The 57,671-nt window shown below is 57.0% G+C and carries 52 protein-coding genes and 1 tRNA gene (1 of these 53 running past the window's edge); 23 read left to right on the forward strand and 30 right to left on the reverse strand.

Going from position 1 to position 57,671, the window contains the following annotated elements:
* The coding region (locus tag V7680_RS05665; RefSeq protein WP_335652319.1) for a DUF2312 domain-containing protein at window positions 1-196 on the reverse strand (196 nt) is incomplete at its 3' end.
* A 45-nt stretch (window positions 197-241) separates the two neighbouring features.
* Window positions 242-550 carry a DUF1244 domain-containing protein gene (locus V7680_RS05670; protein WP_335652320.1) on the reverse strand — a complete coding sequence of 103 codons (309 nt, stop codon included), beginning with the start codon at window positions 548-550 and terminating at the stop codon, window positions 242-244.
* An 85-nt stretch (window positions 551-635) separates the two neighbouring features.
* On the opposite strand from V7680_RS05670, the gene pyk reads away from it, so the two are divergent.
* Window positions 636-2,087 carry a pyruvate kinase gene (pyk, locus tag V7680_RS05675; RefSeq protein WP_335652321.1) on the forward strand — a complete coding sequence of 484 codons (1,452 nt, stop codon included), beginning with the start codon at window positions 636-638 and terminating at the stop codon, window positions 2,085-2,087.
* On the opposite strand, the gene V7680_RS05680 is transcribed toward pyk, so the two are convergent.
* From V7680_RS05680 to galE, 3 genes are all read right to left on the reverse strand, one after another.
* Window positions 2,084-2,710 (reverse strand): HAD family hydrolase, encoded by a 627-nt coding sequence (locus V7680_RS05680; protein ID WP_335652322.1) that lies wholly within the window; start codon window positions 2,708-2,710, stop codon window positions 2,084-2,086. The genes pyk and V7680_RS05680 overlap by 4 nt on opposite strands.
* Window positions 2,711-2,720: 10 nt before the next feature.
* The gene (gene ykgO / locus V7680_RS05685) at window positions 2,721-2,846 is read right to left on the reverse strand and encodes a type B 50S ribosomal protein L36 (protein WP_011415100.1); all 126 of its coding nucleotides are present in this window, start codon (window positions 2,844-2,846) and stop codon (window positions 2,721-2,723) included.
* Window positions 2,847-2,948: 102 nt separating this feature from the next.
* Entirely contained in the window at window positions 2,949-3,956 is a 1,008-nt protein-coding gene (galE, locus tag V7680_RS05690; protein WP_335652323.1) for a UDP-glucose 4-epimerase GalE, read from the reverse strand.
* A gap of 151 nt (window positions 3,957-4,107) precedes the next feature.
* On the opposite strand from galE, the gene V7680_RS05695 reads away from it, so the two are divergent.
* Both V7680_RS05695 and V7680_RS05700 read left to right on the forward strand, forming a co-directional pair.
* Window positions 4,108-4,716, forward strand: a complete 609-nt coding sequence (locus tag V7680_RS05695) for a DUF4136 domain-containing protein (RefSeq protein WP_335652324.1) — start codon at window positions 4,108-4,110, stop codon at window positions 4,714-4,716.
* Window positions 4,713-5,837: a M14 family metallopeptidase gene (locus V7680_RS05700; RefSeq protein WP_335652325.1), complete on the forward strand. Its 1,125-nt coding sequence runs from the start codon at window positions 4,713-4,715 to the stop codon at window positions 5,835-5,837. The genes V7680_RS05695 and V7680_RS05700 overlap by 4 nt, the downstream gene beginning before the upstream one ends.
* A gap of 33 nt (window positions 5,838-5,870) precedes the next feature.
* Here the strand turns inward: V7680_RS05700 and V7680_RS05705 are convergent, their stop codons facing one another.
* Window positions 5,871-6,509, reverse strand: a complete 639-nt coding sequence (locus tag V7680_RS05705; protein ID WP_335652326.1) for a TetR/AcrR family transcriptional regulator — start codon at window positions 6,507-6,509, stop codon at window positions 5,871-5,873.
* A gap of 123 nt (window positions 6,510-6,632) precedes the next feature.
* Here V7680_RS05705 and V7680_RS05710 point away from each other — a divergent pair, with 123 nt between their 5' ends.
* The 3 genes from V7680_RS05710 to V7680_RS05720 are packed head-to-tail and all read left to right on the forward strand — an operon-like array spanning window position 6,633 to window position 12,775.
* Complete coding sequence (locus V7680_RS05710; RefSeq protein WP_335652327.1) at window positions 6,633-8,144, forward strand: TolC family protein; 1,512 nt, start codon at window positions 6,633-6,635, stop codon at window positions 8,142-8,144.
* The gene (locus tag V7680_RS05715; RefSeq protein ID WP_335652328.1) at window positions 8,145-9,524 is read left to right on the forward strand and encodes an efflux RND transporter periplasmic adaptor subunit; all 1,380 of its coding nucleotides are present in this window, start codon (window positions 8,145-8,147) and stop codon (window positions 9,522-9,524) included.
* On the forward strand, window positions 9,521-12,775 hold the full coding sequence (locus V7680_RS05720) for an efflux RND transporter permease subunit (protein WP_335652329.1): 3,255 nt from the start codon (window positions 9,521-9,523) through the stop codon (window positions 12,773-12,775). Before V7680_RS05715 ends, V7680_RS05720 begins: the two co-directional genes overlap by 4 nt.
* A gap of 44 nt (window positions 12,776-12,819) precedes the next feature.
* Here V7680_RS05720 and V7680_RS05725 read toward each other — a convergent pair whose 3' ends face one another.
* From V7680_RS05725 to V7680_RS05765, 9 genes are all read right to left on the reverse strand, one after another.
* The gene (locus tag V7680_RS05725) at window positions 12,820-14,199 is read right to left on the reverse strand and encodes a glycoside hydrolase family 140 protein (protein ID WP_335652330.1); all 1,380 of its coding nucleotides are present in this window, start codon (window positions 14,197-14,199) and stop codon (window positions 12,820-12,822) included.
* A 70-nt stretch (window positions 14,200-14,269) separates the two neighbouring features.
* On the reverse strand, window positions 14,270-15,553 hold the full coding sequence (locus tag V7680_RS05730; protein ID WP_335652331.1) for a TRAP transporter large permease: 1,284 nt from the start codon (window positions 15,551-15,553) through the stop codon (window positions 14,270-14,272).
* Entirely contained in the window at window positions 15,550-16,080 is a 531-nt protein-coding gene (locus V7680_RS05735; RefSeq protein ID WP_335652332.1) for a TRAP transporter small permease, read from the reverse strand. Before V7680_RS05735 ends, V7680_RS05730 begins: the two co-directional genes overlap by 4 nt.
* A complete protein-coding gene (locus tag V7680_RS05740) occupies window positions 16,073-17,119 on the reverse strand; it encodes a TRAP transporter substrate-binding protein (protein ID WP_335652333.1) in 1,047 nt (348 codons plus the stop codon). Before V7680_RS05740 ends, V7680_RS05735 begins: the two co-directional genes overlap by 8 nt.
* Window positions 17,120-17,176: 57 nt before the next feature.
* Entirely contained in the window at window positions 17,177-18,208 is a 1,032-nt protein-coding gene (locus tag V7680_RS05745; RefSeq protein ID WP_335652334.1) for a sugar kinase, read from the reverse strand.
* Between the two features lie 13 nt (window positions 18,209-18,221).
* Window positions 18,222-18,875: a bifunctional 4-hydroxy-2-oxoglutarate aldolase/2-dehydro-3-deoxy-phosphogluconate aldolase gene (locus V7680_RS05750; protein ID WP_335652335.1), complete on the reverse strand. Its 654-nt coding sequence runs from the start codon at window positions 18,873-18,875 to the stop codon at window positions 18,222-18,224.
* A 1-nt stretch (window position 18,876) separates the two neighbouring features.
* A complete protein-coding gene (locus V7680_RS05755) occupies window positions 18,877-20,265 on the reverse strand; it encodes a mannitol dehydrogenase family protein (protein WP_335652336.1) in 1,389 nt (462 codons plus the stop codon).
* Window positions 20,262-21,674, reverse strand: a complete 1,413-nt coding sequence (uxaC, locus tag V7680_RS05760) for a glucuronate isomerase (RefSeq protein WP_335652337.1) — start codon at window positions 21,672-21,674, stop codon at window positions 20,262-20,264. The genes V7680_RS05755 and uxaC overlap by 4 nt, the downstream gene beginning before the upstream one ends.
* 4 nt (window positions 21,675-21,678) lie before the next feature.
* A complete protein-coding gene (locus tag V7680_RS05765; RefSeq protein WP_335652338.1) occupies window positions 21,679-22,467 on the reverse strand; it encodes a 2-keto-4-pentenoate hydratase in 789 nt (262 codons plus the stop codon).
* Between the two features lie 182 nt (window positions 22,468-22,649).
* Here V7680_RS05765 and V7680_RS05770 point away from each other — a divergent pair, with 182 nt between their 5' ends.
* Complete coding sequence (locus V7680_RS05770) at window positions 22,650-23,714, forward strand: LacI family DNA-binding transcriptional regulator (RefSeq protein WP_335652339.1); 1,065 nt, start codon at window positions 22,650-22,652, stop codon at window positions 23,712-23,714.
* Entirely contained in the window at window positions 23,711-25,234 is a 1,524-nt protein-coding gene (locus tag V7680_RS05775; RefSeq protein WP_335652340.1) for a UxaA family hydrolase, read from the forward strand. The genes V7680_RS05770 and V7680_RS05775 overlap by 4 nt, the downstream gene beginning before the upstream one ends.
* Before the next feature lie 3 nt (window positions 25,235-25,237).
* Here the strand turns inward: V7680_RS05775 and V7680_RS05780 are convergent, their stop codons facing one another.
* On the reverse strand, window positions 25,238-26,866 hold the full coding sequence (locus tag V7680_RS05780) for a family 43 glycosylhydrolase (protein WP_335652341.1): 1,629 nt from the start codon (window positions 26,864-26,866) through the stop codon (window positions 25,238-25,240).
* 96 nt (window positions 26,867-26,962) lie between these two features.
* Window positions 26,963-29,767, reverse strand: coding sequence for a TonB-dependent receptor (locus tag V7680_RS05785; RefSeq protein WP_335652342.1), 2,805 nt, complete (start codon window positions 29,765-29,767; stop codon window positions 26,963-26,965).
* A 241-nt stretch (window positions 29,768-30,008) separates the two neighbouring features.
* Between V7680_RS05785 and V7680_RS05790 the strand changes: the two genes are divergently transcribed.
* Together V7680_RS05790 and V7680_RS05795 are read left to right on the forward strand one after the other, a co-directional pair.
* The gene (locus V7680_RS05790; protein WP_335652343.1) at window positions 30,009-31,388 is read left to right on the forward strand and encodes a pectate lyase family protein; all 1,380 of its coding nucleotides are present in this window, start codon (window positions 30,009-30,011) and stop codon (window positions 31,386-31,388) included.
* A 24-nt stretch (window positions 31,389-31,412) separates the two neighbouring features.
* The gene (locus tag V7680_RS05795; protein WP_335652344.1) at window positions 31,413-32,432 is read left to right on the forward strand and encodes an alpha/beta hydrolase; all 1,020 of its coding nucleotides are present in this window, start codon (window positions 31,413-31,415) and stop codon (window positions 32,430-32,432) included.
* Window positions 32,433-32,451: 19 nt separating this feature from the next.
* On the opposite strand, the gene V7680_RS05800 is transcribed toward V7680_RS05795, so the two are convergent.
* From V7680_RS05800 to V7680_RS05820, 5 genes are all read right to left on the reverse strand, one after another.
* On the reverse strand, window positions 32,452-32,973 hold the full coding sequence (locus tag V7680_RS05800) for a PepSY domain-containing protein (protein WP_335652345.1): 522 nt from the start codon (window positions 32,971-32,973) through the stop codon (window positions 32,452-32,454).
* 18 nt (window positions 32,974-32,991) lie between these two features.
* Window positions 32,992-34,530, reverse strand: coding sequence for a carboxylesterase/lipase family protein (locus V7680_RS05805; RefSeq protein WP_335652346.1), 1,539 nt, complete (start codon window positions 34,528-34,530; stop codon window positions 32,992-32,994).
* Window positions 34,508-35,278: a 2-dehydro-3-deoxy-D-gluconate 5-dehydrogenase KduD gene (gene kduD, locus V7680_RS05810; RefSeq protein ID WP_335652347.1), complete on the reverse strand. Its 771-nt coding sequence runs from the start codon at window positions 35,276-35,278 to the stop codon at window positions 34,508-34,510. The genes V7680_RS05805 and kduD overlap by 23 nt, the downstream gene beginning before the upstream one ends.
* A complete protein-coding gene (gene kduI, locus V7680_RS05815; RefSeq protein WP_335652348.1) occupies window positions 35,275-36,111 on the reverse strand; it encodes a 5-dehydro-4-deoxy-D-glucuronate isomerase in 837 nt (278 codons plus the stop codon). Before kduI ends, kduD begins: the two co-directional genes overlap by 4 nt.
* A 331-nt stretch (window positions 36,112-36,442) precedes the next feature.
* Window positions 36,443-36,534: transfer RNA gene (locus V7680_RS05820), tRNA-Ser, on the reverse strand.
* 220 nt (window positions 36,535-36,754) lie between these two features.
* On the opposite strand from V7680_RS05820, the gene V7680_RS05825 reads away from it, so the two are divergent.
* Complete coding sequence (locus V7680_RS05825) at window positions 36,755-37,549, forward strand: DUF1134 domain-containing protein (RefSeq protein ID WP_335652349.1); 795 nt, start codon at window positions 36,755-36,757, stop codon at window positions 37,547-37,549.
* Window positions 37,550-37,592: 43 nt separating this feature from the next.
* On the opposite strand, the gene V7680_RS05830 is transcribed toward V7680_RS05825, so the two are convergent.
* The 6 genes from V7680_RS05830 to V7680_RS05855 form a co-directional block, all read right to left on the reverse strand.
* Window positions 37,593-38,201, reverse strand: a complete 609-nt coding sequence (locus V7680_RS05830; protein WP_335652350.1) for a riboflavin synthase — start codon at window positions 38,199-38,201, stop codon at window positions 37,593-37,595.
* 31 nt (window positions 38,202-38,232) lie between these two features.
* Window positions 38,233-39,183, reverse strand: a complete 951-nt coding sequence (gene ribD, locus V7680_RS05835) for a bifunctional diaminohydroxyphosphoribosylaminopyrimidine deaminase/5-amino-6-(5-phosphoribosylamino)uracil reductase RibD (RefSeq protein WP_335652351.1) — start codon at window positions 39,181-39,183, stop codon at window positions 38,233-38,235.
* Between the two features lie 23 nt (window positions 39,184-39,206).
* A complete protein-coding gene (locus tag V7680_RS05840; RefSeq protein WP_335652352.1) occupies window positions 39,207-39,614 on the reverse strand; it encodes a hypothetical protein in 408 nt (135 codons plus the stop codon).
* A 96-nt stretch (window positions 39,615-39,710) separates the two neighbouring features.
* Window positions 39,711-40,373, reverse strand: a complete 663-nt coding sequence (locus V7680_RS05845; RefSeq protein ID WP_335652353.1) for an energy transducer TonB — start codon at window positions 40,371-40,373, stop codon at window positions 39,711-39,713.
* Between the two features lie 151 nt (window positions 40,374-40,524).
* Complete coding sequence (gene gltX / locus V7680_RS05850) at window positions 40,525-41,859, reverse strand: glutamate--tRNA ligase (protein ID WP_335652354.1); 1,335 nt, start codon at window positions 41,857-41,859, stop codon at window positions 40,525-40,527.
* A complete protein-coding gene (locus V7680_RS05855; RefSeq protein ID WP_335652355.1) occupies window positions 41,856-43,511 on the reverse strand; it encodes an NAD+ synthase in 1,656 nt (551 codons plus the stop codon). Before V7680_RS05855 ends, gltX begins: the two co-directional genes overlap by 4 nt.
* 153 nt (window positions 43,512-43,664) lie before the next feature.
* On the opposite strand from V7680_RS05855, the gene V7680_RS05860 reads away from it, so the two are divergent.
* The 9 genes from V7680_RS05860 to V7680_RS05900 all read left to right on the forward strand — a co-directional run bounded on the left by V7680_RS05860 (window position 43,665) and on the right by V7680_RS05900 (window position 53,199).
* Window positions 43,665-44,600 (forward strand): ribose-phosphate pyrophosphokinase, encoded by a 936-nt coding sequence (locus tag V7680_RS05860; protein ID WP_335652356.1) that lies wholly within the window; start codon window positions 43,665-43,667, stop codon window positions 44,598-44,600.
* A gap of 34 nt (window positions 44,601-44,634) precedes the next feature.
* Window positions 44,635-45,042 carry a hypothetical protein gene (locus tag V7680_RS05865; RefSeq protein WP_335652357.1) on the forward strand — a complete coding sequence of 136 codons (408 nt, stop codon included), beginning with the start codon at window positions 44,635-44,637 and terminating at the stop codon, window positions 45,040-45,042.
* Window positions 45,039-45,818: a histidinol-phosphatase gene (hisN, locus tag V7680_RS05870; RefSeq protein WP_335652358.1), complete on the forward strand. Its 780-nt coding sequence runs from the start codon at window positions 45,039-45,041 to the stop codon at window positions 45,816-45,818. The genes V7680_RS05865 and hisN overlap by 4 nt, the downstream gene beginning before the upstream one ends.
* Window positions 45,819-45,946: 128 nt before the next feature.
* Complete coding sequence (gene rpmI, locus V7680_RS05875; protein WP_335652359.1) at window positions 45,947-46,147, forward strand: 50S ribosomal protein L35; 201 nt, start codon at window positions 45,947-45,949, stop codon at window positions 46,145-46,147.
* Window positions 46,148-46,189: 42 nt separating this feature from the next.
* On the forward strand, window positions 46,190-46,552 hold the full coding sequence (rplT, locus tag V7680_RS05880) for a 50S ribosomal protein L20 (protein WP_335652360.1): 363 nt from the start codon (window positions 46,190-46,192) through the stop codon (window positions 46,550-46,552).
* A gap of 111 nt (window positions 46,553-46,663) precedes the next feature.
* Window positions 46,664-47,779 carry a phenylalanine--tRNA ligase subunit alpha gene (gene pheS / locus V7680_RS05885; RefSeq protein ID WP_335652361.1) on the forward strand — a complete coding sequence of 372 codons (1,116 nt, stop codon included), beginning with the start codon at window positions 46,664-46,666 and terminating at the stop codon, window positions 47,777-47,779.
* Window positions 47,776-50,142 (forward strand): phenylalanine--tRNA ligase subunit beta, encoded by a 2,367-nt coding sequence (gene pheT / locus V7680_RS05890; protein WP_335652362.1) that lies wholly within the window; start codon window positions 47,776-47,778, stop codon window positions 50,140-50,142. Before pheS ends, pheT begins: the two co-directional genes overlap by 4 nt.
* Window positions 50,143-50,317: 175 nt before the next feature.
* Window positions 50,318-51,880, forward strand: coding sequence for a peptide chain release factor 3 (locus V7680_RS05895; protein WP_335652363.1), 1,563 nt, complete (start codon window positions 50,318-50,320; stop codon window positions 51,878-51,880).
* A 17-nt stretch (window positions 51,881-51,897) separates the two neighbouring features.
* Complete coding sequence (locus tag V7680_RS05900; protein WP_335652364.1) at window positions 51,898-53,199, forward strand: MFS transporter; 1,302 nt, start codon at window positions 51,898-51,900, stop codon at window positions 53,197-53,199.
* Window positions 53,200-53,204: 5 nt separating this feature from the next.
* Here V7680_RS05900 and metW read toward each other — a convergent pair whose 3' ends face one another.
* Both metW and metX read right to left on the reverse strand, forming a co-directional pair.
* The gene (metW, locus tag V7680_RS05905; RefSeq protein ID WP_335652365.1) at window positions 53,205-53,795 is read right to left on the reverse strand and encodes a methionine biosynthesis protein MetW; all 591 of its coding nucleotides are present in this window, start codon (window positions 53,793-53,795) and stop codon (window positions 53,205-53,207) included.
* On the reverse strand, window positions 53,792-54,916 hold the full coding sequence (gene metX, locus V7680_RS05910; protein ID WP_335652366.1) for a homoserine O-acetyltransferase MetX: 1,125 nt from the start codon (window positions 54,914-54,916) through the stop codon (window positions 53,792-53,794). Before metX ends, metW begins: the two co-directional genes overlap by 4 nt.
* 115 nt (window positions 54,917-55,031) lie before the next feature.
* Between metX and hisC the strand changes: the two genes are divergently transcribed.
* The 3 genes from hisC to V7680_RS05925 all read left to right on the forward strand — a co-directional run.
* A complete protein-coding gene (gene hisC, locus V7680_RS05915; RefSeq protein WP_335652367.1) occupies window positions 55,032-56,132 on the forward strand; it encodes a histidinol-phosphate transaminase in 1,101 nt (366 codons plus the stop codon).
* Complete coding sequence (locus V7680_RS05920) at window positions 56,132-57,040, forward strand: prephenate/arogenate dehydrogenase family protein (protein ID WP_335652368.1); 909 nt, start codon at window positions 56,132-56,134, stop codon at window positions 57,038-57,040. The genes hisC and V7680_RS05920 overlap by 1 nt, the downstream gene beginning before the upstream one ends.
* Window positions 57,041-57,569: 529 nt before the next feature.
* Window positions 57,570-57,671: part of an MFS transporter coding region (locus V7680_RS05925; protein ID WP_335652369.1), annotated on the forward strand (this coding region is incomplete at its 3' end). The annotated region continues 502 nt past the right edge of the window; the window shows 102 of its 604 annotated nt.

Genomic DNA, 57,671 nt, shown 5'->3' on the forward strand with positions numbered 1-57,671 from the left:
TTTCCTGACGGTCATGGGCTTCCATTTTCCGCAAACGCACGATCTGGCGCATGATCTTGGCGTCATAGCCCTGCGATTTCGCTTCGGAATAAACATCACGAATGTCGTCCGCCATGCCTTTTTTCTCTTCTTCCAGCCGCTCGATGCGTTCGATAAACAGACGCAGCTGGTCTGCGGCAACATTGCCTTCGCTCATTCTCTTATTCCTTTGAAATATTGTGTTCGGATTCGTAGCCTGTCTTTAAGATGCGCCAGCGTTCTTGGCCACGCTTTCCTTCATCTTTTTGAGCCGCTCCTGCGTCGCCTCGGTCTGATATTTTTGCTTCCATTCGCTGGCTGGCATACCGTGGATTGCCTTGCGAGCCTCGTCCTTGGCCATCGTACCGCCTGCCGCATTGTCTGCCTCCATCACCCAGTCGGCAAGACAGTTGCGACAAAATCCGGCCAGCCCCATCAAATCGATATTTTCCGCATCATGGCGATGCTGGAGATGTGTGACCAAACGGCGAAAGGCCGCGGCAGCTGTAGCGTCAGAAATATTGTCTATCATGTTCGTTTCCGTTGTTTTTTATCATGAACCTGTCATGAAATAGAAATAGCCAACGCGCAGATAAAGCGCCACCGAGGAATTGTACATGGCATCGCCGATCTTCTCCCGTAATCGCAAAGTAAAAGTCTTGGCAACGCTCGGTCCATCCAGCGGCAGCCCGGCGATGATCGAGAAAATGTACCGCGCCGGTGTCGACGCCTTCCGGATGAATATGAGCCACGGCGAACATGCCGCCCATGCCGCCAATGTCAAATCGATCCGGGCACTGGAGAAGAAGGTCGGCCGGCCGATAGCAATCCTCGCCGATCTGCAAGGGCCAAAGCTTCGCATCGGAACTTTCGCCAAACCGCCGGTGATGCTGAAAGACGGCGCATCCTTTACCCTCGACATGCTAAAGCAAAAGGGCGACGCGACACGCGTCACTCTGCCCCACAAGGAAATATTGAGCACTCTGCAGCCGGGCCACACATTGTTGCTGGACGACGGAAAAATCCGGCTGGAAGTGACCAAGGCGGACGGCAAGAGCGTCGAGACCAAAGTGATCGTCGGCGGAGAGATTTCGGACCGCAAGGGCGTCAATGTTCCCGAAGTCGTACTGCCGGTCAGTTCGCTGACCGACAAGGACCGCAAGGACCTGACCTTCGCCCTGGCACAGGATGTTGACTGGATCGCGCTCAGCTTTGTCCAGCGCCCCGAAGATGTCGCCGAAGCACGGCGACTGATTGGCGGGAAAGCAGCCCTGCTGGCCAAGATCGAAAAGCCCGCGGCAATCGACCGGCTGGACGAGATTCTCGAGCTGTCGGATGCCGTGATGGTCGCACGCGGTGACCTCGGCGTCGAACTATTGCCCGAACAGGTTCCTCCTTTGCAGAAGAAAATCGTCGCCGCAGCCCGCGCGCTCGGGCGGCCGGTGGTGGTTGCGACCCAGATGCTTGAATCGATGATCAAATCGCCCACCCCGACCCGCGCCGAGGTGTCCGATGTCGCAACCGCGATTTACGACGGCGCCGATGCGATCATGCTGTCGGCGGAATCAGCGGTCGGTGACTGGCCGATTGAAGCGGCGACGATGATGGACCGGATCGCGGCGCAGGTGGAAAATGATCCTTCTTACGCCGATCGCGTGCACTTCACCGAAACCGTTCCGGATGAAACGACAGCGGACGCTCTGGCCGCTGCCAGCTATAATATCGCCCGCACGATCGAGACTTCCGCCATCGTCTGCTACACCGCTTCCGGTTCGACCGCTCGCCGAATGGCGCGCGAACGCCCCTCGGTGCCGCTTCTGGTGCTTACTCCGAACCGCCACACCGCGCGTCGGGTCGGCTTGTTATGGGGCGCTTATGCCGTGGTCACCCGCGACGTCTCCGATTTCGAGGAAATGATCGCCAAGGCCAAGCGAATGGCCTTGCGCCATAAGCTTGGCGAAGCAGGATCGCGCTTGATTGTCTGCGCGGGCGTGCCCTTTGGAACGCCGGGCTCGACCAACTTGCTGCACATCGTGCGTCTCAGCGGAGACGAACTCAAGGGCAGCTAGAACAGCCCCAATGCCAGTAGCTTGTTTTCGAGAAGGACGGCGTTTGAGAAATGATGGCCGGGCATCCCGATGGCCTCGCCTGCCTCGATATTCTCCAGCCGGTCATCAATGAACAGGCATTGGTCGGCGCGGCGGGAAAATCGTTTCAGCGCCAGCTCGTAAATGGCGGCATCCGGCTTGATCAATTTTTCTTCGCCGGAAATGACAATATCGGTAAATAGATCGAATATTGGCGCTGATGGCCGGAATTTTGCCCAGGCCTCTGCACCGAAATTGCTGATTGCGAATAGCGGGACGCCGCGATTCGCCAATGCACCTACCAGATCAAGCATGTCGTCGACTGGCCCGGGAATGGATTCGGGAAACCGCTCGGAATAAGCGATAATATGGTCAGTATATTCGGGAAATTCGCGGCTACGCTCCGCGACCATATCGGCAAAAGGCCGTCCGGCATCATGCTGGAAATGCCATTCCGGGGTCACGACATGAGCCAGAAACCAGTCCAGCTCTTCGGAATCATCAATCAATTTTGCAAACAGGCAACGCAGATCCCAGCGATACAGGACATTCCCTATATCGAAGATGACGGTGTCAATTTTGGAAATGGCAGAAGTCTCTGCCATGTTCAGGCAATTAGCCTTGGCGCGCTTTGAACCGGCGATTCGTCTTGTTGATCACATAGGTGCGACCACGGCGACGGATTACGCGGCAATCCCGGTGACGGTTTTTAAGCGACTTCAGTGAGTTGCGGACTTTCATTTTGGTACCACGCCTTGATTTTTTGAATTTCTTGAAAGCAGCGCATGCTGCGTTGAAGCAGGGCAATTACGGTCGACAACCGCTAAAGTCAAGCGACCAGCGCTATTCTCCGCGAATTTCGATCAGTTTGCGTTCCCACGCCAGCGCATGGGCCACAATTACGTCCAGATCGGCATGTTTAGGCTGCCACGGGAAGCGATCCATGATCGCGCGATTGTCCGAAATCAGCGAATCGGGGTCACCGGCGCGGCGGCCTTCAATCTTCCGGACAATTTTCAGGTTGGTGACCCGGTCGACAGCATCGAGCACCTCGAGAACCGAAAAGCCGCGGCCATAGCCGCAATTGAGCAGGTGATTCTGATTCGGGTCGGCAATCAGGGCTTCGAGCGCGAGCACATGCGCCGCGGCCAGGTCCGACACATGGATATAGTCGCGGACACCCGTGCCATCGGGCGTATCATAGTCGCTGCCAAAAACAGCAACGCTGTCGCGCTTGCCCAGTGCAGCCTCCACCGCAACCTTGATCAGATGGGTGGCGCCAGCGGTCGACTGACCGGTCCGCGCCTGCGGATCGGCGCCGGCAACATTGAAATAGCGCAAGGCACAGAAATTCAGGTCATGAGCCGCCGAGACATCGCGGAGCATATGCTCGGTCATCAGCTTGGACATGCCATAGGGATTGATCGGCAGCTGCGGCGTGTGTTCGCTGACGGGGCTTTCTTCGGGAATGCCATAGGTCGCTGCGGTTGACGAAAAGATGAAATGATGCACCCCGCCAGTCACCGCTGATTCGATCAGACTGCGGCTCTTGGCGCTGTTATTGTGATAATATTTGAGCGGATCTGTCACCGATTCGGGCACGATGATCGAGCCGGCGAAATGCATGATCGCGCCGATATTGTCTTCCTTGATGATCCGAGCGACCAGAGCACTATCCTCGATATCGCCTTCATGAAAGGCGACGCCCTCTGGCACTGCCCAGCGAAAACCGGTGGTCAGATTGTCGATCACCGCAACCGGCCACCCGGCATCGAGCAGCGCCAATACCGCATGGCTACCGATATAACCGGCACCGCCTGTGACCAATATTGTGAACGGTTTCGCCATCATTCCTGAATTCCTCAAAATTCCCAAGATCGGCGGTTTAGCGCGCCAGTATCTCCAATCGGTTAAACGCGGTCGCCGATGGATGCAATTTTTTTGCCGCGAGGCCGTGGATTATGCTCTATCATGCTAAGGGGCCTGACTAGGAGTAATGTTTATGAACGGTTTTCAATCATTTGCGACCATGGCGTTGGCCAGTTTGGCGCTATCGGGATGCACGGCGATGACCCCGCCGGTGGATGTCACCCGTTTTCACAATGCGCAGGCAGCGCCGATCGTGCCGGGAAGCGTGGTGATCAAGGCGAATGTCACCGATGAAGGCGATAGTCGGAGTATTGAATATGCGACCTACAGCGCAGCATTGCTCCGCGAATTGCAGCGGGTCGGCTTTTCGGAGGCAAGAGACGGCGGCGCAAACAGCGAATATGTCGTTCGCTACACCATTGAAAGAGCGCAAATAAGCGCTGGCGGATCGCGATCCCCGGTTTCGGTCGGTGTTGGCGGCAGCACCGGCAGCTATGGTTCCGGCGTTGGCCTGGGCATTGGCATCAACCTCGGTGGTAAGCCTAAGGACAAGATCGCCACCGAATTGTCAGTCCGGATTGCCAAGCGCACGAATGGAAATGTTGTCTGGGAAGGCCGTGCATCGGTCGAAGCCAAGCAAGGCTCACCGGCAGCACAGCCCGGTCTGGCCGCAGCCAAATTGGCAGAAGCCTTATTCAAGGACTTCCCCGGAGAGTCCGGAGCTACTATCAGGGTGCCATGAACATTCAAATCACCAGCGCGTTCGATAGCGGCAATATCGAAGTCCATGCCATCACTGGCAACACCGCCAAACTGTCGATCCGCAAGGACAAGGACAGCGAATTTTTCCAATGGTTCCATTTTCGGGTAGCGTGCCAGATTGGTGACGAACTGGAACTGAATATCGGCGGACTAAAAGAATCGGCCTATCCTCAAGGCTGGCCTGATTATGATGCCTGCGTCAGCGAAGACCGGGAATATTGGGGCCGTGCGCCGAGCAGCTACGATGAAGCGAGTGGTACATTGTCGATCCGCTACACCGCAGCGAGCAATATTGTCTGGTTCGCCTATTTCGCGCCGTACAGCATGGAACGTCACCACGACCTGATCGCCGAAACCGCAGGATTTGAAGGCGTTTCGGTCCAGACGCTGGGCCATAGTCTCGAAGGCCAGCCGATTGACTGCGTGGAGCTGGGCAGCGGTGACAAGCAGGTGTGGCTCTACGCCCGCCAGCATCCCGGCGAGAGCATGGCCGAATGGTGGATGGAAGGCGCTCTGGAGATGCTAACCGATCCCGCCGATCCCCAAGCGCGGCTGTTGTTGCAACAATGCCGGTTCCATATCGTCCCCAATATGAACCCAGATGGTTCGCGCATGGGCCATTTACGAACCAATTTCGCCGGAACCAACCTCAATCGCGAATGGCACGAGCCGAGCGCCGAGAAATCTCCCGAAGTTCTCTGCGTCCGCAACGCGATGGATGAAAGCGGCGTCGACTTTGCCATGGATGTCCACGGGGATGAAGCAATTCCGGCGGTTTTCATCGCCGGATTTGAAGGCATCCCTTCGATCACCGAAGCGCAGCTGGAAAAATATCACGGCTTCCGCAATCGGCTTGCGCAACGTACGCCGGATTTCCAGACCACATTGGGCTATCCCACCGCTGCCGAGGGCAAAGCCAATCTGTCGATGTCGACCAATCAACTGGCCGAACGCTTTGGTGCGGTCGCGATGACGCTCGAAATGCCATTCAAGGATAATCGCGATCTGCCCGATGCAGAGCAGGGCTGGTCTCCCGAGCGCAGCAATCTGCTGGCCCGCGAATGTCTGGCGACTCTGGCCGAGATGATCGACGAAATCTAGCGTTCACGGAAAGCGGATGGCCGGGCCGGTCATCTAAATCCGGTGAATCAACAGCCAGGCGTCGACGGCCCGGTGAACCCATTTTTGCTTTTCTTCTTTGGTCATCGTGATTTTATGACCATAGCGGAGGAACAGATCAATTCTGCCCCTGATCAGACCGGCAAACATTTCCGCCGATGCGTCCACATCCTCACTTTGAATCTCACCTCTTTCGATCGCGGCATGGAGCAGATTATTCAAATCTCCCGACAAAACACGCGGGCCGTTGTCGAGGAAATATTTGCCGATTTTCGGATCCCGGTTCACTTCTGCGGCTAACATACGTTCAAACCGAACCATCTCGTCGCGCATGAAAAAATCCAGCATTCCATGTGCGGCAAATAACAGAATATCGCGTAGACTGGAGCCTTCCAGATTGTCGACCACGAAATTTTCACGCAGTTGGCTACATTCTGCTTTCACCATTTCGCCAAACAGATTTTCCTTGTTCTTGAACCAGGAATAGACTGTAACCTTGGATACGCCAGCGCGCGCGGCAACGGCTTCAATGCTGGTCGCCGAAAACCCGTTGGCGAAAAATTCGCAACGGGCGGCAGTCAAGATATTCGCAATCTTGCGCTGGCTGTCCGGTCTGTCGCTATGCAAAACCAGCTTATTGTCTACGATTTCCAAGATCCTATTCCTCCGTCAATCGTCCGCTTCTATCAAAATGAACGCTAACGTACAAATAAAACGTTGACGTTCAGTTTTATGAATGGCATTTTGCAACTGCTTGGTAAGGTCCGGGCCGTTGCGATGGCAGAAGATAATGTGAAAAAATGCTCCTACAGGACTAAGCTATCGCTTCTTTTGATCGCGTTAACCACTAGCGGCTGCGTTAGTTTAGCGCCCGAATCGACACTTCCCGAAATTGCTGTAGGCATCCCGCAGGAATTTGCGAAATTGGATGCCAAGGGCGACTACCAACCAGCGCGCTGGTGGCAGTCCTTTCAGGATCCCGTTCTGGACGCTCTTCTCGATGAAGCGCTGGCGAAGAATTTGGATCTTGTCGAAGCTTCTGCCAGACTGAGAGCGGCGGAAGCGCGAGCAAAAATTTCGAAGAGCGGGCTTTTCCCGCAGGTCAATGCCGGGCTGAACAGCAGCTATTCCGACTCGCCCACAGCGGGGACAAGTTTCGGTTCGATCCCCGGTGCCGGAGCAACGCGGATCCAGAACGAGACCTATTCCTCAAGCCTGTCCTTTTCCTACGAACTCGACATCTGGGGCAAGCTGCGCAACGATGCCCGGGCCGGGCGTGCTGATGCCGTCGCTTCCGCTGCCGACCTGCAATCGGTGCGTCTTGCGGTTCTGGCCGAAACCATCACAAGCTATTTCGACATTGTCGATGCGCGCCATCAAATCGCTTTGGCAACACAGATTATCGACGTGCTGGGTGACCGGCTGGAACAGACCGAGGACCGCTATCGTCGCGGTCTGGTGACGTCTTTCGAGCTGTATCAGGTGCGACAGGAGTTTCGCAATATCCAGTCCGGCCTGCCACAGCGCGAGAGTCAGCTGGCGGCGATTGAGGGGCAATTGGCTGTGCTTGTCGGCCGATACTCCGACAATATGGATGACCTTATCGGCAAGAAGCTTGCTCCAAAACTGATATTTGAATCGGTTCCTGCCGGACTGCCGATTGATCTGCTGGCCCAGCGGCCCGACATATATGCCGAAGGCCAGCGACTGGAATCGGCAAGATATAATCTGGGCGCGCGCCGCGCCGAACGTTTTCCGTCACTAAGCCTGTCCGCCAGCACCGGTTCGCAAGGCGGCAGCCCTTCCCAGGCCTTGGATATATTCGATAATTGGGTGTTGAATCTGGGAGCGAATCTGACAGCACCGCTTTTCCAGGGCGGCCGCATCCGCGCCAATATCGAAGTCGCCGATGCCCAATATGCCCAGCAGACCGCCGTCTATGCCCGCACCGTATTGACCGCATATCAAGAGGTTTCCTCGGCCACCGAACGTTATGAGGAAGAGCGGCAACGTTACCGTTTTCTGTTCTCGCAACTGGACGAAGCCAAGGCGGCTGCAGCGCTACAATCGCGGCGTTTTTCAAATGGCGTGGGCAGCTATGTCGACTATCTCGATGCTCTGCGCGCGCAATATCAGGTCCAGTCCGCCTTATCATCGTCAGCCCGCGACGTAGCCCTGTCGCGGCTGGCTATCCACCGGGCGCTGGGAGGCAGCTGGGATGAAACGCCGGGCATAACTCCGCAATCGGCTGGCGAAGGCGCGACTGCAACCATTCAGGGAGAAAAATAAGTGCACCGGCAACGCGTTATAGGCGGCTTGATCCTGCTAGGGGCAATATTGATTGCCGCAGCTTTGATCCTGCTCCGGTCAGAACCGGAAGAAAAGGCGCCGGCGGAACAGATACCGTTGGTGCAAGCCGAACCTGTAGAAATCCGTTCCGGAAATTTGATGATCAGCGGCGCGGGTACGGTTCGTGCACGCGAGGAACTGACTTTGGCCGCCGAAGTTGCCGGCAAGCTGGTCTATGTAAATCCCGCCCTTCGCGAAGGTCAGCTGATAGCGCGGGGAGAAACCCTGTTCCGGATCGACACGTCTGACTATCGCAACGCCGTGCAAACCGCGCAAGCCGATGTCGCCTCGCAAGGCGTGTCGGTGATGCAAGCGCGCGAAGAAGTCGCCTTGGCGAAAGCGGAACTGGCCCGTTTCCAGCAGCGCGGTGCGAGCGCAGGCAATGCATATGCCAGTGTCGACAGCAGCGATTATGCAGCGCAGATATTGCCACCGGATGTGTTGGTTCAAAAAGCACAATCCAGCCCGCAGCAATCCGGGCAAAGTATAAGCTCCAATGGCTTGGCGACCCGTGAACCGCAGTTGAAGTCGGCGCAAGCCGGCCTGCGCAGAGCCCAGGCAAAACTGGCCGATGCCCAGACCGCGTTGAAGCGAACGGTTGTTCATGCTCCTTTTTCAGGAGTGGTCAAAGCCGAGCAGATTGCATTGGGCAGTTTCGTGCAGCCCGGGCAATCGCTGGGCACGATCGTCGGTACGGCGGATTACGAAGCCGTCATTCCCTTGTCCGAAAAGGAAGCCGCATTGATTCCGCAGCTATTCCAGGCCGGAACGGGCAGCAGGATCGAAGCATCCGTCTATTCCGATTATGGTGGCACCCGCTATCGCTGGTCGGCCTATGTTGACCGGGTGAATCGTCTGCTCAACCCGCAAACACGGACTATCGATCTATTCTTGCGCATCCCCAATCCGTTGCGCGGTGGCTCTCCCGCTGCAAATCAGGATGACAACGGAAAGGCTGCTACGGCCGCCGGTGCGCCGCCATTATTTGTCGGCAGTTTCGTCGATGCAGAAATTACCGGTAGAGCGATGAAGGAATATGCTGTGCTTCCGCTCGCAGCACTAAAAGCGGGTAACAAGATCTGGCTGGTGCGCGACAACAAGCTTCATATTGTTGCGGTAGAAATATTGCAGCGAACGGATAAAACGGCGCTGATCAGCACATCCGGCCTTGGCGACAAGCCGCTGGTGATCACCGGAAACCTTAAAATTGCAACTGAAGGACTGCGCGTCAGGGTCGCAAAGTCGAGCCTGGACGCAGCGACTTCGGAGTCCGCCATATCCAAGGCAAAGGCACCCGCCAAAGCAACCGCTGCTAAATGACCATACCATCTGACCCTGATCAGTCCCCTGCGGACGAACCTATCGCCGAGCAACCCAGCAAGGAGATCATGGAACAGCGCGGCGTGGTCGCGTTCATGGCGCGCAACGGCGTCGCGGCAAATCTGCTGATGATCTTTTTGTTCGTCGCCGGAATTTCATCCTATGGCACGATCGTTCAGGAGGTCTTCGCAGAAAGCAGCCTCGATACGGTGCAGATCAGCGTCGCTTATCCCGGCGCAACACCGGATGAAGTCGAGGAAACGATTGTCCGGAAGATCGAGGAAGCGGTCGAAGCGGTCGAGAATGTCAAAGAGATCAAATCCAATGCCGCCGAAAATATCGGTGCGGTTTCGGTCGAACTGGAACTGGGCACGGATATCGACCGGGCGCTGGATGATATCAAGGCTGAAATAGACCAGATCCAGACCTTCCCTGATGACGCCGAGGAACCCTCTGTCCGTGAACTGACCACCCGGCAAAGCGTACTGCGTATTGCCATTTTCGGTGACGTTTCCGAAAACGCCTTGAAGGAAACGGCATATAGGCTGGAAGAATCACTGGCTTCCTTGCCGGAGATATCCTTTGTCGATACCAGTTCAATTCGCGATTATGAAGTTTCGATAGAAGTACCGCAGAATACGCTTCAGGCATTCGGTCTCTCACTCAACGACATATCCCGCACCGTCGCTGCCAGCAGTCTCGACAGTCCGGCCGGCTCGATCGATACCGATAGCGAGGAAGTCCGTGTCCGAACCATCGGACAGAATTATAACCAGCAGAATTTTGAAGATATCATTTTGGTGAGCAATCAGGATGGTGCGCTGATCCGGCTGGGCCAGGTAGCAAATATCCGGGACGGGTTCCAGGATTCCGATCTGGTTTCGCTTTACAATGGCCAGCCGGTTGCCTTTGTCGAAGTCTTCCGCACCAGCGACGAGCGGGTGCTGGATGTCGCGCGCGCGGCCAAAGAATATTTGAATAGCGAGTTTGGGCCGACTTTGCCGGAGGGCATATCCTACGCGATTTGGGATGATGACAGTGAATTGCTCAATGACCGATTGAGTCTGCTTCTGAAAAATGCCGCCATTGGCCTGTTTCTGGTACTGCTCGCGCTGACCTTGTTTCTCGACATCCGCCTTGCCGGATGGACGGCACTGGGTATCGGCGTGACCTTTGTCGGCGCGATATTCCTGCTCGATCTGATGGGATCCAGCCTCAATATGTTCTCTCTGTTCGGCTTCATTCTGGCATTGGGTCTGGTGGTCGACGACGCGATTGTTGTCGGCGAAAATGTTTATGCGCAGCGCGGCAGCGGCCGGACCGGGATGGGCGCTGCGATCAGCGGCACCCGGCGGGTCACGGTGCCGGTCATCTTTGCGGTCTTGACCACCGTCGCGGCATTTTCCCCGCTCTTTGCCATTGGCGGCGTCATCGGGAAAATATTGTTCGACATCCCACTGGTGGTCGTTGCTGTTCTGTCTTTATCGCTGGTCGAGTGCCTGTTGATCCTGCCCAATCACCTTAGCCATCTGCCAGCGCCCGGGACACCAACGCGCAATCCCGTCACCCGCTTTTTCGAGCGCGTGCAAACCAGTGTGGATTTCCATTTTCAGGCCTTCGTCAACGGTCCTCTCGACCGCGCGCTGAATTTTTCCGTCCGCATGCCTTTCGTTATAATCTCCGGTAGTGTTGCCTTGCTCATCGTCGTCGGCTCGCTGGTACCCGCCGGGATCATCAAAAGTTCGTTTTTCCCCGCTATCGAAGCAGATATTGTTACGGCCAGTCTGGAGATGCCCGCCGGAACAACAATCGGAGATACCGAAAAAATTGCCCGCTTGATCGAACAACGGGGCCGCGAGACATTTGCGAAATTCGACGCGGACCGGGAAGACGGTGAAACTTCGCCGCTCAGCGGGATATTCACCCTGGTGGGTCAGGGGCCCCGGGTTAACGGACCGGAAGCTTCTGCGAGCAGAGGCTTTTCGGCCAATATTGCCAGCGTCCAGTTCAGTTTCATCCCCGGGGACCAGAGGGAATTGGCATCAAAAGACTTCGAAAATGCCTGGCGCGACGCGGTCGGTCCTATTGTGGAAGCGCGCTCGATTGTTTTTGCATCCGATCTTCTCTCGGTCGGCGCGCCGGTGGATGTCCAGCTCTCCGATCCCGATCCGGCGGTTATCGAAGCGGCCTCCGTCAAATTGATGGCAAAACTGAACCGCTTTTCCGGCGTCTTCGATATTGAGACCGATCAGGACGAGGGGCTGAAGGAAATCCAGCTTCGACTAAAACCCGAAGCTCGCTCGCTCGGTGTGACGCTCCAGGATGTCGCGCTTCAGGTGCGCGCCGCTTTCTTCGGCAGCGAGGCGCTCAGAGTGCAGCGCGGACAGGAAGATCTGCGGGTCTATATCCGGCTGCCCGAAGAAGAACGCAACTCAATCGCTGATGTAGAGCGTTTCCGGGTCCGTGTCCCGGGTGGCGAAGTACCGCTTTCCTCGCTGGCCGACGTTTCCTTTGGCCAGGCTCCGTCAGTCATTCGCCGTACTGCCGGCCGCCGGGTGACCACTGTTACCGCCGATCTCGACGACAATGTCGTCACCAGTCAGGAAATTGCCAATGCTCTGGCGAACGAGATCATGCCCGAACTGCAGGCCGACTATCCCCAGCTGCAATATACATTTGGCGGCGAACAGAAGGAGCAGCAGGAATCCTTCGGTGATCTGGGCATCGCATTCCTCGCTGCGCTGCTGATGATCTATGCCCTATTGGCAATTCCATTCCGCTCCTATGTGCAACCGCTGATCATCATGGCGGTCATTCCGTTCGGTATTATCGGGGCGCTGATCGGCCATCTGGTTCTGGGTCTGCCATTGGGCGTGCTCAGCATCTTCGGTATTATCGCTTTATCAGGTGTCATCGTGAACGGATCGCTGGTCCTGATCGATTTCATCAACGAAAATCTCGCGAACGGCATGGCGATAGAAGAAGCCATTGTCGACGGAGCCAAATCACGCTTTCGGCCGATCATGCTGACCTCGCTGACAACCTTTCTGGGTGTGGCACCTATCACCTTCGAGACTAGCCTTCAGGCGCAATTTCTTATCCCGATGTCGGCTAGCCTCGGCTTCGGGGTGCTGTTCGGAGCCATCATTCTCCAGCTTCTCATCCCCGCACTCGCTGTGCTGGAATATCGCGGGAAGCTGCGCTTGCAGAGAAAATGGCGTGCCTGGTCAACCAGAACCCGGCCGGTTTAGCTTTAAGGGATACAGCCGCCCCCAAGCGTCCACCGCGATGCCCGTCACTCCTTGACCTTCAAGACCAATATCCAGTCTTTCCCAGGACCCCTGGATGGCGGAACAAAGCTCTGAATACCCTGGCTCTGCTCGGTCCGGAAAGCATAGCTTACGCCGTAGCGCGGATCGAACCACGCCTGGCTGTGCATATTGTCCTTCCCCGGGCGCAATGCGCCAAGATCGAGCGTGAACGGCTCCCCGCGCGGCGTGTAGACCAGAATGATGGACCCGCCATTGGTCGTTGCTGCCCTTATCTTGGCCGGACCGTCTCTGGGACCGTCGATGATCAGATCCTGTCGCGGCTCCAGTGTTTCGAAGTGATTTTCCTCCATCAACTGCCGCAAATAGCCCATCTGCCGCGCACCGGGATCATCGAGAGCAACATACCACGGACGGTTCGCCCCGATTGCGGGATCACGTCCGGGCTGCCACATCTGCCAGATATTGTTGTTGCCATAGCTGTGGCCAGCGGCACCGGCCAGAACCGCCCACCACGCAGCCTGACGCACGTCGTCGTCGTCGAAGCGAAGACGCGGGTCATGGCCCTGATTGTAAAAACCTACTGCTATGCCTTCGTAGCGCGGCTCGCCGTCTATTACCGGACGCTTCGGCTGCACTGCACGGTCATGTTCCACATAGAGCCCGGTATCGAGGTCCGCTGCGGCGTGGGACGACTGGTTCATATAGAAATCCAGCCATGGCGCATCGCTCACCTGAGCCGATGACATCCCGGGACCGCGCGGGTGGAAAGTGATCAGATGCTTGCCTCCGTCACCGCTTCGCAGGCCGTTGGCCAAGGCATCGACAATCGCGCGCTCGTTCTTGGAGCGGATGTTGGAATCTCCGCCAAGAATCCAGATCACGTCCGCGTCACGGTAGCGCTGGCCAAGGAACCGGCCATAGGTTTCGGCATTTTTGGTGTCAAAAATCTGTGTATCACCGTCGCGCCAATAGCGGCCCCAGGACGGCAGGAAACCGACGACCAGGCCCAGCTCGTTTGCGCGCCGGACCACATGATCGACATGGGCGAAATAGGCTTCATTCGGTTTCGACGGATTCTGGTCTGCCAGAGGCAGGTCGCCATAAGCGTTCGGCTCGACCAGCCCGTTCAGTTCGGACAGCGCTACCGCCTGAATAACGCTGAACCCCTTTTCGGCGCGGTCCCTGAGATAGCGATCCGCTTGTTCCCGATCGAGACGGTGGAACAAGGCCCAGGCGGTGTCCGCCATATAGAAGAAGGGACGTCCGTCCGCCCGCTCGAGATGCCGCATATCGTTCGATATTCTGATCGCTTCCTGCGACTTTTGCGCTGACACCGGCGTCGCAGATATGATGGCTGCAGCCAGCGTAAGAGCGGCGATCAAACCAATCATGGTGGGCCTCATGCACTATCTCCCGAGAAGTGGCTTTTTAGGTAACCAGTGTCAAAATATCCGATCCCGGATTGTCTCCAGACTAGTTAAGCAGATTGGGCAGCGCCATCGACAGCGAAGGAATATAGCTGATCAACATGAGCGCCAATATCAGCGTCAGGTAGAAGGGCCAGATCGTCCGGATGGTTTCCTCGACCGATATCTTGCCGACCGCCGCACCGACGAAAAGCACCGACCCGACCGGAGGTGTCACCAGACCGATGCCGAGGTTCAGCATCATGATCACGCCAAAATGCACCGGATCGATGCCGAGCGCGCTGACAATCGGCAGGAAAATCGGCGTCGTGATCACGATCAGCGGCGACATATCCATGAACGTCCCGAGGAGCAGCAATATGATATTGATGATCAGCAGAACCAGTATCGGATTGTCGGTCGCAGAATTTATCAGGCTCGCGAGATCCGCTGGTACTTCCAGAATTGCGAGCACATAGCCGAAACTGCCGGCTGCGCCGATGATCAACAGCACCATCGAGGTGATCCGGATCGACGAAATCGCCGATTCGACAAATTTCCGGTAGCCGATCGTGCGATATACGAGCACGCCGACCATTATCGTGTAGAGCACCGCGACTGCCGAGGATTCGGTCGCCGTAAAAATCCCGCTCAATATTCCGCCAATGATGATGACCGCCGTCAACAGGCCCGGCAGCGCGAATGTTACCGCGCGCAGAAACGGCCGCCATCCGGGAAAGATGCCAGCAGGATAGCCGCGTTTTGTGGCGACTAGCCACGCCACCACCATCAGCATGGCGCCGGTCACAATGCCGGGGATGATGCCGGCGAGAAACAGGTCGCCGATCGACACACCCGTCCCCGAAGCGGCGGCGTAAATGATCATATTGTGCGACGGCGGGATCAGAAGCCCGACAATGGCCGCCGTGATATTCACATTGGCGGCATAGTCGCGGTCATAGCCTCTTTTCTCCATCAGCGGGGAGATGGTCGAGCCCATGGCCGATACATTGGCGATGGCGGAACCCGATACCGCCCCGAACAGCATCGATGCACCGATATTGACTTGTCCGAGCCCGCCTCTGGCCCGGCCCAGCGAGGCCTCGGCGATATCGACAAGCCGTCCGGCGATGCCGGACCGGTACATCAGATCGCCGGCGAAGATGAAGAAGGGAATCGCCATCAGCGAGAATACGCTGATCCCGGCGACCATTCTCTGGAGAGACACGGCGAGCGGAATATCGAGCGCAAGCAAGGCGGCGGCGCTTGCCGTCAGCAAGGCAAAGGCGACCGGCACGCCCAGCGCCAGCAACAGGAGAAGAACCCCGAGCAAAATGACCAGTTCCATCATATATCTCCCGCGTCTGCCAGAACGGCCTCGATCGGTTTCTCCGCGGTCCAGCCGGGCCTCAGCAATTCCCCGACAAATCTTGTGGTGCAGAATAATATGATCGCGGCGCCGGCCAGCGGCAGCGGCAGATAGGCCCATGAGCGGGAGATCCCCAGCGAGGGAATTACATGGCTTGAGATGATATCGGTAAGCTCGATCCCCCAGACCAGCATCATGAAGCCGCAGGCGATGACCACCAGTTCGGCGGCCAGCCGCATCAGCCGGGCAATCTTTTCCGACATCGCATTTTGCAGCGCCAGGATACGGATATGAAAGCCCTCGTTAAATCCGGCGGCAGACGCCAGCACGGCGTACCAGGTCATCAACAGGAGCGCCGTCTGTTCCGACCAGCTTGGACTGGCGTTGAGAATATAGCGGGCATAAACCTGCCAGCCGACAATCAACGTCATCGCAACGAGACCGGCGGCGGCTATCCACAAAATCACCTGGCTTAGTCGTGCGTTGAATGCCGTAATATGATCAAGCATGATCCGCTCCCATTTCCGCGATTTCGTCGACGAGCTTCTGCTCCGCCGGCGTTTTTATATATTCTCTCCACACCGGCTGAACCCGATCGACAAAGGCTTGCTGGTCATCGACCTCGTTGACCTCTACCCCGCTGGCGCGGACCGCCTTTTCGGCATCGAGCGTTTTTATGTCCCATAATTTGCGCATATAGGGGACTGATTCATCGGCAGATTTCTGGACAATATCCTGTTCGGTTGCAGACAGTTTTTCCCACCGCTGCCTCGACATGACGAGCAGTTCCGGTGCGATAACATGCTGGGTCAGGCTGTAATATTTCGCGGCCTCGAAATGTCGGCCCTCAAAATAGGACGGCCAGTTGTTTTCCGCCCCGTCGATCACGCCCTGCACCAGTGCCTGGTAAACTTCTCCCAGTGGCATCGGTGTCGGATTTCCGCCGAGTTCCTGAATCAGGGATACGAACAGATCGCTGTTCTGGACGCGCAATTTCATGCCCTTCATATCTTCGGGCGTTCGGATCGGGCGTTTGGTATTGTAGAACGATCGTGCGCCGGAATCATAAAAGCACAAACCGATCAGCCCATGCGGCTCGAGCGAGCGCAGGACTTGGCGTCCGGGCGCTCCATCCATCGCGTCGCGCATATGCGCCACATTTTTGAAGATGAAGGGTAGGCCGGGTATATTGGTCATCGGCTCTATCGAATTGAGCGGGCCCAGGCTGACGCGGTTCATGTCGATCCCGCCAAAAGTGGTCATCTCGAGCGTGTCGCGTTCCTCACCCAGCTGACCGCCGGCATAGAGTTTCATCGAAAGCTTGCCGTCAGAATAGCCTTCGATCAGCCGCCCCATTTCGCTGATCGCCATGGATGTCGGATAATTCGAGGGATGGAATTCGGCGACCCGGAAGGTCGTTCCCGACGACTTGCTGCACCCCGCCAGAAGCATGGCGGAAAGCCCGCTCGCGATCATCTGCCGCCGCGAGAGACCGGGTTGCGGGAAGTGAGCCAAGCTCCTTCCCCTTTTTATAATACTGTCGCCCATCAGTCCCTCTCCCTCGATCATACCGCTGCGTTTTTTAACGCTTTTCGGCAGTATTTATCACCGTTGCACGCGCCCCGAACCATCTCCGCCCATCAGCTTTTCCACCTCATCCACTGACACCCGGTTGAAATCGCCGAGAATGGAATGTTTCAGACAGCTCGCGGCGACCGCAAATTCCAGGGATTGCTGTCTGTCGTCATAGGCATTGAGGCCATAGATGAAGGCTGAAGCAAAACTGTCGCCGCCGCCGACCCGGTCGACAATATCGGTCATCTCATAATGGCGCGAAAGCTTGAACCCTTGATCACGGTCGCGCAGGCAGGCGGACCAGCCGTTGCGGTCGGCGCTGTGGCTTTCCCGCAATGTGATCCCGATCGTGCTCATGTCGGGATAAAGTTCGAGAACTTTCTCCGACAACGCTTCATATTTGCTCGTGTCGAGTTCGCCGGTTTCCACATCGACGTCGACGCTGATGCCGAGCGACTTCTGGCAGTCTTCTTCATTGGCGATGCCGACATCGACATATTTGACCAGCTCGGTCATCACCTCCGGCGCGGTCTTGCCATATTTCCAGAGCTTGCCGCGGTAATTGAAATCGCAGGATACGGTCACACCTGCCTTTTTCGCTTCCTTCAGACATTCGAGGCTGAGATCGGCGGCAGACTGGCTGAGCGCAGGCGTGATGCCGGTGATATGCAGCCATTTGGCACCATTGAAGATCGTCGGCCAGTCGAAATCACCGGGGCCGCATTCGCAGATTGATGACGCTGCGCGATCATAGATCACCTTGGATGGTCGCTGGTTCGCGCCCGATTCCAGATAATAGATACCGACCCGGTCGCCGCTTCGACGGATCAGCGAGGTGTCGACACCAAAGCGGCGCACTTCATTGATCGCATGCTGACCAATGTCATTGTCGGGCAAAGCGGTGACAAAGCCCGATGACAGGCCGTAGTTGCTCAGCGCAACCGCTACATTGGCTTCGCCTCCGCCAAATGTCGCTTCAAAAGCGGGCGACTGGAAAAACCGTTCGTGCCCGGGCGTTTTCAGACGAAGCATGATCTCCCCGAATGACAGAAATTCCGCCATAATATTCCTCTCCTTATGGTCGCGCGGCGCGGGCCAGTTCGACGGCCTCGCGCGCAAGTTTCGTTATCTGTTCAAAATCGCCAGCGACGATCGCATCCTTCGGTGTCAGCCAGCTACCGCCGCAAGCCACCACAGACGGAAGCGCAAGAAATTCACCAAGATTATCGGCAGATACGCCGCCGGTTGGCATGAATTTCATCTCGCGGAATACCGAAGAGAAAGCCTTCAGCATCGGCACGCCGCCGGCCAGCTTTGCCGGGAAAAATTTCACACTACGCAGGCCAAGCGCATAGGCGCGCTGCACTTCGCCCGCGGTCATGGTGCCGGCGAAAAACGGCAGGTTCTTGTCAATGCAAAAGCGCGCGACATCGTCGACAAGCCCAGGGGAGACGACAAATTGGGCACCCCGGTCCGCTACCGCTTTGGCTTGCTCTACCGTCAAAACGGTGCCTGCTCCCACGATGATGCCCGATGTTTCCTGCACAATCGCCGCCATACAGTCGAGCGCGGCATCGGTGCGCAGAACGACCTCGACCACGTCGAGCCCGCCTGCCTGCAGCGCATTTGCGATGCGCACCGCCGTCGCCGGATCATCTGCCTCAATAAGTGGCACGACCGGTGCCGTCAGGAATTTTGCTGCCAGTGTAGCAGCAATGTCTTCGGTCATCTCATATTTCCCTTTCCAGAATATCTGCGTCGAGGCAGTTTGCTATCATGCTGATGCTCTGTTCGTCAGCCACCCAGTATGCCGCAAAAATGCCGTCCCGTCCGAACAGGCTGGCAACAATTCCCTCGTGGCCGACATTCCGCCACAGGGCCGCAAATTTTTCCGCCATCGGGTCGTCGACAATATCTCTGTCACCCCGAATATGGACGATCCAGGCCGCCACAGCCGACAATATGCCAGGGCAGATTTTGCCACCGGCCTGATGGAAGGACAATGTTTCAAGCCAGCGTTGCGGGATTTTCTGGCTGCTGTCCATCGCGATCTGGATCAGCCTGTGCTGCAGAGCGTGGTTGCCGAAGCGCACCAGCAAATCATCGGCATATTGCTGCAGATTCTGCCCTGGTGCAGCTTTCAAACTCGGCGCCGCTTCGTCGCGCATGATCCGCTCGACGACAGGCCTTATATGGGGATCGGCAACGGCCTCGTGCACATATATGTGGCCGCGCATCAGACCCAGATAAGCGAGCGCGGAATGGGCTCCGTTGAGCATCCGGAGCTTCGCCATTTCGTAGGGCGCAACATCGAAGACGAACTCCGCGCCCCCCGTTTCCCAGCGGGGACGGGGGCCGGCGAAACTGTCTTCGATGACCCACTGGCTGAACGGCTCGGTAAAAACACATGCTTCGTCTCGAATTCCGGTGAGCTTCTTTAGCTCGTCGCGGTCAGCTTCGCTGGTCGCCGGGACGATCCGGTCGACCATCGACGACGGGAAGGCGCAATTCTCCGATATCCATCGCAACAATATTGGATCGCGATCGGACAGATATTCGCCCAGCAGAGTTTCGAGCTGGGAACCATTGTCGGCCAGATTATCGCAACTGAGCAAGGTCACGCCGCCAAGCTCCCTCGCCATCCGCCGTTTCAGACCTGCACGAAGATATGCGTAAATGCTTGCGTCGTTGGCCAATGCGCTGTCGAGCGAGCCATTATTGCCACGGCAATAGCCCTTTTCGGTTATGGTGAAGCTGATGATTCTGGTGTTAGGGCGAGCTACGGCTTCGACCACCGCTTCGCTGTCTGTATTGGCAACAAGCACAAAAGATTCAGAACCGATCAGCCGGATGGCGGTCCGGTCGCCATCACGGGTGACGACATTATATAATCCGTCTTGCGGATTCATCTGCATGGCAACATTGTCCGAGCGTAAAGAAACTCCGGTTATCCGCCAGTCTCTGTCGCCTGCATTCATTGCGTCATCTGTGTAGACCGCCTGATGCGCCCGGTGAAAAGCGCCGATGCCGAAATGGACGATGCCGCAAGCTTGCGCTGCCGGACCATATTTCGGGATTTGAACGCTGGCGGGCAGCCGGGATTGCTCGTTCAGCCTCATAATTTATAGGCCGCTTTGGCGAGATTATAGGCAAGATCGACGGCAAGCTCTGCCGCTTCCCATTCTTCAATCCGGTGCTCCGCGACCAGCTGTGCCAGAAAACCACAGTCGATGCGGCGTGCGACATCATGGCGCGCCGGGATCGACAGAAACGCCCGCGTATCATCGTTAAACCCGACGGTATTGTAGCAGCCCGCTGTTTCCGTAACCTGCGAGCGGTAGCGCCGCATGCCTTCCGGACTGTCATGGAACCACCAGGCCGGTCCGAGTTTCAGAGCCGGATAATGACCGGCGAGCGGTGCCAGTTCACGCGAATAGCTGGTTTCGTCGAGCGTGAAGAGAATGATAGCGAGCTTCGGTTCGTTGCCATATCTGTTCAATAAGGGCCGCAACGCATGGACATATTCTGTTTGCACCGGAATATCTGCGCCCTTGTCCCGACCGAAACGTTCGAACAATTTGCGATTATGATTGCGGAACGCGCCGGGGTGGATTTGCATCACCAAGCCGTCATCCAGGCTCATCCCCGCCATTTCCGTCAGCATCTGGGCTCGGAAGAGTTCTGCGTCATGCGGAGCGACATCATCTGCGATCACCCGCTTGAACAAAGCTTCTGCGTCGCCGGCCGACAGATCGGCCGTCGCGGCACTGGGGTGGCCGTGATCGGTAGAGGTGGCGCCCATGCTGGCGAAATAGTCACGGCCTTTGCGATGCGCCGCAAGATAGCCCCGCCAACTGAATATGTCCTCACCCGTCTGTTCACCGAACTTCTGCAGATTGTCGCGAAATCCTTCAAATTCCGGGTCAACCACCGGGTCAGGGCGATAAGCGGTTATGACTCGTCCGCCCCACTCCCCGCTCTCGTTCGCAGTGCGGATTTTCGCGTGATGCTCGAGACTGTCGAGCGGCGATTCTGTTGTCGCTATGACCTCGATATTGAAACGATCAAACAACGCTCGTGGCCGAAATTCTTCGGTAGCCAAAGCAGCAGTGATATGGTCGTAATAGTGATCCGCGCTGTCTGCCGATAGAAGCTTTTCCAATTGGAAAACCTCGGCAAAAACCCAATCGAGCCACATCCGTGAGGGGGTGCCGCGAAACAGATGATAGCGCTCGGCAAACAGCCGCCAGCTTTCGCGCGGGTCGACCGTATTGCCGCCGCAATCACCGATGCCCAGCGCCTCCATCGAAACGCCCTGCGAATAGAGCATGCGAAAGACATAATGGTCGGGGTGCAGCAAGAGCTCGCTGGCATTGCCGAAATTCTTGTTGTCCGCAAACCAGACCGGATCGGTATGACCGTGCGGACTGATGATCGGGAGCCCGGACACTTCAGCATAAAGCCGGCGCGCGATATCACGCTGAGCGGGATCGCTCGGTAACAACCGGTCCGGATGCATTAGCGACATCGCGTCAGGTTGCTCTGACTTTGACGACCACTTCAAGTTCTTCGCCAAAACAGGCCTTGACCGTCTGCCCGCCCGTCACCTCGTGAACTCCGGTGATTGCACCGGCCGAAACCCATGTCCCGGGAGCAGCTTCTATGCCCCTTCGTTTGAGTTCTTTGAGAAGAAACACCACCGAACCAAATGGTCCGTCTAGCATGTTGCTCATCCTGTCTGCACCGACCGTGCTGCCGTTTATCTGCAAACTGACAGGCATCGAAAGGAGATCGGCATGGCGCCAGTCTGGCAGCGCGGGACCGAGAACAATCCCCTTGTTATTACCAAAATCCGATACCGTTACTGCCGCGCCAAATTCATTAATTCCGGGAAAAGGCGAGCTGGCAATTTCCACCCCGACACGGACATCATCAATATGATCGGCGATCGTATCGAGGCTGATTTCACCATCCGGCACGGAAGCAATGCGCAGCAATATTTCTGCCTCTGCCGCAGCAAAGCCTTTTCCGAAAATGGGCATGACCGGGACATGACCGTCCAGGGCATCGACTATTTCATCGACAAAAATCGGACCCGCCAGTCGCTTTGCATTATATTTTGCAACCTGCTCTCCGGGTATACGGCCGACTTTCCATCCGCCGATCCTTCGCCCGTCGAGCGCTATCGCCAGATCCTGGATGGCATAGCCTTCTTCCATCGTCTGAGGAATTTCGCCGGGGTATGAATGCACGATGGTGCTGGCCTTACGTGCTTCAACGAAGACCGCCGCGATATGTTGATGACCGGAATTTGTCCTCATGACTGCAATTTTCCTTATCCTTGAAATTCCCTAATAGACACCGGTGTCAAAAACAAGTTTATTTCTCTGGAGGCCATTGCTTTTTTGCTGTCCGCAGGCCAATAATGAATGCCAACGGAGCTGCATCGACAATCAAGGCTGTTTGTGCGTCCAACATTGGAAAACGAACGGACATAATCCTGATGCCCCAAAAAACTGACCGTTCCTCGTCCAAGCAGCCCACCATCAATGATGTTGCTGCGCTCGCCGGCGTCTCAAAGAAAACGGTCAGTCGGGTCATAAACAACTCGGCTCTGATCAGCGACAAGACCCGGAAGAATGTTCAAGAGGTTATTGCCAGTCTCGGATTTGTTCCAAATCCACAGGCGCGGGCCCTTGCGTTCCGGCGCAATTTCCTGATCGCGCTTCTGCACGACAATCCGAATGCCCAGACGGTGCTGAATTTTCAAAATGGTGTGCTGGATGCAATCAAGGACAGTGATCTTGCGCTGCTGGTTCGTCCGATTGATCGCGGGTCTTCAGACATGCTGGAGGATGTGCGGATCTTTCTCGAAAAACAAAGACCGATCGGCGCGTTGTTATTGCCACCAATATCCGAAAATGACGATTTGACCGCATTGTGCCAGTCACTGGGCGTCCGCTATGTCAGGATCGGTTCGACCGCGCTCGATGAACCCGGAAAATGCGTATCATCAAATGACCGGGAAGTGGTCGCCGAAGCGTGCCGTAAATTGATCGAAATGGGACATAGAAGGATCGGGTTTGTACGCGGGCCAGAGGGATTTCGGTCAGCCAGAGAACGCGAGTTGGGATTTCTGGATGCATTGCATTCCGCCGACCTGACGCTGGCAGACGAACTTTGTGTCAAAGGCAATTACCGGATAGATTCGGGAACCGAGGCCGCCCACAAATTATTGTCACTTGCGAACCGGCCAACGGCGATTTTTGCAAGCAATGACGAGATGGCGGCTGGCGTGATGCAAGTCGCGCTCGGCCTGGGTATCAAGGTCCCGGAGCAGCTGTCGATCATCGGCTTTGATGACTCACCCACCGCCACCCATATCTGGCCCCGGCTTACCACTGTGCGTTGGCCGATAAGGGAAATGGGTTCTCACTCCGCCCACATGCTGGTCTCCGACTTCCTGCCACCGGTCGAGGGTATCGATCAACCGGAATATGCAATGCTCCCTTCCCGTTTCGTCGAACGCCAATCGGTGGCGCCGCCCGCAACCGACAAGGGTGAATGACCGGCTCGGCTGTCACGGACCATGATCCAGCGGCAGCGCCTCTGGCTCTGCAAATCGATGAATCCGATAATGTCGCGACGATGCTCGCCGATGGCCAGGCGGGAGACGCGATTTTTCTCGCCGGCGGGCAGATAGGCTTGCGCTCGGACGTTGCTAAGGGTCACAAGCTTGCTATCCGCCCTATCGCTGCCGGGACGAACATAATAAAATATGGCTTTCCGATTGGACTGGCCACCGCCGATATTGCAGCGGGCGAACATGTCCACAGCCACAATCTGAAAAGCGGACTGTCAGCGACCGATAGCTATGAATATCACGCGGCTTCTGCCGCGAAGCCAGAGCCACCACTAATCCTCCCAATGTTTCGCGGATATCAGCGCGCCGACGGCCGGGTTGGCACACGAAACGAGATATGGATCATTCCAAGCGTCGGCTGTGTCGGCAATCTGGCAGAGCGGATCGCTCGCAAGGCAGAAGTCCGATATGCAGGAAAAGTCGACGCGGTTCGGGCGTTCAAACATCCTTTCGGCTGTTCGCAATTGGGGGAAGACCTCTCGCGCACCAGCAAAATTCTCGCATCGCTGGCTCAGCATCCCAATGCTGGCGGCGTGCTGATGCTCGGCTTGGGTTGCGAGAGCAACCAGCTTGCCCAGATGCTGGCCTTGATTCCAGAAGAACGACGTGGCTCCATCCGCATGATGACCGCTCAGGCAGAAGCGGACGAAATGGAAAGCGCGCTCGCGCTGGTTAATGAACTGGTACAAGCAGCATCCGCCTGTCAGCGAACCGAAGTCCCGCTTTCCACACTGGTGCTGGGCGTCAAATGTGGCGGCTCGGACGGCTTTTCCGGCCTGACCGCCAACCCGCTTGTGGGACGGATGGCCGACCGCGTCGGCAAAGCCGGCGGCAAGGCAATATTGACGGAAATTCCGGAGATATTCGGAGCGGAACAATTGCTGATGAACCGTGCGACGAGCGAAGATATATTCCGGCGCACGGTCAATCTGGTCAATGATTTCAAGTCCTATTTCACCCGCCATGGCGAGGGGCTGAGCGAAAACCCGTCACCCGGTAACATCGCCGGCGGGATCACCACGCTAGAAGAAAAATCGCTCGGCGCGGTGCAAAAGGGTGGTCATGTGCCACTCGTAGATGTGAAACTATACGGGGAACAGGCAGACCGCCCGGGCCTGACCTTGCTCGAGGCACCAGGCAATGATGCGATATCATCAACCGCACTGACGGCTGCCGGAGCAACGATCATTTTATTCACAACAGGACGCGGCACCCCACTCGGCTTTCCGGCACCCACCATAAAAATTGCATCGAACAGCGAATTGGCAAAACGTAAGAAAAACTGGATCGATTTTGACGCCGGTCAGGTTCTCGCCAATGGTTTTGATCAGGCTTCGGATGATTTAATGGCCAAGATATGTGCGGTGGCTTCCGGCGAAGAAACAGCAGCCGAGCGCAATGGTGAGCATGACATCGCGATCTGGAAATCAGGGGTGACGCTGTAAAAACTAAAGCGCCCGGTAAGTGAAGTTGCGAAAGCGCACCTCGCCATCGCCTGCGGAATATAGCGCTGGACGCAGCGACAGAAAATCATAGGCGACATTGTGATGATAGCCGGACAATTCCATCTGCACATCGAATTTCTGCCAGGTCGCACGTTGATCGCTGCTGGTGTGGATGGTCAGAATATTATGGTCGTTGGTGAGCCGGATGCTCAGCTTTGAAATCACCTTAGCCTCCGGTTCGATCTGGCCGGGTATGGCGCCGCGCGGTCGTTGCAAACCGTAGCGGTGCATCATCAGTCCGTCAGCGCCGAAGCCCAGTCCGGCATAAAGACGGCGATTGTAGAATAACAGCATTCCGCCTTCGGCCCCGGGTTCAACCTCGATATCGGCGCTGACCTGATAGGCTTGATCGCCAGCGATACAGCATAGCGGCGAACAATCGGACGGCGTCATTCCTTTTGCCTTGATGATCAGCGCGCCCTTGTCTCGTCTGACACGCTTCGCTTCACCCGGGCCGGGATCATAAAAGGCCCATGTTGTTCCCATCCGGTCAGTGGAGAAATCGTCGGACAATGGCATTCCATGCGGTTGCGCTTCTAGCTCGATCGGCTTGTCCATCGGCTTGGACAGATCCCCACCCTGAGGAACCGGCCAACCATCATCACCCCAGACCACGGGCTCGAGCAGCGCCTGCCGCCCGAGCGTCCAATAGCCGTTTTCATAACCATGATAGAGCATCCACCAATTGCCGCCCGGCCCTTCAAATAATGTAGCGTGGCCGCGCGACCACCATTTTTCGCGCGCTGACTCTGTGCGGATAAGAGGATTTCTGGGACAATCCTCCCACGGGCCGCCTAGCGATTTGCTGCGCGCCATGATCACCATATGTCCGGTGGGCGGGCCGGCGGTTCCGCCGACCGCCGTGGTCATGTACCAATAGTCACCGCGCTGGACGATTTTCGGACCTTCGGGTGCAAATGTTTCGACCACCCACTCTTCGGGATAACGCCACGGATCATAGACATGTTCGACGTCCCCCTCTGTCCGCAAGCCGTCAGCAGACAGGCGAATTCTGTCGCCGCCGGAAAGAAAAAGCCAGCGTTGGCCTTGCTCGTCAACGACATGCTCGGGATCAATATGCAGGGGCAGGTCGAGATCGACCGGATCACTCCACGGGCCTTCGATATGCTCCGCCGATATCACATAAATCGAGCGCTTTTCGGAGTTGCGCGCCGGGATATAGCAAAAGAACCGGCCTTCATGTTTCGCAAGTCCGGGCGCCCATACCGACCCTATCGGCTGCGTAAGTGCAGCAGTCACGGGCCGCCAATTGACCAGATCACGGCTGTGCCAGATCAGCAGACCCGGATATGCATCAAAACTGGAAAAAGTCAGATAATAGTCGTCGCCATCCCGGATAATCGCCGGATCGGGATGGTCACCGGCAAAGACCGGGTTGAGGAAACTTCCATCGCCAAGATCAGCCTTGCGTTGTCCCTCGAAGCCGCGACTCCATTGCATTTCGCCATAAGGATCAAGCGAAGACGTTGCTGCCGAACCCTGAGCCAATAATCTCGTCGGAAACAATGCCGCGACGGCTGCGATTTTCAATGTGTGGCGGCGATCAATCATATGCGCTCTGCTTCGTTGAAAAAAAGGACCGACTCCCTGGAGATTGGAAATCGGTCCTTCGTTTGCGACCCTGTCGACGAATTACTAAACTAGAGCTTACATTTTATAGCGCGCACCAAACATGAAGGTTCGGCCATAATGGTTGTTTTCGTAGTTGCGATTGGCTTCCAGATCGGTGAAGCGATAGCGATAATCGTCAGTCAAATTGCTACCCTCAACCGAAATCTCGAAATTGTCGGTCAACTGATAACGGATCGAAGCATCGACATTGAACGAGCTGCCATAACCTTCAAACACATTGTTGTTGCCGCTCGTGCCATCATTGTAACCGCTACGGTAGGCCACTGAAGATCGCACAGAGAATTTGCCATCATCATAATATGCCGTCGCGTTCCATGCGCGCTTGGCGAGACCAAGCAGCGGCTGCGTGTAGGTCCCGTTTGGTTGAGCAACGAGGCGATTAGTACCGGGATCATAAGCCAGCGGCCCCGAAACACTATATTCGACATCACTTTTTACCAAGGTGAAGTTACCGAGTAAGCCGAAATGTTTCAACGAGTCCGAGAATACGGAGAACGGCAATTGCAGTGAAATTTCCATACCCTTGAGATTTGCTCCCGGGCCGTTGCCGGTTGTCCGGAATTCAAACTGCCGATTGGGGTCTGTTCCAGTAACAATCGCGTCAAAAGCTGGCGTTCCTGGTGTCAGCAGCGAAGTCGGCAAGCCACTGGATGCGTAGGTTCCCTGTAACGATGTCGAAATCGGGAAGCTGACAATATCTTTCGAGAATAGTGCGATAGAAACAATCGCTCCCGGAGCAAAATACCATTCAGCCGCCACATCATAGGTCGTTGCCCGATACGGATCCAGGAATGGATTGCCCGAGCTGATCTTGAAGTTGAACGGATCGATCGATCCCCCCGGTGTGAGACTGCCAAGCGTTGGCCGCGTAATGACCTTGGCGATCGCACCGCGCAGGATGATATTGTCCGCGGGGAAGAAATTGACGTTGAAAGATGGCAACCAGTCATCATAGCTGCGTTTCACAGTCACGAAGGTGCCGTCGGTAAAACCGGACGATGACTGGTTCGTCTTCGCATAGCGTACGCCGGCATTACCGGTCATCCTCATCCCGAAAACACTGCTTTCGAAATTGGTCATGAACCAGCCACCTTTGGTTTTTTCGGTGACAGAACGTTGTTCGCCCTGCTGAAGAACCCCGGGTATATTGTACAGGTCGACAAAAGCCGTCCCTGCCGCCAGATCCGGAACGATCCAGCTATTGGTATTTCCGGCCGGTTGACCAGCATCACCCAGGTTGAAAGTCTGGGAAAGTGCGTCCGTTACCGGCGCGCCATAAGCCCCGGGTGCGCAAGTGAATGCGGAGCAATATTGGTTGTCCCGCCGGAAGCCGATCGTATCAAAGTCGAACTCACGATAGAACCCGCCAGCCAGAAGCTGGAAGCCCTCGGTGACATCCCATTCGAAATCGCCTGATACGGTTTTGAACTTGTTGGTCAGGAACGAAGGTCGGTCACGGAATTCTGCAAGTTGGAATGCAGCCGGATCCGTTATTCCCGGGCCGAAAGACAAGACCGGCGATTTCATATTGGTATAATCGTAGCTGTAACCTGTCGCGTCGCGATCATCGAATGCGAGCGTGGTTTCGACCGGGATATCGGCTTTGGATTTCGAAAATCCGCCGAGTAAATTGATCCTGAAATTGTCCGTCAACGCTTGCTCGATCTTGGCGGAGACCTGATGAAATTCGGTCTCGCTTTCGCGTGAATAGCGTTCTGTCCGCACATAGACATTGTCGAGATCCGCGGAGATCAAATTGTTGTTGGCATCGATCGTATAGTTGGAGATATCGATGGTGCGCTCGTTGCTGCGCGCCAATACTTCTCCCCAATATTCGTCACGGGTTTCCTTGAAATTGGAATAGAGACCATCGATCGAAATCTTGGTGCTGTCAGTAGGCTCCCATTGCAGCGAAGCGGTCGCGCCTAGCCGTTCACGGTCATGGCTGACCAGACCATAGCGCGGAATTCGCGGATGGAAAGCTTCTGCAACTTCGATGCAGGCAGCAGAAGGGTTGGCGATAAAATTGGACCCGGACATGCAGGTCACTCCGTCGACGCTGCGAAACGGTGCCTGTGCCCAACGGACCGTGTTGTTGCCAAGCTCTTCGGTGGTATATTTTGACCAAGCCACCGATGCCGAGACACCAAAGGTCTGATCCGCATTGGACCAGGCAACCAAACCGGCAAGGCGCGGCGACAATTCTTTCGACAGGTCATTGTAACGGCCCTGTGCGGATGCCACCAGAGTGAGGCCGTCTTTGCCCCCAAGCGGATTTCCCGTGTTCAAATCAACCACTGCGCCCAGCGAGCCTTCATCAAGCGATGCCGATGCCGTCTTGTGGACAACAAGCGAGGAAAAAAGCTCTGAGGCAAACACGTTAAAGTCAAAGGCGCGGTCGCGGTTTGCAGAAGCGCCATCGGTTGAAGTCGCGATTGTTTCCATCCCGTTCAGGCGTACCCGGGTAAATTGCGCCCCCAGGCCGCGAACGGTAATTGCCCGTCCTTCGCCAGCATCCCTCTGGATCGAAATGCCAGGGATACGCTGCAACGATTCGGCCAGGTTTTGATCGGGAAATTTGGCAATATCTTCCGCAACAATGACATCGATCGCTGCCGTGCTGTTGCGTTTTTCATCCAGCGCCTTGTCGAGCGAGGCGCGAAAACCGGTAACGACGATCACATCCCCTGCGGAGGCTGCTTCATCCGCTGCATCTTCGTCTTGCGCAAATGCTGGCGTAGCAGTCAGAGCTGCTAGAGAAACACTGCCAACCAGCTTGATCAGGCAGCGAGAGCGCTCATGTCCAAAATTGTTTTTCATCTTAATTTCCTCCCAAAAATTCTTTAAAATTCCGTCATGCTCGCCAAAATGACACCGGTTACTCTCCGAGTCAAAAAAACAGCTGACAGGTTGCTACATAATTTTCAGAAAAGTGGAACCAATTGGTCATGCCTCTCCTCCATTCACGCTAATTTCAATCCGGCTTTATGTGGTAACCGGTGTCATTCTTATTGCTGCTTCTGAAAACTTATGTCAAGGGAGAATTATTGGGAGAGAAAAAATGATCAAAAAACTGATGCTATTATCACTCACATTGGCAGGGATTACCGTCCTGCAGCCGTCGCATGCAACCGCGCAAGACAGTTCCGCCTTTCCCGGTGCTGTAGGCCCGGCCGCACAAACCAGAGGCGGGGCCGGTGGCAAAATCGTCCGGGTTACGACGCTCGCCCCGGATGGTCCGGGGTCGCTAAAAGCGGCTATCGCGCAAAATGGTCCGCGAATCATCGTCTTCGAAGTTGCCGGTGTCATCGACATGGGCAGGAACAATCTGACCATTGACGAACCTTATGTCACGATTGCCGGCCAGACCGCGCCAGGGCCCGGTATCACAATCATCAAAAGCGGCATCGACGTCAGAACCCATGACGTGATCATCCGTCATTTGCGCGTCTATACCGGTGTTGACGGACAACCCAAACGCAGCGGGTGGGAGGCAGACGCTTTTTCAACCGTGAGCGCCCGCAATGTAATCGTCGATCAATGCACCTTCCTCTGGGCGATTGATGAAAATATGTCCGCGTCGGGCCCGCGCTTCACCGGCGATACTGTCGAACAATGGCGGCAGGGGACCAGCCGAAACATCACTTTTTCCAACAATCTCGCTGCCGAGGGTCTGGCCGATGCCAGCCATCCCAAGGGCGAGCACAGCAAGGGATCGCTGATCCACGACAATGCCACCGGCATCGTCTTCTATCGCAATCTCTGGGCGCATAATGTCGAACGCAATCCGCTTTTGAAAGGCGGCGCGCAGGGGCTGATGGTCAATAACGTCATTTATAATCCCGGCCATCGTGCGGTGCACTATAATCTGATGAACCTCGAATGGGCGGGGCATGAATATGTGACCGGAGAGATTACCGCGATCGGCAATGTCATGCGTGGCGGTAATGATACCAACGAAGGATTGCCGTTCCTGATGCTTGGCGGCGATGGCGACCTGAAATATTATGGCCGGGACAATCTGGCTGTAGACCGGCATGGCAAGGCGCTGCCGATGTTCGGCCGATATGGTGAAACGCAAGCCAGGCTGGTCACAGTGAAACAACCAATGGCATCGACTGACGATATGCGCATCCTGCCCGCACGCGATGTCGAAACGTCGGTGCTGGCAAGCGTCGGCGCCAGACCATGGGCGCGCGACAGTGAGGAAACCCGGATATTGTTCTTTGTCGCGGAAGGCCGCGGCGACATCATCGATGACGAAAACGAGGTCAGCGCTTATCCCGAAGTGACCGAGCCCGTGCGCGCGGTATTCGATGAAAGCCTGTGGGATCTGGCGACGATGGAACCCCTGTCTGGACGATATCCCGGACAGACCGGCCCGGCCCCGACGGAAAATCTGAGCGAACGCGACGCGGCGATGCGCGGAACCGGAAAATGAGCGTGCAGGGAGCGCCATAAGATCATGGCGCTCGATCGACGAACATTGTTGAGCGGCTCATTGACCGGTCTCGTCGTCACCGCAAGCGACGGTCTGGCGGCTTCAAGGACAACGGCGACTGATGCTGATTGTCGGGGCAATTCAGAGTGGAACCGGCCCGTCGCGGTGCGCCCGGATGAAAGCCTGTTTCTGTGGCCGGACGACGCCTTTGACATCCCGGTCGGCCTCGCCGAAGAAATGCTCCAGCGCAGCGATGATCCGCTGGCAAGTGACCGGATCGTACAGAATATCGCCAGACCGCGTCTTGATATTTTTCGGTCAGCGCAACCCAATGGCGCGGCGGTGATCATCGCGCCGGGCGGGGGATATCGCTACTGCGTGGTCGACAAGGAAGGCTATGAACTGGCGCGGTTGCTGCGGGACCGCGGAACCACGGTTTATATTCTATTCTATCGCTTGCCTGCGGATGGCTGGAGCAACGGCAAAGATGTGCCGCTGGCAGACGCCCAGCGTGCGGTTCGGCTAGTCCGAAGTCGTGCGGAGGTGGACGGAATCGATCCGGAGCGGATCGTCTTTACCGGGTTCTCCGCGGGTGGGCATGTTGCCGCCAGCCTGCTGACGCGCTTTGATGCTCGGGTTTATGATCCAGTAGATATTGCGGACGCGGCTCCCGCCCGCCCTGATGCACTGGTTGCGATTTATCCGGTCGTATCGATGGATCCGGCGATCGCCCATATCGGCAGCCGCGACCGGCTGATCGGTGCAAACCCGGATGCCGTCCTAAACGCTCTTTATTCCCCCGAGCAGAATGTCCGCAAGGATATGCCGCCGCTGTTTCTGCTCCATGCCGAGGATGACGATGTCGTTCCCGTCGCCAACAGCAAGCGTTTGCACCAAGCTGCCAGCGAGACCGGAACGCCCGTCGAGGCCCATTATTTTGAAATGGGCGGACATGGCTTTGGACTGATGAAAACCGCTGGATTGCCGGTTGCTATCTGGCCGGAGCTTCTATGGAACTGGATGGGCGCACAGAAGCTGCTCTGAGCGCCCATCCCGCTTGCTATCAATATTTCCAACGTTCGGTGAGCATTTTCGCGTTGCCGTCTTTCACGGCAATTTCAGCAGATGGTTCTTTCGGATTGCCGTCCTGAAACAACTCGTAGATGACCGTTCCGTCACGCTGCAGGCTCTCGATCACCCGCACCGGCGTGAAAAGGCCTGCCGGCGCTGCGGCACGAGCATTTTCAGGGACATCGGCCCAGGCCAGATCGCGTTGTACCTCAACCACCACATAGGCGCCGTTTTCCTCCAGCATATCCAGCTCGACCTCGCTGCCATCGGGCCGTGTCCCTTCCACGTCGTAGAAGACCATGCCGTCGCGCTCTTTCCGCTCGGCCTCGCTGATCACCATCCCTGGGATTTCTGCCAGCGCAGCAGACCGCACCCCATCAGGAATATCATCGACTTGGGTGATCGTGGCTTCCGGGCCGGCGTCCAGTATCGCCGGCTGGTCGGTGTTATTGTCCTGCTTTGAACAAGCGGCCAGCATTGCGCAGCCCATTGCAATCGGAATCATATATTTCATCGTCTCTCTCCTGTCATTTCAACTTCCTGGCTGGATATAGGGCACGGTCGCAAACAGCTCCCGTTCCCATTTTCGCGGATCGCGCTCGACCCGGCTATCTTCATCGAAAATCATCGTCTTGCGCATCGCCATGTCATAGGGCGCCCAACCGGGATTACCGGTGCGGGCGAAGGCAACAAATGCGTCCATCAAACGATCACTCATCGCCCGTTGCGCAGCCGTGGGGTCGGCGACTGTCCCGAAAGACAGGGCAATATCATCGGTATGTTTGGCCTGCTCGAAATCAAGCTGGTACACAAAAGTCCGGTCCGCAACTGGCGGTCCTGCCTTTGTCCGCGCTTCGGCTTCCTCAACCTGACCGCGCCAGCTGCGCGCGGCGGTAACGATGCGGTGGAACAGTTCGAGAGGTCTGGCTTCGGGATAGCGGGCACGAAATTGTGCCACTACCCAGTCGGGCCGGATATCGACCCGCATTTGCGGTCCGATCCGCTCGGCCAGATTATCCATGGTCAGGCCTGCAATCGGCGGCTTGTCCGGATTGTAAAAAGCGCGCGTCTCCATGATCGTGTTGCCGAGCATCATCGGGATATGATTGGATTGCGGAGCGGCATCGGGCCAGAAAGGGTGCCGCATCAAATGCTGCATATCCAGCACCGGCCCCATGTAGACACCGCCACCTAGAACTGGATCGATCGCGGAAAGCGCCTCTATCAATTGCTCGATCGGCGCCGTTGCCGGATCGACATTTTCGCCGAGCGCCCTGAGAAAGGCCTGCATACGCTTTGTCGCGTTGTGCGGCCCTGAAGCCGTTACCTGCTGGCCCGACATTGTGATCGCTTTGTGGAACAGACCCTTTGCTGCGGGCATGGCCATCAGTGTTGCAATCTTAGCGCCGCCACCCGACTGGCCGAACACAGTGATATTGCCGGGATCACCGCCGAATGACGCGATGTTGCGCTGGACCCATTGCAACGCGACAATCAGGTCCAGTTGCCCGTTGTTGCCGCTGTCCGGAAAACGCTCGGGCATATAGAGATAGCCCAGCGCATTAAGCCGGTGGTTAACGGTAACAACGACCACGTCGCCGCCCGCCGCCAGATTCGTGCCGTCATTGACCGGATCGGTCACGCTACCGGTCGCATAGGCACCGCCATGGAAATAGACCATGACCGGCCGTGCCTTTTTTGAGTCAGCAGCGGGTGACCAGACGTTGAGGAACAGGCAGTCCTCCGATTGCGGCTGGTATCTAACGCCGGCTTGCGGGCACGCCGGACCAAATCCACCGCCCGCCGCCTGTTCCGCGCTGATGACCGGCTGCGGTGCCCGAAACCGTTCCGCTCGCGCATAGTGGATGCCGGCAAAGCGCCTGGCCTTGATTGTTACCTTGTCGACCGGGTCATGTTGGAAGCTCCCCAGATAGCGCCCCGCCGGCGCATATATGGTGGGAGGCGATAGTGTCGTAGCATGGACGCCGCCAGTGGTCAGGGCAAAGGCCCCGATCCCGCCAAGTACGGCTCGGCGGGTCGGGCGAAATCTAGCGTGCGAGCCAGCCACCATCGACCGCTAATATGTGCCCCTGCACATAGTTGGACGCGCCTGACGACAGGAAGACAGCCGCTCCGCCCAGATCCCCGGGATCGCCCCAGCGGCCCGCCGGTATCCGCTCCATGATCTGCCGGTTGCGGCGTTCATCGGATTGCAGGGCAGCGGTGTTGTTGGTCGCGATATAGCCCGGGGCGATGGCGTTGACGCAAACTCCCTTGGAGGCCCATTCATTGGCCAGCAACTTGGTCAGCCCGCCCACGCCCGATTTGGACGCGGTGTAGCTGGGCACGCGTATGCCGCCCTGAAAGGTCAGCATCGAGGCGATATTGATGATCTTGCCGATGCGGCCGTCCGCCTCGTGCGCCGCAATCATCTCGCGCCCAGCGGCCTGGCACAGGAAAAACAGGCTTTTGAGATTGGTGTCGATCACCGCGTCCCAGTCCTCTTCGGTGAAATCGACCGCGTCGTTGCGTCGGATGATCCCGGCGTTGTTGACCAGGATATCGATACTTCCGAATTTCTCTTTCGTCTCGTCGATGATCCGGTCGACCGGCTCGATGGTTGAGAGATCGGCAGAGATGATTTCCGCCTGACGGCCAAGCGCCCGTGCTTTCTCGACCGTCTCGGTCGCTGGCGACCGGCCAACCGCCGCGATATTGGCACCGGCTTCGGCAAGCGCCAGAGCGATGCCCTGACCGATGCCGGTATTGGCACCGGTCACGATAGCGGTCTTCCCGCTCAGATCGAACATATTGGTCATTTCAACTGGCAGATATCCAGGACATTCATGTCGGTATAGTCAAGATTCTCGCCGCCCATCGCCCAGATGAAGGCATATTTCTTGGTCCCCGAACCCATGTGGATCGACCAGGGCGGACTGATCACAGCCTCTTCGTTGGCGATGACAATATGCCGCATGCTTTCCGGCTCGCCCATATAATGGAACACGCGGTCATTTTCTTCCGGCATGTCGAAATACATGTAAATCTCGCTGCGCCGGTCATGCAGATGCGGCGGCATGGTGTTCCATACGCTGCCTTCTTCAAGCACGGTCAGGCCGAGCAGCAGTTGCGCGCTGTCGCAGACGCCCGGGATGACGAGCTGATAAATGGTCCGCTGGTTGGAATTGGCGAGATCGCCGCGTTCGAGCGGATTGGCCTGATCGAGCGTGATATGCTTGATCGGCAATGTCTTGTGTGCGGGCAGCGAAGCGAGATAGAAACGCGCGCCTTGGCCTTCGAACCTAATGTCCTTCGACCCCATCGGAATATAGAGACATTCCTTGTTGCCCATCGCAAAGCTTTCGCCATCGACGGTGATCTTGCCCGCGGTACCGATATTCACTGCGGCCATTTCACGACGCTCGAGGAACGGATGACCTTTGGCCGATTCAGGCTCGGACTGCATCGGCATCTGCAACGGCTCCGCACCCGGAACAGCGCCGCCAATCACAAAGCGCTCGTTATGCGAATAGTTGAGGTTGATCTTGCCATCCTCGAACATGTTGCTGACCAGATGACGGTCGACAAGCGCGTCATTATCCACAGATTCCATCATGTCCGGATGGGTTGCATGGTAGGTTTTCTGAAACATCGCGGATTTTTTCCCTTGTCTATTGGCAGTCGGTCAAAGCATAACTTCTGCGCCTTTCTATGTACCTTGGTAACCGGTGTCAATTTCAATCTTGTTTTTCCGGCAACGGGCGACAGGCCAAAGAGATTACGCAGAATGCGAATATTTTGATATTTGTTCCTGAGCCCAGCAGCTTACGGAATATGAATGGTTGAATACGCCAGTCTCTGGTGTCGACAGCAAATCGAAGGATATAAAACCTGATCGGAGTGAGGATTTGGTGAGAGCCTAAATTTGGACAAATTTTGCAGCCCCGATTAATCTATCTAAATCGACAGACTATATCGGTAAATGGCGGAGACGGAGGGATTCGAACCCTCGAAGGACCGTGAGGCCCTTGCCTCCTTAGCAGGGAGGTGGTTTCAGCCGCTCACCCACGTGTCCACGCAGCTTGGCTAGAGGAGGCGCTATAACCATGGATAGCGCTTGCTGCAACGGGTAAAGTGGACCTCGCAAAATAGCGTCGAAAAACCGGGAAACCGGCCGGTTGCAGCGAGGAGACTCGCACTGCCGCAGAATCGACTCATCTCGTCGTCCGTTCATTGCGTGGTCATGTCCAACAGCCGAGAGCCGTTTCTGGCTGGTAATGGGAAGGAGTTTACCCATGTTACCGTTATATATGAAGAAATCTTTGGGGCTATTCGCTGTTCTGGCGCTCGCCATTGCACCCGTCGCGACGCCCGCATTCGCCCAGGTTCAAACCGTCGATCCCAATGACGTGATCGATGCCGATCTGGCTGCACCGGACTATGATGGCAATTTCGAATCCAGCGCCTCGAGCGCGAGGACTGTCGACGATGCTCCGTATGATGGCGGTTTTGATACTGATATCATCGCACCGACTGGCCCGGCACCAGACACAGCGCAAACCGGTGGTCAGACGTACGGGCCTGCGACAAACCCGGCCGACGACAGCAGTACCTATCAGGACGATGACCTGATCGGAGCGGCCGAAGGCGTCTTTGGCAAGGGCGCGAAAGGTCTCGCCGAGCTGATCGAGGATATTCTCAAAAAGCAGGGCCGGCCCAATGCCTATATCGCCGGACGCGAAGCCAGCGGGGCATTCATTGTCGGGCTGCGCTACGGTTCGGGAAAGCTGTACCACAAGATCGAGGGCGAACGTCCGGTCTACTGGACAGGCCCGTCAATCGGCTTTGATTTTGGCGGCAATGCAGCCAACACCTTTGTCCTGGTCTACAATCTTTATGACAGCGAGGAACTATATCAGCGCTTCCCCGCTGGCGAAGGCGCGGCTTATTTCATCGGCGGCTTCCACGTCAGCTATTTGCGCAGCGGAGACAAGGTTCTGATCCCGGTACGGCTCGGAGCAGGTCTGCGGCTCGGTGCGAATGTCGGCTATATGAAGTTCAGCAAGACGCAGAAGTGGCTGCCATTCTAACCCGTTGATGGAGCAGACTGTCCGTCGGCTGCAGCGTGGCGGCTCAGCCTAACGACCGGACTTTCTCCATTCGCGCCAGATAGCGCGCCAATATATCAATCTCCAGATTGACCGCACGGCCGGGCTTGAGCTCTCCTAGCGTAGTCACCTGAGCGGTATGGGGAATGATATTGAGAGTGAACAGCGCGCCGTCTGCATCGTCGCTGACGGCATTGACCGTAAGCGAAACGCCATCGACCGTGATCGATCCCTTGGCCGCAATGAACGGCGCCAGATCTTTCGATACCCGGATGATAATCTCGCTGGAATCGCCCACAGGCTTAGCTGAAACCACTTCGCCGACACCATCGACATGACCGGTGACAATATGGCCGCCCAGTTCGTCGCCGACCTTGAGCGCGCGCTCGAGATTGAGGCGGCGTCCTGCGGCAAATTGTCCCGATGCGATGCAGGAAATTGTCTCGCCGGACACATCGACCGCAAACCAGTCAGGCCCTTTTTCGACCACGGTCAGGCATATGCCCGAACAGGCTATCGATGCGCCCAGGTCGACATTGTCCATGGCATAGCCACAGGAAATTTTAACGCGGAGATCGCCGCGTTGATCGAGCGATTCTATGGTCCCGATATCTGAAACTATGCCTGTGAACATGGACGATCCTAATTGCTATATTGTCCGGAACCTAGGCGGCGTGCTCGTATATCTCAAGCACATCCTGCCCCAATGGGCGCAGATCGGTGCGCCGCCACCGGCCGTGCGCATCGCCAAGCTTTTCCAGGCCGATGTCACCAACGCCGGACAGTCCGCCGCCAATAATGATCGGAGCACGATAGAGCAACAGCCGGTCAACCAGACCCGCTTTCAGGAAAGAAGCCGCGGTTTTAGCGCCGCCTTCGACGAGCAGCCAGTTGATATCGGAGAGATCGGCGATCGCTGCCGGTTCGGAAATTTGCAACCAATGTTCGGGCAACTCACTGTCACTGCCGAGAATGACCGGTTGCGGAGACCGGTCGGCCAGTCCGTCGATCCGGACGTCGAGGCTGGGCTTGTCGGCCTTGGCAGTGCCGGCGCCGACCAGAATCGCATCGCTCCGCGCCCGCTCGAGATGGGCGTGCGCCCGCGCTCTGTCGCCGGTTATCCACTGGCTGCTGCCATCTGCCATGGCAATACAGCCATCAAGCGACAGTGCCAGTTTGAGAGTGACATAGGGTCGTGCTTTTTCGACCCGGCTGAGGAAGCCGGCCATTGCGCGGCGGGCTTCGACCTCTTTTATGCCAACCGATACGGTTATGCCCGCATCGCCCAGCCGGTCGATCCCTCTGCGCCTTGTGCGTTCGTCGGCATCGAGGGTCGCGACAATCACTCTTTTGGGTTTGGCGTCGATGATCGCATTGCTGCAGGTCGGGCCGCGCGGGCTTTCATGGGCGCAGGGCTCCATGGTTACATATATATCAGCGCCTTTTGCGGATGCGCCAGCCTGGGCCAGCGCCATTTCTTCGGCATGCGGCCGTCCACCGGGCTGGGTCCAGCCGCGCCCGATGACCATACCCTGTTTGACGATGACGCAACCGACATTGGGATTGGCGCCGGTGCGGCCACGCCCGCGCTCGGACAGAGCCAGCGCTATCGCCATAAATTGAGCTTCGCCGGGAGGGTTCAACATTGCAGGTCGGCGGGACGTTCCACCTCGACCTCGCCGCGCGCCAATCGGGCGGCGATTGCTTCGCGCTCGATCTCGTCGACATCCATCCCGGACATCCGACCCAGCGATTTCACCGCTTCGCGCCGCTTGGTTTCCAGTTCGTCCTTGAGACACTGGATTTCCCAGCGGTCTTTCAGGATTTCCTCATCGGTCCGGTCAGCGGTCCAGTTTTCGACATAAATGACCTCTGCCGGTACATAAGTGTACGTATTCACCTTCGGATCGAGCCAGAAAAGAAACAAAATGAACGAGGTACAGGCGATCGCCATTGCCGCCGGGAGCAGGCGCTCTCCCGGTTCACTCTGGCGAAAAACGGCGATCAAGTCGCCAAAACCGCCGGTTACTGATGCATCTTTCCACATTCCCATGTCGTCCAAATAGTGCGGGCACAGCCGGATGACCAGCCCCTCCCGAAAAATAGCGCATGCCCCATCCGGGCTGGTCATCCGGAGTCAGGCTTAACTATTGATTTTAAAGACGACTTTGAGCGCCATCCAGCTTTCAACCGGCTTTCCATCTTTGGTCGCGGGGGTGAAACGCCATTTTCTCAGCGCCTGTTTGCGCGTTGCCGACCAGAAATCCTCATGCGGAGATTTGACCAGTTCGATGTCCTTGACCCGGCCGTCGGGGCCAACCAGCACCCGGACGCTAACTTCGCCTTCCTGTTCGCGGCGCAATAGGCCGACCGGGTAATCCGGTTGAAAATCAGCTGCATAGCGCCTGTTCAGGCTTGCGCCGACGATAACCGGATCTGGCGCAATTTTAATCGGTTCAAGTCGGATTGCTTCGCCGAATCCACCCGACCCGCTTTTGATTTCGACATTGCCATAATTTATGACCGGAACCACTGGATCGGAAATATCCATAATGATCGGCCGGTCAGGCAGCGCCCGGGTTGTTGGCCGCACGATTTCCACTTCCGGCTTTTTATCTTCGATGACCGGTTCAATGGGCTTTTCTGCGGGAATAGGGATCGCCATGATTGTCCCCTTGAATATATCGGGGCCTTCGATCGCGGGCATCGCAATCACCGCGCCGATAATCACCGCATGAACGACTCCGGTCATTATCAACCCTTTGGAACGCGGTGTCTTGTTCTCGTAAACGGAAACATAGCTCATCATCATATCCTCTCAACCATCCTCGATAATGGCGAAGCGGCCGGTGCCTGTCTGACTATCTGGCCCCATCGTCAATTGTAATGATATACTATTACATATTTTATTTCAAGCATGACTGTTCTGAGCTAAAAAGCGGTTTTATTATAGATATTTAGTTGGCTGCAGCCAGCCTGGCCAACGCGGCCTCATGGCCGATCAAAGGCAGCAAGGTGTTCATATCCGGACCATGGTCGAGTCCGGTCAACGCCTGGCGCAAGGGCATGAACAAAGGTTTTCCCTTGCGCCCCGTTGCCTCCTTGAGTGCTCCGGTTAGGTCTTTCCAGAGGTCAGAAGATGCTTCCAACTCTTCCATTTTGCCACGGGCAATAGTCAGAAACTCCTGATCTTCTGCCGAAAATTCAGGAACGGAAATCGGTCCCGTTACGACCTGCCACCATTGGTCGACATCGCCCATATTGTGCAGGTTGGGACGGATCACCGCCCAAGCCTCGGCGCTCATTGCTTCGGGTAGACGGTCTTTAACATCCGCATAATCAAGCAGATGCACGATCTTCTGGTTGAGCTGAGCCAGTTCTTCGTCGTCAAACCGCGCCGGTGCGCGACCAAAGCGGGCAAAGTCGAAACTGGCGATTAACTGCTCGACATCCGCAATCGGCTCCACCGGATCGCTGGTCCCGATCCGCGCCAGCAAGGCGACAATCGCTTGCGGCTCGATATTCTTTTCGCGAAAGCTGCTGACACCAAGCGAACCCAATCGTTTGGAAAGCTTGCCCTCGGTACCAACCAGCAAAGCTTCATGCGCAAATTCAGGGGCTTGCGCGTCAAGGGCATGGAACATCTGGATCTGCACCGCAGTGTTCGCAACATGATCTTCACCGCGCACAACATGGGTGATTGCCATCTCGATATCGTCGATCGCCGAGGGCAGCATATAGAGCCAGCTGCCGTCTTCGCGGAGGATGACCGGGTCGGACAATAGAGCCGGATCGAAATTCTGGTCGCCCCTGATCAGGTCGGTCCAGGTGATCGGGGTTCCATGATCAAGCTTGAAACGCCAGTGCGGCTTGCGCCCTTCGGCTTCATAGGCAGCAACCTGCTCGTTGGTCAGGTCGAGTGCGGCGCGATCATAAATCGGCGGCTTGCCCCGGCCCAGCTGGATCTTGCGCTTCAGGTCGAGTTCCTGCGCAGTCTCATAAGCAGGATAGACCCGACCATCCGCCTTCAGCTTCGCCAGATGCTCTTCATAGCGGTCAAAGCGCGCCGACTGCCGTTGCTCTTCGTCGGCCGCCAGACCGAGCCAAGCCAGATCAGCCCGGATCGCGTCTACATATTCCTCCTTCGACCGCTCGGCATCGGTATCATCGAGACGCAGCAGAAATGTACCGCCCTCTTTCTTCGCGAACATCCAGTTGTGGAGCGCGGTGCGGATATTGCCGACATGAAGGTGGCCCGTGGGAGACGGAGCAAAGCGGGTTTTTATGGTCATACGGTCCTAAATGCGTTGGTTATCGGATAGCGCCGGTCGCGGCCGAAATTTCTGGTGCCGAGCTTGACGCCCGGCGGGGCCTGTCGGCGTTTATATTCGGCGATATAGAGCAGCCGCTCGATCCGCACCACCGTTTCCCGGTCGAAGCCGCGCGCGACCAGATCATTGACCGATAATTCTTCCTCGATCAGGCCGTGCAGCAGCGGATCGAGAATTTCGTAATCCGGCAGGCTGTCGCTGTCTTTCTGATCCTCCCGGAGCTCTGCGCTCGGCGGCTTTGTGATCACCGTCTCCGGCATCACTGGACCATCGGGGCCCAATCCCAGACTTGGCTTGTTGCGGTTACGCCATGCCGAAAGTTTGAAAACGGTCAGCTTATAGGCGTCTTTGAGTACCGAATAGCCGCCCGCCATATCGCCATAGATAGTGGCATAGCCGACGCTCATTTCGCTCTTGTTGCCAGTGGTCAGCAGCATATGGCCAAATTTATTGGAGAGCGCCATCAAGGTCACCCCGCGAATCCGCGACTGGATATTCTCTTCGGTGATATCGACATTACTGTCGGAAAAACTATCCTCCAGCATCGCGTCAAAACCTTCGATAGCCGGGCCAATCGGGATAGTATCCAATCGCGTGCCAAGCATCTCGGCACAGCCCTTGGCGTCGTCGAGGCTTTCCTGGGACGTGAAGCGCGATGGCATCATCACGTTCCAAACCCGGTCCGCACCCAATGCGTCGACCGCGACCGCAGCGGACAAGGCGCTGTCAATACCGCCGGAAAGTCCCAGCAGGACTCCGGGAAAACGGTTGCGGTTCACATAATCGCGCAATCCAACGATCATCGCATTGTAAATGTCGGCAGGATGATCATCGAGCTGATGAATCTCGCCCGGCGCGCAAGTCCACTTACCGTCTTCCAGCGACCAATGGGTGTCGACTATTGCCTCGTCCCAGTCGGGCAGCTGATGCATCACGCTGGTGTCACCGTTGAGCACGAAACTGGCGCCATCGAAGACAATTTCATCCTGTCCGCCAACCCGGTTCAGGAACAGCAGCGGAATACCGGTTTCCCTTACCCGCTGCGTCGCCACTTGGCCGAGGCGCTTGTCGTCTTTCTCAATTTCATAGGGGCTGCCGTGAACCGACACGAACAATTGCGTGCCCTGAGATTTCAAGTGATTACAAACGGTCGGAAACCAGACATCCTCGCAGATCGGCAAGCCGATCTTGCAGCCCTTGAATATAATCGGTTCCGGCATCGGACCGGACTCAAAGAGCCGCTTTTCGTCAAATGTACCGTAGTTTGGCAGCTCGACCTTGTAGCGGATATCCTGGATATGGCCATCCGCCAGCAGCGCTATGCCATTATAAAGCTTATCCTCTTCGCGAAACACCGATCCTACCAGCATTGCCGGTCCCGGCCCTGCGGTCGCGGCGGCCAGCCGGTTGAGTTCCGCCTCAGCGCGCTCCCACAAAGCCGGCTTTAACACCAGATCTTCGGGCGGATAGCCGATCAGCTGCAGTTCGGGGAAAACGATCAAATCGCTATCCGGCCGTGCTCCGTGCGCCGCGATCATTGCGTCGGCATTGCCGCGTAAATCGCCTACGCTCTGCGTCAATTGCGCCATGGTGATGATAAGCTTTTCGGTCATCGCGCCCTGATAGAAAGGGCCACAGTGCTGGGCAATCGAAATAAACGCAAATACGGACTTTTGATTTCATGGCCACCTGTCTAACAGGGTGGCAAAATTAACATGGGGTTCCGTTGGAGATTCTTGCGGGCCGCTGGATCGGGGAACGCAACTATGAAACTCATGTCGGGCAATAGTAATCTGCCACTCGCTACCGAAATTGCCGCATATCTGGATATCCCGCTCACCGATGCGAGCGTCAAGCGCTTTGCCGATGACGAGATTTTCATTGAGATCCACGAAAATGTCCGCGGCGAGGATGTCTTTGTCGTCCAGTCAACCAGCCATCCGGCCAATGACAATCTGATGGAACTGCTGATCAGCATCGACGCCCTGCGCCGGGCTTCGGCCAAGCGGATCACTGCGGTCATTCCTTATTTCGGCTATGCACGGCAGGATCGGAAGCCGGGACCGCGCACCCCGATTTCGGCCAAGCTAGTAGCAAACCTGATTACCGAAGCGGGTGCCGACCGAGTACTGACAGTTGATCTTCACGCCGGACAGATTCAGGGCTTTTTCGATATCCCGACCGACAATCTCTACGGCGCACCGGTTATCAGTGAAGATATCATCAAGCGTCATAGCGACAAGGACATCATGGTCGTATCCCCCGATGTCGGCGGCGTGGTTCGCGCCCGGGCATTGGCAAAGCGGCTCGACAACGCGCCACTCGCGATCGTCGACAAGCGCCGCGAGCAGGCGGGCGTTTCCGAGGTCATGAACATCATCGGCGATGTCAAAGGCCGGTTCTGCATCATGATCGACGATATTGCCGACAGCGCCGGAACTTTGTGTAATGCGGCGGATGCATTGATAGAAGCCGGTGCAACCGACGTCGTTTCCTACATCACCCACGGCGTATTATCCGGCAAGGCGGTCGAACGGGTCAACGCCTCCCGGCTCCGCAAGCTGATCATCACCGACACCATCCGTGCGCCGCAATCGGCACTCGATTCCAACAAGATTCGAGTCCTTCCGATCGCACCGCTACTCGGCGAAGCGATCAAGCGGATCGCGGATGAAAGCTCGGTCAGCAGCTTGTGGGATTAATCCCGACCGGAATTTCTCATATCGGGAGACGATAATGCCCAGTTTCGAACTGCTGCTAAAATATCGCGTTCACATCGCGATATTGGCGATTTTCATCTCTTTATTCGCCTGGTTTACCGAATGGGCGGACTGGGTCTATGTCTGCCCTTATTGTCGGGCCCAAAGAACCGTCATCGGACTGCTAGGCCTGCTCCTGCTCGCCAATACCCAGCACTGGCTGAACCGATGGATAGCTTCAACGCTAGCCGCATTGGGCCTGATCGTTGCAGGGATGCAGCATTTCAATGGCTGGAAAAAGATCATGTCCGGCGAGTTTAGCTGGGGCGACTATTGGTGGGCCAATGCCTGGGCTCTCTCCGGTTGCGCCATGTTCATCATCACCGGCCTGATCCTTTATCTATGGGCCTGGCGACCAAGCCAAGCGGAGGCCGACGACCAATGACACCTAAAGACATCGATCTCGCGCAAAAACTGGCTGAAGCCGCCGGCGAAGCTATTCGTCCGTTCTTCCGCGCCAAATTTGATCAGGAAACCAAGGATGATTCATCCCCGGTAACCGAAGCGGATCGCGCAGCGGAAGCGGCGATGCGGGCGATTATCGAGGCCGAGCGGCCGGATGACGGAATCATCGGCGAGGAATATGGCACCCGCAACGAAGGAGCGTCGCGCCAATGGGTGCTGGACCCGATCGACGGCACCACCAGCTTTATCGCCGGCCGGCCGATATTCGGAACGTTGATCGCACTAATGCAGGAAGGGTTTCCCTTGATCGGGATCATCGACCAGCCGATTTCAAACGAACGCTGGGTCGGCGTTATCGGTCGCCCGACAATATTCAACGGCCAGCCGGCAAAATCCGCGCGCTGCCGGGAACTCAAGGACGCCGTCCTCGCGACCACCACGCCACACCAGTTTGACGAGCATGATGCCGAGCATTTCATGGGACTGGCCAGCAAGGTCGCGCCGCGTAAGATCATCTATGGTGGCGATTGCTATAATTACGGCCTAGTCGCTAGCGGCCATGTCGATGTGGTCTGCGAAGCAGGACTGAAACTCCACGATTTCGCTGCCCTCGCCCCGATTGTCGACGGCGCCGGCGGGATGATGTGCGACTGGAACGGCGAACCGCTTCACGCGGAATCAGACGGCCATGTGCTGGCTATCGGCGATCACGCTCGGGTCGATGATATACTGGAGGCGATTGCCTGTCATCATTGACGCTTTTCCATCGCATTAAAACTTGCTTTCCTGCCGAATCCCGCTAAAGACCCCGTTCCTATGTGATGCTCTGGCCAGTGTTGGGCTGCCACAAGTATCCGTAACGGTAACTTCTAGAGGAGACCAAAATGCCCAAGTTGAAGACCAAAAGTGGTGTGAAGAAACGCTTCAAAATCACCGCAACCGGCAAAGTAACGCACGGCGTAGCCGGCAAACGTCACCGTTTGATGAGCCATAACAGCAAATATATCCGTCAAAACCGCGGCACCAAAAAATGTTGCGACGCTGATGCAAAAACAATCAAGAAATGGGCGCCATACGGACTTTAACAGGTCGCGCTTCATATTTCACAGATTTACAGGATATAGATTATGGCACGTGTCAAACGGGGTACGACCACTCGTACAAAACATAAAAGATTATTGGTTCAGGCGAAGGGCTATTACGGCCGTCGCAAAAATACCATTCGCATCGCACGACAGGCTGTCGAAAAAGCTGGTCAATATGCGTATCGCGACCGCAAGGTCAAGAAACGGTCATTCCGCGCATTGTGGATCCAGCGTATCAACGCTGCGGTTCGTGCAGAAGGCATGACCTATGGCGTATTTATCCACGGCACCAAGCTCGCCGGGATTGAACTCGACCGTAAAGTAATGGCCGACCTGGCGATGAATGAACCTGCTATGTTTAGCGGCATCATCAAACAGGCGCAGGATGCTCTAGCGAAAGCTTAAGCATTTTCAGAAATTCAAAGAAGCGCCGGAGAGCAATCTCGCGGCGCTTTTTTATTGGGTTTTCTGCCGCAGCCTGCTTTAGACGGTCGACAGGGAAAATAGGGTAAAGTCATGAGTGCCAGTGAAGAAATTGCAGAGAAATATCTCGGACAGATAGCAGCGGCTGGTGATGGCGACGCTCTCGAAGCCATTCGCGTCGCGGCCCTGGGCAAGAAGGGCGAAATTTCGCTATTGCTCAAGACGCTTGGCAAAATGACCCCCGAAGAGCGGCAGACCGAGGGCCCGAAAATCAACGGCGCGCGGCAAGCCGTGGCCGATGCGATCGCGGCACGGAAAGACGCGATGGACGGCGAAGCGCTGAACGCCCGCCTCGCTACCGAAAAACTCGATATGACCCTGCCGCCGCCTAGCGCGCCAAAGGGCAGCATTCATCCGGTCAGCCAGGTGATGGACGAACTGGCAGAGATATTCGCCGATCTCGGCTTCTCGGTCGCTACCGGTCCGGAAATCGAGGACGACTGGCATAATTTCACCGCGCTCAACATTCCCGAGACCCATCCAGCTCGCGCGATGCACGACACATTCTACTTTCCACAAACCGACGAAGGCGGGATGGCCAAATTGCTGCGCACCCATACGTCACCGGTGCAGATCCGCACGATGATGGATGTCGCCAAGCAAACCGACGGTGCCGGTGAACCGATCTATCTTATCGCACCCGGCCGCACCTATCGCAGCGACAGCGATGCGACCCATACGCCGATGTTCCATCAGGTCGAAGGCCTGGTGATCGACAAGGGCATCCACATGGGCCATCTCAAATGGACGCTGGAAACCTTTCTTAGTGCCTATTTCGAGCGCGACGATATCGAACTGCGCCTTCGTCCCAGCTATTTCCCGTTCACCGAGCCATCGGCCGAGGTGGACCTGGGCTTCTCGGTTGAAAGCGGTCGTCGAATCATCGGCGGTGATCCTCGAGGCGAAAATGGCGGCTGGATGGAATTGCTGGGCTCGGGCATGGTCCACCCCAATGTCATCCGGAATTGCGGGCTGGATCCGGACGTCTGGCAGGGCTTTGCCTTTGGCTGTGGTATCGACCGACTGGCAATGCTGAAATATGGCATGGATGACCTTCGCGCTTTCTTCGATGGTGATTTGCGCTGGGCCGATCATTACGGTTTTGACGCACTCGACGTCCCCACATTGAGCGGAGGAGTCGGCGCATGAAATTTTCCTTAAGCTGGCTCAAGTCCCATCTCGATACCGAGGCAAGTCTTACCGAGATCACCGACAAACTGACCGATATCGGGCTGGAAGTCGAGGGCGTTGAAAATCCCGCCGATGCTCTGCGTCCGTTCCGCGTCGCCAAGGTTATCGAAGCAGGACCGCATCCCAATGCTGACAAGCTGCAATTGCTAAAGGTTGACGATGGCTCCGCTGAACCATGGCAAGTCGTCTGCGGCGCGCCCAATGCGCGCAAGGATATGGTCGGTGTCTTCGGCCCACCCGGCACATACATCCCTGGGAGTGATTTTACGCTGAAACCTACCAAAATCCGGGATGTCGAGAGTTTCGGCATGATGTGCAGCGCACGCGAGCTTGAACTGGGCGAAGATCATGACGGTATCATCGAATTGCCGTCCGATGCGCCGGTTGGCACGAGCTACGCCGATTATGCACAACTCGATGATCCGATCCTCGACGTCGCGATTACGCCAAACCGTCAGGATTGCATGGGTGTCCGCGGCATCGCGCGCGATCTCGCGGCCGCTGGCATGGGCACGCTCAAGCCGCGGGATATCTCATCCATCGCCCGGAGCGGTGCCGGTCCTGATATCGCTATCGACGATCCCGAAGGCTGTCCCGCCTTTTACGGTTGCACCGTCAGCGGCGTGACCAATGGCGCCTCACCGGACTGGATGCAGGCCCGGCTGAAATCCGCTGGCCAGAAGCCGATTTCGGCGCTGGTCGACATCACCAACTATGTCACCCTAGATCAGGGGCGCCCACTGCACGTCTATGACGTGGCCAAGCTGAACGGCGGACTGGTTGCGCGCAAGGCGCACCAGGGCGAGAAACTGGTCGCGCTTAACGACAAGGAATATACGCTCGACGAGACCATGACTGTGATCGCCGATCAAGCAGGCGCACATGGTATCGGAGGCATCATGGGTGGCGCGGCTAATGGCACGGACGCAAACACCACCGATGTGCTGATCGAATGCGCCTATTTCGACCCGGCCCATATCGCCCGTACCGGCCAGAAGCTAATGCTGACCAGCGATGCGCGGCAAAGGTTCGAGCGGGGCGTTGATCCGGCTTTTCTGGAAGAAGGCGTAGAGATAGCGACTGCCCTCGTGCAGGCGCTTTGCGGCGGAGATGCCAGCGAGATCACCAGTGTCGGCGAAGCACCGACAGAGCAGCGCGTGATCGATTATCACCCACGCCAATGCGCCGCCTTGGGCGGGCTGGATGTCGATCCGGATCGACAGCACGGTATTTTGGAAGCGCTGGGTTTTGTTATCGGTGACGATTGGCAAATCACCGTGCCGACATGGCGCCGTGACGTCGCCGGCTGGCAGGATCTGGTCGAGGAAGTCATCCGTATGGAGGGACTGGACAAGGTTCCATCGACACCGCTTCCCCGCAAGCCGGGTGTAGCCAAGCCCACCGCCTCTCCGGAACAGCTGGCCGAGCGCAAGGCACGGCGGGCAGCGGCAGCGCGCGGTCTCAACGAAGTCGTCAACTGGTCCTTTATTTCCGAGAAAGAAGCCGCACCATTTGGCGGCGGAACATGGAGCCTCGCCAACCCGATCAGCGAAGACATGAAGGTCATGCGGCCTTCGATGCTCCCCGGTCTGATCGCAGCGGCCCAGCGCAACGCGGCGCGCGGCGCATCGTCTATCCGTCTGTTCGAAGTCGGACGCCGCTATCTGGAAAGCAGCGAACATCCGACTATCGGTCTGCTGCTGGCTGGTGAAAACCACGCCCGCAGCTGGCAGGCTGGTGCCGCAACCAGATTCGATGCCTATGACGCCAAGGCGGAAGTGCTCGCGATATTGGATGCCGCTGGCGCACCGACCGACAAGCTGATGGATTTCGCCGAAGCGGGTGATCATTATCATCCCGGTCAATCAGGCACCTTGCGACTGGGGCCGAAGAAGATATTGGCGGCTTACGGTGTCCTTCACCCATCGACGACCAAGGCGATGGGATTCAAAGGCGCGGCCGTTGCTGCCGAGATATTCCTCGATGCGATACCGCTGAAGAAGAAATCCGGCCATATGCGCGATGCTTTTGCCCCGCCTGCGCTACAAGCGGTGACCCGCGATTTTGCCTTCATCGTCGATGCGGATCTGCCAGCGGGCGATCTGGTGCGTGCGGTCAAGGGCGCGGACAAGAAGCTGATTACCGATGCGCGGATTTTCGATCTGTTTGAGGGACCGAGTGTGGGCGAGGGCAAGAAATCGCTAGCGGTGGAAGTGACGTTGCAACCGATTGACGCAACCTTGACCGAAGAGGATCTGAAGGCATTGTCGGACAAAGTGGTGGTAAACGCTGCGAAATTGGGCGCGGAATTGAGGGGCTAGTTTTATCAACCATCTGCAGCGATAGCTGCACCGGTCTTTTGGGTATCACGCGAAGGCGCGAAGGCGCGAAGATACAAAGAGATCCGGATAACCGTTAAATCTTGGCGCCTTCGCGGCTTCGCGTGATAAATTTTTAAGATGGCTCCGCTAACGCGGAAACGAGAAACAGAAACTGATGACCAAACCACGCCGTACATTCGCGATCATCTCTCACCCCGATGCGGGTAAGACGACGCTGACCGAGAAGCTGCTGCTGAAGGGCGGCGCTATCCATCTGGCGGGCGAGGTCAAGGCGCGGGGCGACAACCGGCGGGCGCGGTCGGACTGGATGAAGATCGAGCAGCAACGCGGGATTTCGGTGACCTCCAGCGTCATGACCTTCGAGCGCAACGGCATTGTCTTCAATCTGCTCGACACGCCGGGCCATGAGGATTTTTCCGAGGATACCTATCGCACGCTGACCGCCGTCGACAGCGCGATCATGGTGATCGATGCGGCATCCGGTATCGAGGCGCAGACGCTGAAACTGTTCGAGGTCTGCCGGATGCGCAACGTGCCGATCATCACCTTCATCAACAAGGTCGACCGCGAAGGCCGCGATCCGTTCGAGTTGCTCGACGAGGTTGCCGACAAATTGGCACTCGACGTCTGCCCAATGAGCTGGCCCGCCGGCATGGGCGGACAGTTTGAGGGCGTCTATGATCTGATCAACAACCAGCTCCACCAGCCGACCGGCGACAGCAAACAATATGACGGCGTGACCCAGCAATTTTCCGGTCTCGATGACCCTAAGCTGGCCGAAGTCCTTAGCGAAAGCGCGCTCGAACGATTAACCAGCGAAGGCGAACTGGCGCAAGGCGGCTATAGCGGCTTCGATCTCGAAGCTTATCAGAACGGCGATCTGACCCCGGTCTTTTTCGGCTCTGCGCTCAAACAGTTCGGCGTTGAAGAGCTGATCGAGGCGATTGCCGATTATGCGCCATCGCCCCGCCCGCAACCCGCTGACCCGGCACCGATTGATCCGGCAAGCAGCGATGTCACCGGTTTCATTTTCAAGATTCAAGCCAATATGGACCCGCAGCACCGCGACCGAATCGCCTTCATGCGGCTGTGCTCGGGCGAGTTCAAACGTGGTATGAAGCTGACACCCTCGGGTCTTGGCAAGCCGATTGCCATCCACTCGCCAATTCTGTTTTTCGCGCAGGACAGGGAAATTGCTGACACCGCCGAGCCGGGCGATATTATCGGTATCCCCAATCACGGCACATTGCGGGTCGGCGATACTTTGTCGGAGAAGAACCAGGTCCGGATCACGGGCCTGCCCAATTTTGCGCCCGAAATCCTCCGCCGCGTCATCCTGCGCGATCCGACCAAGACCAAGCAGCTGCGCAAGGCGCTGGATGATCTCAGCGAAGAAGGCGTGGTGCAGGTTTTCTATCCCGAAATCGGTGCCAACTGGATCATCGGTGTGGTCGGGCAGTTGCAGCTCGAGGTTCTCGTGTCCCGGCTGGAAGCAGAATATAAGGTCGACGCCTATTTGGAGCAAGCGCCGTTCGAAACTGCTCGCTGGATCAGCGGCGAAGAAGCGACTGTCGACGCCTTTGCCAATATAAACCAGAGCGCGCTAGCCAAGGACCGCGATAATAATCTGGTGTTTCTGGCAAGAAGCGCATGGGATGTCGGCTATCAGGAAGAGCGCAATCCTGACCTAAAGTTCAGCACGACGCGAGAGCGTTAATCCGGTAAAGCCTGGTCATGTCCAGTCGATCAACGACCGAAAAAGCGTTCCAGTCGATCATCATCGATGACGAAGGTCGCGCCTGCGCAGACATTCCGGAAAGCGCCTGCAAACAGGAACCGGGCAATTTTTTCACTCATGTCGGATCGCTAGCCCTCACCAAGATTGCCGACGGGCTGATTGACCCGAAACTGGTGCTGAGTTGGCTGATGACCTCCCTCGGAGCACCAATTGCCCTCGTAGGCCTGCTCGTCCCGGTGAGGGAGGCTGGCGCTCTATTGCCACAACTTCTGACGGCCGGCTTTTTGCGGCGGCTGCCACGTCGCAAATGGGCCTGGGTCGGCGGGTCGTTGGTACAGGGTCTCGCGGCCGCTGCTATCGGATTTGTTGCCATCACTATGACCGGTATTGCCGCAGGCTGGACGATTGTTATCGCGCTGGCGATATTGGCTCTGGCGCGGAGCGTGTGCTCGGTGTGCTACAAAGATGTGCTCGGCAAAACTATTGCCAAGTCCCGACGCGGCACAGCAACCGGGCTGGCGGGTTCAATCGCCTCGGTTGGCGTCATCATCTTCGCACTCTCGTTATCCTTCAACCTGATCGACCGAATGATGCTGGTCACCGGCGGCCTGTTTTTGGCCGGCGCGGCGTGGATATTGAGCGCGCTATTGTTCGCAACTTTACACGAAGAAGCTGGTGCCACCGAAGGCGGAAAGTCTGCGTTTAAGGAGGCGCTGAAAAACTTCGCTTATCTGAAGGATGATCCCCAGCTTACCCGCTTTATCGCGACGCGGGGATTGTTGACGGCAACCGCGCTGGCCCCGCCGTTCATGATCGCCGTGGGCAGCGAGGCTGGACAAGGCTATGACAAGCTCGGATTCCTGGTGCTCGCGTCCGCTCTCGCCAGCCTGTGCAGCAGCTTTGTCTGGGGCCGCCTGTCCGACCGCTCCAGCCGCAAGGTATTGATTTTTTCGGCGATGGTTGGCGCTGTCATTTTGGCGATAACAAGCTGGCTTGCGCTCGCAGGGACACTGGGCGGCGGTATCATATTGCCGGTCCTGTTGTTCGGATTGATGATCGCCTATCAGGGCGTGCGCCTCGGGCGATCAACCCATCTCGTCGATATGGCGAGCAAGAACACCCGCGCCGCCTATACCGCGCTTTCCAATACGATCATTGGCTTGCTGTTGCTTGCCGGCGGGGTCTTCAGTCTGGTTGCCAACTGGTTTGGCGGGGAGATTGTGCTGGCGATCATGGCGGGGATGAGCGGGCTGGCTATATTGGTTGCTTGGGGATTGGAAGAGGTTCAGCGAGAATAACGAACTCACCCCCTCAACAAAAACACCGCATGTTCCGCCAGCAGGTTTGCCAGGCCGCGCCCGGTCTGCTTGTCGCCGCTGAGGAACCACTGGCCTTCCTGCGCATATTTGCCGTCCTGCACCAGAGCCCGGAAATCGTCGATGGTGACATGGTGGATATTGGGCGTGTCATACCAGCTTTGCGGGATCAGACGAGTGACCGGCATGCGGCCGCCGAACATCAGCGAGCTGCGCACCCGCCAATGGGCGAAATTGGGAAAACTGACAAAGGCTTGCTGGCCGATCCGCAGCAACTGGTCGAGCATGACATCGGGCCGGTGAGTGGTCTGCAGCGTCTGGCTGAGTATCGCATAGTCGAAGCTGCCGTCGGGGTAAGCGGCAAGATCGGTGTCGGCATCGCCCTGCACCACCGATAGCCCCTTGGCGACCGCGCTGGCGACATTGGTCGGTTCGATCTCCAGCCCGCGGGCATCGCAACCTTTTTCATCGCGCAGCGCCGCCATCAGCGCACCGTCACCGCAGCCGATATCGAGCACCCGGCTGCCGGGAGCGATATTGTCGGCGATAATCTGTAAATCGGGGCGGAGTTTGTTCATTTCCCCTCCCCCGCCTTCAGGAAGCCATCAACGATCCGGTTCATTTCGGGGTTTTTGAGCAGGAAGCTGTCATGACCGAACGGACTAGACAATTCCATGAAACTGACCTCAGCGCCCGCCGCGTTGAGTGCGTGGACCATCGTCCGGCTTTCGCTGGTCGGATAGAGCCAGTCGCTGTCGAAACTGATCAAGCAGAAGCGCGTTTTTGATCCCTTGAACGCGTTGGCCAGGACCCCGCCATGGGCTTCGGCGAGATCGAAATAGTCCATCGCCCGGGTGATGTAGAGATAGCTGTTGGCGTCGAAGCGGTCGACAAAGCTGATTCCCTGATGGCGGAGATAGCTTTCAACCTGGAAATCTGCGTCAAAGCCGAAGGTCTTGGCCTCCCGGTCCTGCAACCGCCGGCCAAATTTCTCGGTCAGGCCTTCTTCCGACAAATAGGTGATATGCGCCGCCATCCGCGCCACCGCGAGACCGCTGCTTGGCGGATCATCGTCGGCATAATAGGCCCCGCCGCGCCAGCGCGGATCGGCCATGATCGCCTGTCGTCCGACTTCGTGAAAGGCGATATTCTGAGCGCTATGCCGTGCTGCCGAGGCAATGATAACCGCCGACTTTACCCGTTCCGGATAGAGCGCGGCCCAGCTTATTGACTGCATCCCCCCCATCGAACCGCCAACAACCGCATGCAGCCGCTCGATCCCGAGATGGTCGAGCAGCATCGCCTGCGCCCGCACCATGTCGGCGATGGTCAGCACCGGAAAATCCATCCCCCAGGGCTCATCGGTAGCAGGATTGATCGTCGCGGGACCAGAGCTGCCGAGACAGCTGCCGATCACATTGGCGCAGATGACAAAATGGCGATCGGTATCGATCGGCTTGCCAGGTCCGACCATCCTTACCCACCAGCCGTCCTTGCCGGTCAGCGGGTGTTTCGAGGCGACATATTGATCGCCGGTCAGCGCATGACAGATCAGGATCGCGTTGCTGGCGTCCGCATTGAGATTGCCGTAGGTTTCATAGGCATATTCGACCGGCGCAAGGCTTGTCCCGCTGTCCAGCGGCAGCGGCCCCAGCAAGCGGACCTGCCTGTTCAATCCATAACGCGTATCTTCACTCATGATCAGAGGAGCTAAGCGGCGAAATCCCGACCGTCAAATGATAATGCTGTTGACTGACAGGCCGCAAAGGTTAGTCCGGCGACAGAGATTATCTCCAGACAGGTAGGCCAAGGCAATGAGTGCACCAAAACCAAAAGACTGGATCATGGGAATTGCGCCCTATGTGCCGGGCAAATCGAGCGGCGATGACGGCAAGAAGCTGGTCAAGCTTTCGGCCAACGAGAACCCGCTGGGATGCAGTCCGGAAGCGACCGAAGCATTAAACGCCGCCTCCGCGTCCGTAGACCGCTATCCCGACCCCGGCTCGACCAAATTGCGCGAAGCGATTGCCGCCAAATATCATCTCGATCCTGCGCGGATCATTTGCGGTACCGGTTCCGACGACGTGCTCCACCTTGCCGCCAATGCATTCAGCGGGCCAGGCGACGAGATCATCTACGTCCGCTATGGCTTTGCGGTCTATGATATTGCCGCCCGGCGCTACGGCGGCACCCCGGTCATTGCCGATGACAAGGATTATGGCACCGACGTCGATGCGATACTTGCCAAGGTCAACGACCAGACGCGGGTGGTATTCATCGCCAACCCCAATAATCCTACCGGCACGTTCTCCAGTCGCGAGGAGATCGCGCGTCTGCAGGCAGAACTTCCCGGCCATGTCCTGCTGGTGCTCGACGGCGCTTATGCCGAATATCTCGTAGCAGACGAAGACGATGGCGCCCTCGGTCTGGCCGAGACCAAGGGCAATGTCCTAGTCACCCGCACATTCTCCAAGATCCACGGCCTCGCGGCCGAACGGATCGGCTGGGGCTATGCATCGACCGAGATTATCGATGCGATGAACCGGATCCGACTACCGTTCAACGTCACCACCGCCGGTCAGCATGCCGCCCTCGCCGCTCTGGCCGCCAATGATTTTGTTGCATCGAGCCGCAAGCATAATGCGAAATGGCGCCAGTGGCTGAGCGAAGAGTGCAGCGCGCTTGATAATCACGGCCTCAGAGTCATCCCCAGCCACACCAATTTCCTGCTCGTCCTGTTCGAAGGCAAGGTCACGGCCGAACAGGCCAATGCTGCCCTTCTGGACAAGGGCTATGCCGTGCGCTGGTTGCCCGGTCAGGGGCTGGTCAACGGCCTGCGGATGACCATCGGTACCGAACTCGAAACCCGTGGTCTCGCGAAAGCCCTGCGCGAAATATTGGCCGACGCCGGCTGATGCTGCCCTTTGCCAATATCACGATCATCGGTCTCGGACTGATCGGCTCTTCTATCGCCCATGCGGTCCGGGAATCCATGCCATCGGCGCGCATCACCGGCTTTGACAGCGATCCGGCCGTACGGGCGCGGGTTATCAAGCTCGGCTTTTGCGACGATGTCAGCGACAGCGCCGGTGCGGCTGTCACCGATGCCGGCCTTGTCATGCTCTGTGTCCCGGTCGGAGTGATCGCAGAGGTTGCCTCCGAAATCGCGGCCGACCTGCCGAATGACGCGATCATCAGCGACGTCGGCTCCTCCAAGGAAAATGTTCTGGCCGCGCTCACCAAGGCGCTTCCCGGTGCAAGGATCATCCCGGCCCATCCCGTCGCCGGCACCGAGCATAGCGGCCCGGACGCCGGATTTGCGACCCTGTTCCACGAACGCTGGTGCATATTGACCCCGCCCGATGATGCTGCGGAAGGAGATATCGAGCAAGTCAAAGCCTTCTGGGAGAAGCTAGGCGCCAATGTCGAGATCATGGACGCCAAACATCATGATCTGGTCCTCGCCGTCACCAGCCACCTGCCCCACCTTATCGCCTATACCATCGTCGGCACTGCGTCCGACCTCGAAGACGTAACCCGCAGCGAAGTGATCAAATATTCCGCTGGCGGTTTTCGCGACTTCACCCGGATCGCTGCGTCCGACCCGACGATGTGGCGCGATGTCTTCCTGTCCAACAAGGAAGCGGTGCTGGAAATGCTCCAGCGCTTTTCCGAGGACCTGACTGCTCTGCAACGCGCCATCCGCTGGGACAAGGGCGACGAACTGTTCGACCTGTTCTCCAAGACCCGCGCGATCCGCCGCAGGATCATCGAAGAAGGCCAGGACGACGCCGCACCCGATTTCGGCCGCACCCACGATTAAAGGCCGCTTGGCACGCTCATGGCAGCGGAGCGATCGAACGCGCACGAAGGCGCAAAGTGGTCGCGGTGATGTTTCCATCCTGCGCGCCAGCCTGATCATGGCTGCAGTCTACCAAGCTTTACAGCAAAGGCCGGTTTTGTTTTATGTAATCTTTGCCCCGAAGCCCCGGATTTCTGGTCTTTACCGGTCATAAAGCGGCGTCGAGTGTAATCTTTCAAACTGCTCCTCGCACCAGACTGCCGGCAACTTGCGGACGGTGATAAACGCGGCTTTCCCATTCAAATTGTCAAAGAGCCTGTCCAGCATCTGTTGCAGGATCAATAGCGATAATATGCGAACGAGCCGGGTGTAGGACAGCGCTTTGTGGATGAGGATGTCAGGGCAATTGCACCTGTGGCCAACACCCTTCCCAATCGTCAAACCTTCATAACCAAATTTTACAATGGCATATACAATGCCGAAAAATTCGGTACCATGCGAGAATACCCAGCGGTAACAATCAGTTGGGAAACGCTATGGGAGTCTGAATTTGGCCGAAACTACAGCGAATAATGTCGCGCTTTCCAGTGATGGTGGAAGCCCGGAAACGGGGTATGGCACTAAGAATTACCGCAATTATATTCTCGGAATA

The sequence above is a fragment of the Parasphingorhabdus sp. genome, from assembly GCF_036963705.1.
In the GTDB taxonomy this organism is placed as follows: Bacteria; Pseudomonadota; Alphaproteobacteria; order Sphingomonadales; family Sphingomonadaceae; genus Parasphingorhabdus.

What these genes read in the sequence shown, in the direction of transcription:
- uxaC (WP_335652337.1), bottom strand. Translation starts at nt 21,674, where the DNA reads ATGTCGCTAATGCATCCGGACCGGTTGTTACCGAGCGATCCCGCTCAG.
- pheT (WP_335652362.1), top strand. Translation starts at nt 47,776, where the DNA reads ATGAAATTTTCCTTAAGCTGGCTCAAGTCCCATCTCGATACCGAGGCA.
- galE (WP_335652323.1), bottom strand. Translation starts at nt 3,956, where the DNA reads ATGATGGCGAAACCGTTCACAATATTGGTCACAGGCGGTGCCGGTTAT.
- ykgO (WP_011415100.1), bottom strand. Translation starts at nt 2,846, where the DNA reads ATGAAAGTCCGCAACTCACTGAAGTCGCTTAAAAACCGTCACCGGGAT.
- V7680_RS05680 (WP_335652322.1), bottom strand. Translation starts at nt 2,710, where the DNA reads ATGGCAGAGACTTCTGCCATTTCCAAAATTGACACCGTCATCTTCGAT.
- V7680_RS05710 (WP_335652327.1), top strand. Translation starts at nt 6,633, where the DNA reads ATGGCAGAAGATAATGTGAAAAAATGCTCCTACAGGACTAAGCTATCG.
- V7680_RS05895 (WP_335652363.1), top strand. Translation starts at nt 50,318, where the DNA reads ATGACCAAACCACGCCGTACATTCGCGATCATCTCTCACCCCGATGCG.
- V7680_RS05800 (WP_335652345.1), bottom strand. Translation starts at nt 32,973, where the DNA reads ATGAAATATATGATTCCGATTGCAATGGGCTGCGCAATGCTGGCCGCT.
- V7680_RS05855 (WP_335652355.1), bottom strand. Translation starts at nt 43,511, where the DNA reads ATGACCGAAAAGCTTATCATCACCATGGCGCAATTGACGCAGAGCGTA.
- V7680_RS05725 (WP_335652330.1), bottom strand. Translation starts at nt 14,199, where the DNA reads ATGAGGCCCACCATGATTGGTTTGATCGCCGCTCTTACGCTGGCTGCA.
- V7680_RS05695 (WP_335652324.1), top strand. Translation starts at nt 4,108, where the DNA reads ATGAACGGTTTTCAATCATTTGCGACCATGGCGTTGGCCAGTTTGGCG.
- ribD (WP_335652351.1), bottom strand. Translation starts at nt 39,183, where the DNA reads ATGGCGATAGCGCTGGCTCTGTCCGAGCGCGGGCGTGGCCGCACCGGC.
- V7680_RS05745 (WP_335652334.1), bottom strand. Translation starts at nt 18,208, where the DNA reads ATGGCGGAATTTCTGTCATTCGGGGAGATCATGCTTCGTCTGAAAACG.
- V7680_RS05740 (WP_335652333.1), bottom strand. Translation starts at nt 17,119, where the DNA reads ATGGGCGACAGTATTATAAAAAGGGGAAGGAGCTTGGCTCACTTCCCG.
- metX (WP_335652366.1), bottom strand. Translation starts at nt 54,916, where the DNA reads ATGAGTGAAGATACGCGTTATGGATTGAACAGGCAGGTCCGCTTGCTG.
- V7680_RS05805 (WP_335652346.1), bottom strand. Translation starts at nt 34,530, where the DNA reads ATGGTGGCTGGCTCGCACGCTAGATTTCGCCCGACCCGCCGAGCCGTA.
- V7680_RS05830 (WP_335652350.1), bottom strand. Translation starts at nt 38,201, where the DNA reads ATGTTCACAGGCATAGTTTCAGATATCGGGACCATAGAATCGCTCGAT.
- V7680_RS05845 (WP_335652353.1), bottom strand. Translation starts at nt 40,373, where the DNA reads ATGAGCTATGTTTCCGTTTACGAGAACAAGACACCGCGTTCCAAAGGG.
- V7680_RS05840 (WP_335652352.1), bottom strand. Translation starts at nt 39,614, where the DNA reads ATGTGGAAAGATGCATCAGTAACCGGCGGTTTTGGCGACTTGATCGCC.
- V7680_RS05735 (WP_335652332.1), bottom strand. Translation starts at nt 16,080, where the DNA reads ATGCTTGATCATATTACGGCATTCAACGCACGACTAAGCCAGGTGATT.
- V7680_RS05775 (WP_335652340.1), top strand. Translation starts at nt 23,711, where the DNA reads ATGACCGGCTCGGCTGTCACGGACCATGATCCAGCGGCAGCGCCTCTG.
- V7680_RS05790 (WP_335652343.1), top strand. Translation starts at nt 30,009, where the DNA reads ATGATCAAAAAACTGATGCTATTATCACTCACATTGGCAGGGATTACC.
- V7680_RS05860 (WP_335652356.1), top strand. Translation starts at nt 43,665, where the DNA reads ATGAAACTCATGTCGGGCAATAGTAATCTGCCACTCGCTACCGAAATT.
- V7680_RS05900 (WP_335652364.1), top strand. Translation starts at nt 51,898, where the DNA reads ATGTCCAGTCGATCAACGACCGAAAAAGCGTTCCAGTCGATCATCATC.
- V7680_RS05865 (WP_335652357.1), top strand. Translation starts at nt 44,635, where the DNA reads ATGCCCAGTTTCGAACTGCTGCTAAAATATCGCGTTCACATCGCGATA.
- hisN (WP_335652358.1), top strand. Translation starts at nt 45,039, where the DNA reads ATGACACCTAAAGACATCGATCTCGCGCAAAAACTGGCTGAAGCCGCC.
- V7680_RS05765 (WP_335652338.1), bottom strand. Translation starts at nt 22,467, where the DNA reads ATGAGGACAAATTCCGGTCATCAACATATCGCGGCGGTCTTCGTTGAA.
- gltX (WP_335652354.1), bottom strand. Translation starts at nt 41,859, where the DNA reads ATGACCATAAAAACCCGCTTTGCTCCGTCTCCCACGGGCCACCTTCAT.
- V7680_RS05750 (WP_335652335.1), bottom strand. Translation starts at nt 18,875, where the DNA reads ATGACCGAAGACATTGCTGCTACACTGGCAGCAAAATTCCTGACGGCA.
- V7680_RS05755 (WP_335652336.1), bottom strand. Translation starts at nt 20,265, where the DNA reads ATGAGGCTGAACGAGCAATCCCGGCTGCCCGCCAGCGTTCAAATCCCG.
- metW (WP_335652365.1), bottom strand. Translation starts at nt 53,795, where the DNA reads ATGAACAAACTCCGCCCCGATTTACAGATTATCGCCGACAATATCGCT.
- rplT (WP_335652360.1), top strand. Translation starts at nt 46,190, where the DNA reads ATGGCACGTGTCAAACGGGGTACGACCACTCGTACAAAACATAAAAGA.
- hisC (WP_335652367.1), top strand. Translation starts at nt 55,032, where the DNA reads ATGAGTGCACCAAAACCAAAAGACTGGATCATGGGAATTGCGCCCTAT.
- V7680_RS05700 (WP_335652325.1), top strand. Translation starts at nt 4,713, where the DNA reads ATGAACATTCAAATCACCAGCGCGTTCGATAGCGGCAATATCGAAGTC.
- V7680_RS05825 (WP_335652349.1), top strand. Translation starts at nt 36,755, where the DNA reads ATGTTACCGTTATATATGAAGAAATCTTTGGGGCTATTCGCTGTTCTG.
- V7680_RS05780 (WP_335652341.1), bottom strand. Translation starts at nt 26,866, where the DNA reads ATGATTGATCGCCGCCACACATTGAAAATCGCAGCCGTCGCGGCATTG.
- rpmI (WP_335652359.1), top strand. Translation starts at nt 45,947, where the DNA reads ATGCCCAAGTTGAAGACCAAAAGTGGTGTGAAGAAACGCTTCAAAATC.
- V7680_RS05770 (WP_335652339.1), top strand. Translation starts at nt 22,650, where the DNA reads ATGCCCCAAAAAACTGACCGTTCCTCGTCCAAGCAGCCCACCATCAAT.
- pheS (WP_335652361.1), top strand. Translation starts at nt 46,664, where the DNA reads ATGAGTGCCAGTGAAGAAATTGCAGAGAAATATCTCGGACAGATAGCA.
- kduI (WP_335652348.1), bottom strand. Translation starts at nt 36,111, where the DNA reads ATGTTTCAGAAAACCTACCATGCAACCCATCCGGACATGATGGAATCT.
- V7680_RS05720 (WP_335652329.1), top strand. Translation starts at nt 9,521, where the DNA reads ATGACCATACCATCTGACCCTGATCAGTCCCCTGCGGACGAACCTATC.
- pyk (WP_335652321.1), top strand. Translation starts at nt 636, where the DNA reads ATGGCATCGCCGATCTTCTCCCGTAATCGCAAAGTAAAAGTCTTGGCA.
- kduD (WP_335652347.1), bottom strand. Translation starts at nt 35,278, where the DNA reads ATGACCAATATGTTCGATCTGAGCGGGAAGACCGCTATCGTGACCGGT.
- V7680_RS05785 (WP_335652342.1), bottom strand. Translation starts at nt 29,767, where the DNA reads ATGAAAAACAATTTTGGACATGAGCGCTCTCGCTGCCTGATCAAGCTG.
- V7680_RS05730 (WP_335652331.1), bottom strand. Translation starts at nt 15,553, where the DNA reads ATGATGGAACTGGTCATTTTGCTCGGGGTTCTTCTCCTGTTGCTGGCG.
- V7680_RS05670 (WP_335652320.1), bottom strand. Translation starts at nt 550, where the DNA reads ATGATAGACAATATTTCTGACGCTACAGCTGCCGCGGCCTTTCGCCGT.
- V7680_RS05920 (WP_335652368.1), top strand. Translation starts at nt 56,132, where the DNA reads ATGCTGCCCTTTGCCAATATCACGATCATCGGTCTCGGACTGATCGGC.
- V7680_RS05795 (WP_335652344.1), top strand. Translation starts at nt 31,413, where the DNA reads ATGGCGCTCGATCGACGAACATTGTTGAGCGGCTCATTGACCGGTCTC.